Source organism: Kitasatospora sp. NPDC048722 (assembly GCF_040650235.1).
In the GTDB taxonomy this organism is placed as follows: domain Bacteria; phylum Actinomycetota; class Actinomycetes; order Streptomycetales; family Streptomycetaceae; genus Kitasatospora.
Map to the genome: position 1 here is coordinate 1 of NZ_JBEZGX010000005.1, position 57,671 is coordinate 57,671.

Sequence of the window (57,671 nt, forward strand, 5' to 3'; positions counted from 1 at the left end):
GGCTCCCAGTAGACGACTGGGTTGATAGGCCGGATATGGAAGCCCTGTAAGGGGTGGAGTTGACCGGTACTAATAGGCCGAGGGCTTGTCCTCAGTTGCTCGCGTCCACTGTGTTGTTCTGAAACAACGACCGCCTTGTCGGCGGGTCGACAGTTTCATAGTGTTTCGGTGGTCATAGCGTGAGGGAAACGCCCGGTTACATTCCGAACCCGGAAGCTAAGCCTCACAGCGCCGATGGTACTGCAGGGGGGACCCTGTGGGAGAGTAGGACGCCGCCGAACAATTCTTCTGAATGAACCCCCATCCGGTTTCCGGATGGGGGTTCTTCGCGTTTCCGGAGACTTTCTCGGGGACGTATTTACGGCTGCTGGTCGACGAGGTCGCGCTGGTACCAGGTGCCCGTCTTTCCGCCCAGGTCCGCCGGGCCGGCCGGTCCGGCCGGGACGAATCCGGCTTTCGTCAGGACCTTCTGCGACGCGGTGTTCTCGTGGGAGGTGGCTGCCCGGAGTGTCCGCAGTCCGTACCGCGACGCCGCCAGTCGGCACAGCTCCAGGACGGTGGCCGTCGCCAGGCCGCGGCCGGAAGCGTGCCGGGCGACCCGGTAGCCGAGCTCCGCCGAGTGCTCCTCGTGCTCTATGTCGACCAGGTTGAACCTGCCGAGGACCGACCCGTCCTCGGCGAGGAGCACGTGGAACGCGCAGAGGCCGGATTCCTGTTCCGCCAGCAGAGCGCTGTAGCGGGCGGTGAATCGATCGAAGTAGTCGTCGCCGCGGTCGGGGACCGACGCTGCGAAGTAGGCGCGGTTCGCCAGCTCGAAGGCGAGGACGGCGGGGGAGTGTTCGGCGTTCAGCCGCTTCAGCTCGGGCATCGCCCGACTCTATGTGGCCGGGCATCCGTGCCACCTGGGTTTCCGTCGGGTCCGGGGCCGGAACCGGAACCGGAGCCGCGACCGGGGCCGGGCTCAGAGGCGGCCGGCGGCCTTGAGGGCGAGGTAGGCGTCGGCGAGGGCCGGGGAGATCCTGCTCGGCAGGGCGTCGAGGACGGTGACGCCGTGTCGGGAGAGGAGGTCGGCGGTGCGGCGGCGGTCGGCGCGGGTCTGCTCCGCGGCGGCGGCGCCGTAGACGGCCTCGACGGTGCCGCGGCCGGCGGCGAGTTCGTCGAGACGGGGGTCGGCCACCGAGGCGAGCACGACCTCGTGGCGCTTCACGAGCTGCGGGAGCAGCGGGAGGAGGCCCTCTTCGACCGGGCCCGCGTCGAGGCCGGTGAGCAGGACGATCAGGGAGCGGTGGGGCGCCATCCGCAGTGCGGTGGCGACCAGCGAGCGCATGTCGGTCTCGTAGAGCGCGGGTTCCAGGTAGGCCATGGCGTTGGTGAACGCGGGCAGGACCTCGCTGGGGGAGCGCCCGGCGACGGTGACGCGCGGGCGGAGGTCGTGGGCGAGCAGGTCGACGCGGTCGCCTGCGCGGGTGGCGAGTGCCGTGAGGAGGAGGGCGGCGTCGAGCGAGGCGTCCAGGCGGGGGGCGTCGCCGACGCGGCCGGCGGAGGTGCGGCCGGTGTCGAGGACGACCAGGATGTGGCGGTCGCGTTCGGGACGCCAGGTGCGGACGGCGACGGTGTGGCGGCGGGCACTGGCGCGCCAGTCGATGGAGCGGACGTCGTCGCCGGGCAGGTACTCGCGCAGGGAGTCGAACTCGGTGCCCTGGCCGCGGGTCAGCACCGAGGTGCGGCCGTCGAGTTCGCGCAGGCGGGCGAGCCGGGAGGGCAGGTGCTTACGGCTGGCGAAGGGCGGCAGTGCGCGGACCGTCCAGGGGGCGCGGTGCGAGCTCTGACGGCCGGCCAGGCCGAGCGGGCCGAGGGAACGGATCGTCACCCGGTGGGAGTGGTGGTCGCCGCGGCGGGTCGGCAGGAGGACGGTGGTGACGCGGCGCCGTTCACCGCCGGGGACGGTCAGGGCGTGCCGGGAGGCGGTGCCGGCGGTGCCGGGGCGCCAGGCGGACGGTGCCCAGGCGTCGCGGATCCGGGCCCGAAGGGGACGGCCGGAGGGATTGGTGACGGTCAGTTCGACCGGTGCGGGCTCGCCGAGGCGGACCGTGGTGGCGCCGCCGCGGCCGAGTCGGAGGCTGCGGACGGGGGCGGCGAGCACCAGATCGGCGACGACGGCGAGCAGGACGGCGCCGGTGACGACGCCGATCCCGGTCCAGGACGGCAGCAGCAGGCCCACGACGAGCGCGCCGATCGCGGCGAGCAGGGCGGTTCGCCCGGTGAGGGCCATGCGGTGCGCTCCTTCGGGTACCCGGTGCGGCGGGGTGGCTCTAGCGGGGGGCCGGCGTCTGGGCGAGGACGGCCTGGATGACGGAGTCGGCGGTGACGCCCTCCATCTCGGCCTCGGCGCGCAGCGCGACGCGGTGCCGCAGGGTGGGCAGGGCGAGTGCCTTGACGTCGTCCGGGGTGACGTAGTCGCGTCCGGCCAGCCAGGCCCACGCCCGGGAGGCGGCGAGCAGGGCGGTGGCGCCGCGGGGGGAGACGCCGATGGACAGGGACGGGGACTGCCGGGTGGCTCGGCAGAGGTCGACGATGTAGGCGAGGACCTCGGGGGAGACGGTCAGCCCGGCGATCTGCTCGCGCGCGGCGGCGAGGTGCTCGGGCCCGGCGACCGGGCGGACGCCGGCGGCGGCGAGGTCGCGCGGGTCGAAGCCGGCGGCGTGCCGCGAGAGGACCTGGAACTCCTGGTCGCGGTCGGGCAGCGGCAGGACCAGCTTGAGCAGGAAGCGGTCGAGCTGGGCCTCGGGCAGCGGGTAGGTGCCCTCGTACTCGACCGGGTTCTGCGTCGCGGCGACGAGGAACGGGACGGGCAGCGCGCGCGGTTCGCCGTCGACGGTGACCTGGCGCTCCTCCATGGCCTCCAGCAGGGCGGCCTGGGTCTTGGGCGGGGTGCGGTTGATCTCGTCGGCGAGCAGGAGGTTGGTGAAGACCGGGCCGGGCTGGAAGGAGAACTCGGCGGTGCGGGCGTCGTAGACCAGCGAGCCGGTGACGTCGCCGGGCATCAGGTCGGGGGTGAACTGGATGCGCTTGGTCTCCAGGCTGAGCGCGGTGGAGAGGGTGCGGACCAGCAGGGTCTTGGCGACCCCGGGGACGCCTTCCAGCAGGACGTGGCCGCCGCAGAGCAGGGCCACGACGAGGCCGGTGACGGCGGCGTCCTGACCGACCACGGCCTTGCCGATCTCCGTGCGCAGGGCGGTCAGGGCCTGGCGCGGGTCGATGGTGGTGCCGGGGGTGGCGGGTGCCGTGCCGGAGGTGGGGTGGAGCTGGGCGGTGGCCTGTTCGGTCACGGCTTCCGTACCTGCCTTTCGAGGGCGTCGAGGTCGTCGGCGAGCCGCAGCAGCGCGGCGTCGTCGGTCGGGTCGGGGCCGTAGAGGAGGGCCCGCACGTCCCCGGCGGGGCGCGTGGTGAGTCGGTCGGCGACGGCCGCGCAGAGTGCCTCGGGGTCGGGTGCGCCGGCGTTGAGCGGGACGCCCAGGGCGGGGGCGAGGCGGTGGGCGGCTGCCCGGCGCAGGGCGTCGGCGGCGCGGCCGCGGGCCTTGGCCCGGTGGTAGAGGCGGGCGCGGCCCTCGGTGGTCTCGGCGGCGCGGACCACGACGGGCAGGTTCTCGCTGATCACCGGGCCGAGCCGGCGGGCGCGCCAGAGCGCGGCCAGGGCGGCGGCGATCGCGAGCTGCAGGGTGGCCCAGTGCCAGCCGGCCGGGATGAGGTCGGTGAAGTTGCGGTGGCCCGTGGTGTCGGCGGCCGGCGAGCTGTAGTCGGGCAGGTGCCAGGTGAGGTGCGGCTGGGAGCCGAGGAGGCCGAGGGCGAGGGAGGCGTTGCCGTCCTTGGCGAGCAGCTTGTTCTGCAGGAGGTCGGCGCTGCCGAGGACGATCGCGTCGCCACCGGGGGTCGGGGCGCTGACCAGGGGGAACCCGTGGTTGCGCGGGTAGCAGCCGGTGCCGCGGCTGCCGCTGGTGTAGACGAGGCCGCCGATGTCGGCGCTGCCGGCGCGCTCGGCCTCGGGGAGGTCACAGCCCGGGTCGGTGCTGCGGACGGTGGCCCAGGCGGGCGCGCCGCGCTCGTCGCCCGCGCGGACGCCGGGGGCGAGGGCGCTGAGGGCGGCCGGGCCGGGGGCCATGAGGACCAGCCGCTTGTGCCGGGCGGCGGCGATGGCGTGCAGCTGACCGGCGTCGAGCAGGTCGGGCTCGGGGATGACGAGGGTGTCGTCACCGGCGGGGCGGACGGTGGGGTCGCCGGTGAGCGTGGCGGCGACGCCGCGCTGTTCGAGCAGGGCCACGACGGCGTGGGCGCCGTCCTTGTCGTAGGAGCGCGGGTCGAGCGGCGGGTAGCGGCGGTCCTGGCTCAGCCCGGCGATGACGACGGCGCCGACGAGGAGGAGGGCGAGCGCCGCGAGGTACCGGCGGTAGCGGTGCCACAGGCCGCGGCCTGTGGGGGCCAGGCTGCTGGGGGCGTCGGCCGGCGCCGGCGGCTCGGTGGCGGGCGCGGGGGCGGTGGTCGTCATGCCGCGCCTCCCGGGGCCGGGTCGAGGGTCGGGCGGGTGCGCTCCAGTGCCCGGTCGAGGTCGCGGAGCGACTGGTAGGCGGCCTGGTCGGCGGTGCGCTCGCCGAAGGCGATGTCGTCGAAGGAGCGGGCGGCGGCGGCCAGCGCGGCGGCGTGCTCGGGTAGCGCCCGGCCGGCCTCGGCGGCGGCCTCGTCGGCGGTGCGGCCGGGGCGGGCGTCGAGGAGGGTGCGTTCCTCCAGGGCGCGGACGAGGGCGCGCATCTGCTCTCGGACGGCGTCGGCCCACTGCCCTGCGGCGGCGTGGCGTTCGGCGTCGGCCCGGTGCTGCGCGGCGGTGCGCGGACCGGTCGTTCCGTACACGTCCAGGGTGGTGCGGGCGGCCCGCTTGGGCGCGCCGAGGCGCCACCACAGCGCGGCGGCGACCAGGACGGCGACGACCAGGAAGAACACCAGGCCGGTGGTACCGCTCGTGCCGTTGCCGGAGATGGCGTTGAGCGCGTCGGAGAACTGCTGGTTCAGCCAGTCCAGGACCCGTTGCACGAGGCTCGGGTCGTGCCGGTGGTAGTCGGCGTCGAGCAGTTCGTCGCGGGCGGCGTCACGGGCCGGGTCACGCGGGACCGTGACCGGGGCGCCGCCCGCGACGAGGAGCCTCTCCCCCCAGATCGGCATCCGGTTCAGAGCCTCGTCGGGTCGGCGCCGGCCTGGTCGCCCCAGCCGGTGCCGCCGTACTCGGGCAGGCCGGCGGCGCGGGCCAGCTCGATGTCGAGGGCCTCGCGGCGGATCCGCTGGTCGACGTAGAGGAGCACGCCGATGCCCGCGGTGAAGGGCACGGTGAGGGTGGAGGCGATGACGCCGGCGACCGCCGTGGCCACCAGGAGGGCGACGGGCTGCTGGGTGGTGCCGCCGCTCTCCATCTGCTGCTGGAGGTCGCCGAAGCCGAGCACCAGACCGATGATCGTGAACGGGACCGCGATGATCGCCGAGACGATGAAGGCGATGATCTGGCTGAGCACGGTGATGCCGCAGATCCGCCACCACGAGCCGCGCACGAGCCGGCGGGAGCGCGAGAGCGCCGTGATGACGCCCTGCTTCTCCAGCATCAGGGCGGGCGCGGCGAGGCTGAGCTGGATCCAGAGCCAGACCACGACGGGCAGGCTGAGCAGGCCGACGATCACCAGCAGCCCGACGATCGCGGGCGAGGCCGCGCCGGCGGCCGTGTAGCCGATCAGCGGGCCGAAGCCGAGCACCATGACGCCGCCGGTGATCAGTCCCGTCAGCAGCGTGAGCCCGAGCAACTGGAGCAGCTGGGGGCGGGCGCCGCGCCAGGCCTCCCCGATGGTGACGCTCTGGCCGAGGATCGCGCGGCTGACCACCACGGTGAGCAGGGCGGTCGCGATGACGCCGAGCAGCAGGTTGAGCGGCAGGCTGGCGAGCACGACGAGGACGGCGGTGAAGTCGCCGGTCTTGCCGCCGACCAGCAGCTGGGCGCCGACGCCCCCGGCCTGCTGGAGCACGGCGATGCCCAGCGACAGGCCGAGCGCGGTGCGCCAGTGCTTGCGGATGGTGGAGACGGAGCCGTCGAGGAGCTCGCCGAGGCCGAGCGGTCGCAGCGGGATGACGCCGGGCTTGGGGCTCGGTGGGGCGCCCCAGCCGTAGGGGCCGTACGGGCCCTGCGGACCGGGCGGCGGGCCGCCCCAGCCGTTGCGGGCGGGCGGGACCTGCGGGCCGCCCCAGGCGGGCGGCGGGGCGGGGGCGCCCTGGGGCGGTGCCGACGGCCCGGGCACGCCGGCGGGCGCGTCGGCCGGGGGCCGGGCGTCGTCGCGGGGTGGCTCGGACGAGCCGGGCGAGGCCCAGCCCGGAGTGTCGGTCATCACTGCTCCTCGGAGGGCGTCCTGGGGGCGCGGTGCCGGGTGGATCTTCCACCCGCGCGCAGGCCCATCGTGCCATGGGGTGCCGACAGGCCCCAGGGGTATCCGGTCGCGGAACGGATACGGGGGCGTGACGGGGGTCCGGACACGGCTCCGGGACGGTTCGGAGACGCTCCATCGGGGGGTATTCGCCCGGTATGGCCGGAATTCCCGGGTAATGGAGTTGGCCGTTGTGGAGCATTGGCACTGCTGTGCGGCAGGTCACAATCCGGTAATGAGAGGATGGAGCCATGAAGGGACGCGTCCTCGTCGTTGATGACGACTCCGCACTGGCCGAGATGCTCGGCATCGTGTTGCGTGGTGAGGGTTTTGAGCCGTTTTTCGTCGCCGACGGGGACAAGGCGCTAGCCGCGTTCCGGGAGACCAAGCCCGACCTGGTGCTGCTCGACCTGATGCTGCCCGGCCGGGACGGCATCGACGTCTGCCGGCAGATCCGTGCCGAGTCCGGGATCCCGATCGTCATGCTGACCGCGAAGACCGACACGGTCGACGTCGTGGTGGGCCTGGAGTCGGGTGCCGACGACTACGTCACGAAGCCGTTCAAACCCAAGGAGCTGGTGGCCCGGGTGCGTGCCCGGCTGCGCCGTGCCGAGGAGCCCACGCCCGAGCAGCTGACCATAGGCGACCTGGTGATCGACGTGGCCGGTCACTCGGTGAAGCGGGACGGCCGGGGCATCCCGCTGACCCCGCTGGAGTTCGACCTGCTGGTGGCACTGGCCCGCAAACCGTGGCAGGTGTTCACCCGCGAGGTGCTGCTGGAGCAGGTCTGGGGCTACCGCCACGCGGCGGACACCCGGCTCGTCAACGTCCACGTGCAGCGCCTGCGGTCGAAGATCGAGAAGGACCCGGAGCGCCCCGAGATCGTGGTGACCGTCCGCGGCGTCGGCTACAAGGCCGGACCCAGCTGACGTGACGCACCGGGCTGACGACTCCCCGTCGGGTTCCGCGACCGACGGGGCCGGCGCCGTGCGCGGGGACGTGCTGAGTTCGACCACCCTCCGCCGGCGTGGCCCGGCCGCGATGATCGCGTTGGTGACCCGTCAGCTGCGTCGGCCCGTGCACCGGGTGACGGCGCTGTACCGCCGCTCGATCCAGCTGCGCGTCGTCGCGGTGTCGCTGCTGGCATCCATCGCGGTCGTGCTGGTGCTCGGCGTGGTCGTCGTGGCGCAGGTGCGCACCGGTCTGCTGGACACCAAGCTGGCGTCCGCGCGCGAGCAGGCGCGGATCGGCTTCCAGGCCGAGCTGAAGAAGATCGACGAGGCCAAGGACCAGCGGCTGCGGGTCGGCGCGACGGCGGACCCGAGCACCGAGGAGGTCGGTTCCTGGCTGCTGCGGCAGGTCAACGACCTGGCCGCGAGCGGGCAGACGGTCTACTCGGTGATCGCGACGATGCCCGGCACCGGCCAGACCGTGCTGCCGGACGCGGTGGGCTTCGGCCCGCGCTACTCGGGCGACATCCTGCCGATCAGCGTGCCCGACACGCTGCGGGCCAAGGTGTACGCCGAGCCGGGACAGATGTTCGACCAGCCGACCCGGATCCACCGCTCCGCCGAGAGCGGTGGGCACACCGAGCCCGGGCTGGCGCTCGGCATGCAGTTCGTCGGTCCGACCGGCACGAGCTACCAGCTCTTCTACGTCTTCTCCTTCGGGCAGGAGACGGACACCCTCAACCTGGTCACCGGCACCCTGGCGACCGCCGGCGTGTTCGTCGTGATCCTCATGGGCGGCATCGCCTGGGTCGTGGTGCGCCAGGTGGTCACCCCGGTCCGGATGGCCGCCGGGATCTCCGAGCGGCTGGCCGACGGGCACCTGGAAGAGCGGATGAAGGTCACCGGCACGGACGACATCGCCCGCCTCGGCGAGTCGTACAACCGGATGGCCAACGCGCTCCAGGCGCAGATCCGGCAGCTCGAGGAGCTGTCCCGGGTGCAGCGGCGCTTCGTCTCGGACGTCTCGCACGAGCTGCGCACCCCGCTGACCACGGTCCGGATGGCCGCCGACCTGATCTACGACAGCCGCGAGGACCTGGATCCGATGGCGGCCCGCTCGGCCGAGCTGCTGCAGGGCCAGCTGGACCGCTTCGAGTCGCTGCTCGCCGACCTGCTGGAGATCAGCCGCTTCGACGCCGGCGCCGCGATCCTGGACGCCGAGCCGGTGGACCTGCGCGACATCGTCGCCCGCGTGGTGGAGGCCGCCGACCCGCTGGCCCAGGCCAAGGGAAGCGCCGTGGTGATCCGCGGCGACGGCGAGCCGGTGGTCGCCGAGGTGGACTCCCGCCGGATCGAGCGCATCCTGCGCAACCTGGTGGTCAACGCGCTGGAGCACGGCGAGGGCCGCGACGTCGTGGTCCGGCTGGGCTCGGCGGACGGCGCGGTCGCCGTCGGCGTGCGCGACTACGGCATCGGGCTCAAGCCGGGCGAGGCGTCCCGGGTGTTCCACCGCTTCTGGCGGGCCGACCCGTCCCGGGTGCGGACCACCGGCGGCACCGGCCTCGGCCTGTCGATCGCGGTGGAGGACGCGCACCTGCACGGCGGCTGGCTGCAGGCCTGGGGCGAGCCCGGCGGTGGCTCGCACTTCCGGCTCACCCTGCCGCGCACGCGCGGCGGGGAGATCAGCCGGGCGCCGTTCCGGCTGGAGCCGGAGGACTCGCGCAACAACCGGGGCCTCGGCACGTACGGCACGCCGTACCGGCGGGCGATCACCCCGGCCGGGGCGACGGCCCTCACCGCGGCCGAGGAGCAGGCCGAGACACCGGACGCCATCGGCAGCAGCCTGGGCAGCGGTCTCGGAGGGGTGCTGAACATCGGCCCGGGCCTCGGCAAGGCCCGGCTGCCGGAGGGGCCGCGCGCGGACCCGTCCGACGTGCGCGCGGCGGGGGCCGGTTACCTGGCCACCGGTGCCCAGGTCATGGTGGACCCCACGCCCGGACGGCCGTCGGTGGCACAGCGCACGGCGGAGCCGGAACTGACGGGCGGGACGGACACGGAGGGGACGCAGCGTGCGAAGGACGAGCGGCAGGCCTGATCCGCGGCTCGCGGCGGTGGCCGGCGGGGTGCTCGTCGCCCTGTTGGCCGGCGGGTGTGCGGCCATGCCGGACTCGGGCGGCATCACCAAGGTCGAGCTCTCCCAGGGCTCGGCCGACAAGAACCTGCAGGTGCGGGTCTTCCCGGTGGGGCCCGCCAAGGGCGCCAAGCCGCAGGACCTGCTGGCCGGGTTCCTCGACGCGGTGACGGCGGACGAGGGCTACGACACGGCGCGCAAGTACCTCACCGAGGAGGCCGCCGCGGCCTGGAACCCGGACGCGGGCATCACGGTGCTCTCGGCCACCACTCCGCCGCCCGGTCCGGACGTCCCGGAGACGGACGCCACGACCACGCTGTCCATCACCGGGCAGGTCGTCGCCGACGTCGACCCCAGGCACACCTACGAGTTGGTGACGGGGCAGAGCACGAAGTCGTCCGACTTCACCTTCCTGCGGCAGAAGGACGGGGAGTGGCGCATCGACAAGCTGCCTCCCGGCCTGATCATGAACGAGACCAACTTCCGCAACAGCTACCGCCAGGTGGACCGGTACTTCTACACCGCTCCCGACCCGTCGGCCGCGGGCTTCGGCCCGGCCCCGGACGTACTGGTCGCCGACCCGATCTACCTTCGGCGGCGGACGGACCCGCTGACGGCGGCGGCCAAGGCACTGGTCGGCGGGCCGTCGTCCTGGCTCGGACCGGCCGTGCGGACGGCCTTCCCCAGCGGAGCGAGCGTCGACCGGGTCGGCGTGGACGACAGCCGCGTCGCCCACGTGCAGCTCGGCGGTGCCGACCTCGCCGACTCGGTGTCCTGCCGGCGGATGGCGACCCAGCTCTTCTACACCCTCGCCGAGCAGGGGAAGGGGCAGGTCGAGAAGGTGGAGCTGAAGGCGCAGCGGGGCGGCTGCACGGCCGGTCGCGGCGACTCGCCGTTCACCGGCCCCGGCGCGCTGTCCGGGTCGGACGGCGCGCAGCAGTACCTCCAGCGCAGCGACAACGGCGCCCTGATGCTGGTCAGCGACACCACCACCAGTTCCGTGCGCGGCGTGCTCGGCAAGCCGCAGCCGGCCGGCCGGACCCCGTTCGGCCCCGTCGCCGTCCGCCGGGACGGCTCCCAGGCCGCGGTGCTCGGCCGGGACCACCACCAGCTCTACTCGGTGCCGCTGTCCGACAACGCGGTCGCGCTGCCCGATCCGGTGCTGACCTCGGCGCACACCGGCGACGACGGGCTGGCCTCGCCCAGTTGGGACGGCCGCGGCGACCTCTGGGTGGTGGACCGCAGCCCGGAGGACCCGCGCGTGGTGATGGTCCGCGGCAACCGGACGTACACCGTTCCGGTGGAGAAGCTGAACGGTCAGAGCGTGCAGATGCTCCGGGTCTCCTCGGACGGCGCCCGGATCGCCCTCGTGGTGAAGGGGCCGAGCTCCTCCGTCCGGTCGCTGATGTTCGGCGCGATCGTGCACGGCGGCACGCCGGAGGCGCCGACCGTGCGGATCGTCGGGCTGCACACGGCGGCCCCGGCGATCACGGACGTCGCGTCGCTGTCCTGGGCGGAGTCGGACCAGTTGCTCGTGCTGGGCAAGGAGGCCGACCGCCTCCCGCAGCTGCACTACATCAGCACGGACGGCTCCCCGAGCTCCGACGCCCCGGCGCAGGGCGGCGAGGGCATGGCCACCGCCGAGGCGTCGGAGTCCCGGGCGAACGTGCTGACGCAGGCTCCGCCGGTGCTGGCGCTGCAGGCCACCGAGGGCCGGATCTACCGGCTGACCAACAGCCAGTGGCGGGAGGTCACGCTGCCGGACCGGGCGAGCGCGTTCTTCTACCCGGGCTGAGCCCCGGGCCGCCGCCCGGCGGGCCTCAGGGCGGGCCTTCCCGGGCGCGCGGCTGGCCGGCCGCCGCGACGGTGGCCGCCGCGCCGGCCGGCAGACCGGCCGCGGCCAGTGCCCGCGCGGCCTCGGCGAGGCTGGCGCCGGTGGTCACCAGGTCGTCCACCAGGACCGGTTGACGGCCCGCGAGGCTCCGGTGTGCACGCGGCAGGACGGTGAGGGCGCCGTGCAGGTTGCGCCGGCGTTCGGCCGCGGTCAGCTCGGCCTGGTCGGCGACCGGGCGGGTGTGGCGCAGCAGCGGTGCGGCCCTGGCGTCCAGGCCGGCCCGGCGCAGCGAGCGCGCCGCGGCCGCGGCCAGCCGGAGCGTCGGGTCGTGGCCGCGGGCGCGGACGGCGGCCCGGGCGGAGGGCATCGGCACCAGCAACAGCGGTGCGAGCCCGGCGCGCGGACCCAGGGCGGAGCGCACCGCCCGGCCGAGGGCTTCGCCGAGGGGGCCGGCCAGCCGAAGGGCGCCGCGTTCCTTGTGGGCGAGCAGCAACTGCCGGACCGGGTCGGCGTACGGCGCCGCGGCGTGCGCCCAGGGCAGCAGCGTGGGGCCGGGCCGGGAGGCGCTCAGGGTGTGCCGGCACGCGGGGCAGAGCTGGGTGCGGTCGGTGCCGCAGCCGGCGCAGCGCGTGGGCAGCAGGACGTCCAGCAGGTCGGCCAGTGCGTGGCCGAACGGCCCTTGTGGGGAGGGCGGGCGGACGGGTCCGGTGGTGGGTGGCACGGCTGCTCCTGGCGGCGGCAGGCACGAAGAGTGAGCAAAGGATGCGCCGTACGGGGGGTGTTGTCCAGGTATTCACCCATGCTTCACTCCTAGGAGGGTAAACAGGGTGCAACAGCTTGACCGTTCACCCACCGCTCCTGGCCCATGCCCACGACCGAGCCTGGGGAGGCGAAAACCCCGCGTGAGGTGTTCGATAAAGCTTCAAGGGGTTTCAACCGTCCCTGGTGGGGAGGAAGTGAGGTGAGGGCCAGTCGTTCCCGCCGCTGGCGGTGGGGGCGGGGGGCCGGCAGTGGATGGGCTGGTCCAGCTGGGTCTCAGTCCGGTCCGGTAGCACCCGGATCGGCGTCAGCACGAGGGATCGGAGTTCTGCGTGGACATCGTCGTCAAGGGCCGCAAGACCGAGGTGCCCAAGAGGTTCCGCGAGCACGTGGCCGAGAAGCTGGAGAAGGTCCAGAAGTTCGACGGCAAGGTGATCAGCCTCGACGTCGAGGTGTCCAAGGAGCACAACCCGCGGCAGGCCGACCGGTCCGAGCGGGTGGAGATCACCCTCCGTACCCGTGGGCCGGTGATCCGGGCCGAAGCCGCCGCAGGGGACCCGTACGCGGCGCTCGACCTGGCCTCGGCGAAGCTCGATGCCCAGCTGCGCAAGTCCGCGGACCGGCGTCGGGTGCACAAGGGCGGCAACGGCCGCACCCCGATCAGCGTCGCCGAGGCGACCGCGGCCCTCGCCGGGCTGTCGGAGCCGGCGGCGCCGGAGGGCGAGACCAACGGGGCCGTCCGCAAGACCATGATGGGATCCCTGGAGGTGGAGGGCGAAGGCCCGCTGGTGGTCCGGGAGAAGACCCACCCGGCCGCCCCGATGGCGCTGGACCAGGCGCTCTACGAGATGGAGCTGGTCGGCCACGACTTCTACCTGTTCGTGGAGAAGGACAGCGGCCTGCCGAGCGTCGTCTACCGCCGGCACGGCTACCACTACGGTGTGATCCACCTGCAGACCGACCCCACCGCCCAGTCGGCGGGCGGCGGCGCGGGCGGCGCGATCGGCGGAGCCGACGACGACGAGGACTGACCGTCCGGAGCGATGAACGGGTGACCCCGGTGGCCACGGCCACCGGGGTCACCGGCGTTCCGGGGCCGTCCGCGGTCGAACATCGGTCGAGCGCGGTCGCGGGCCGTGGTGGAGGAGTCACTCGTTGCGGGGGAATCGGCATCGGAGGGTGACCGTTGCGTGGCCGCGGCGTGGAATGATTGGCGCACGACGTCCCGCGAAGGGGGAGGAGCGGATGGGGGATCACTTCGGGCTGGGGCCCGCTGGGGGGCCGGTTGCCGGACTGTCCCCAGGAGCGGGCGAGGAGCCCGCGTACGCACCGAGCCGGGGTGAGCCGATCCGCGTGCTGGTGGTGGACGACCACGCGCTCTTCCGCCGCGGACTGGAGATCGTGCTCGCCGAGGAACCGGACATCAAGGTCGTCGGCGAGGCGGGGGACGGCGCCGAGGCCGTGCTGAAGGCTGCCGACCTGCTGCCCGACATCATCCTGATGGACGTCCGGATGCCGCGTCGCAGCGGGATCGAGGCGTGCACGGCGATCAAGGACGTGGCACCCAGCACCAAGATCATCATGCTGACGATAAGCGACGAGGAGGCCGACCTCTACGAGGCGATCAAGGCGGGCGCCACCGGCTACCTGCTGAAGGAGATCTCGACCGACGAGGTCGCCACCGCGATCCGCGCCGTCGCCGACGGGCAGTCGCAGATCAGCCCGTCGATGGCCTCCAAGCTGCTCACCGAGTTCAAGTCGATGATCCAGCGCCGCTCCGACGACCGGGACCTGGTGCCCGCGCCCCGGCTCACCGACCGGGAACTGGAGGTGCTCAAGCTGGTGGCGACCGGGATGAACAACCGGGAGATCGCCAAGGAGCTGTTCATCAGCGAGAACACCGTCAAGAACCACGTGCGCAACATCCTGGAGAAGTTGCAGCTCCACTCCCGGATGGAGGCCGTGGTCTACGCGATGCGCGAGAAGATCCTCGAAATAGGGTGATGCGGCGGCCGGGGCTCCCGGGGATTCCGGGGTCTCCGGCGTCTTCCGGGACTTCCGGGGGTGCTCATCCCGCGAGCAGCTTCTCCAGAGCGGGGCGCAGCCGCTCGTCGTGCAGCGCCTCCACCCGCACGGCGTCGCAGCCCACCCAGGAGGCCGCCTCGCGCAGCGCCGTCGCCAGCGTCCCGACGTGCCGGGCGGAGTCGAGCGAGACCTGGCGGGCGACCAGCGTGCGCCCCTCGCGGGCCGGGTCCACCCGGCCGACCAGGCGCCCGCCGGCGAGCAGGGGCATGGCGAAGTAGCCGTGGACGCGCTTGTGCTTGGGGGTGTAGGCCTCCAGGCGGTGCGTCATGCCGAAGACGCGCTCGGTGCGCGCGCGGTCCCAGACCAGGGAGTCGAACGGCGAGAGCAGCGTGGTGCGGTGGCGTCCGCGCGGCGGGGCGGCGGCCAGGGCGGCGGGATCGGCCCAGGCGGGAGCCGCGGTGCCGTCGGGGCCCCAGCCGGCCACCTCGACCGGGACGAGGCCGGTGTCGGCGAGGACCGGGTCCAACTCCTCGGCGCGCAGCCGGTGGTAGTCCAGCAGGTCGGCCCGGGTGGCCACGCCGAGGGCCGCGCCGGCCTGGGCGACCAGGGTGCGGACGCAGTCCGCGTCGGTCGGATCCTGCCCGAACAGCGCGTCGGGGACGGCCTGTTCGGCCAGCGCGTAGACCCGCTTCCAGCTCCGGCGCTCGGTGCAGACCACGTCGCCGAAGGCCAGCGCCCGCTCGACCGCGATCTTGGTGTCGGACCAGTCCCACCACTCGGCCGTCTTCTTCGCGCCGCCCAGCTCGGTGGAGGTCAACGGGCCCTCGGCGCGCAGCTTGTCGAGCACGTGCCGGTACGTCTCGGGCGAGACCTGGTGGCCCCAGAGGTGGCCGCGGTCGCGGTAGCGGCGGCGCCGGAACGCGAACAGCGGCCACTCCTCGACCGGCAGGACGCAGGCCGCGTGCGACCAGTACTCGAAGCTGGTGCCGTGACCCCAGTACGCGGCCTCGACGGCCGGCCTGCCGACCGCGCCGAGCCGGGCGTACGGGACCAGCTCGTGCGAGCGGGCCAGCACCGAGATCGTGTCCAACTGGACGGCGCCCAGGTGCCGCAGCACGCCGCGCACCCCGGCCCGGCGGTCCGGCGCGCCGAGCAGGCCCTGCGCGCGCAGGGCGATCCGGCGGGCGTCGTCGGCACTCAGGACGGCGACGGGGGAGCTGGGGGCGGGCGCGGAGCTCATGCCGGGGAGAGTAACGCCCGGCACCGACAACGGACGGGCCCGGCCGGAGGCGGGCCGGTTCAGGCCAGGTCGGACGGGAGCAGCGAGGCGACCCAGGAGTCGTGGAAGACGCCGCGCTGCTCGGCGTACGAGCGCAGCGTGCCCTCGAAGCGGTAGCCGACCCGCTCGGCGACGGCGCGGGAGCCGTCGTTGCCGACGTAGGCGAGCCACTGGAGGCGGCGGATCCCGAGCTCGGTGAGGGCCCAGCGGGCGACCTCGCGGGCCGCCTCGACGGTGTAGCCGCGGCCGCGTTGCTCCTTCGCCGTCCACCAGCCGACGGAGGCGGCGGCCGGGTCGGCGGCGAAGCGGGAGACCGACTGGGTGCCGACCAGGCGCCCGGTGGCGCGGTCGGTCACGCACCAGATGTACTCGGATCCGTCGCGCAGCCCCTTCGGGGCCAGAGTGCGCACGAAGAACTCCGCGTCCTCGCGCCGGTAGGGGACCGGCACCACCGTCCAGCGCTGGATCTCCTCGTCCTGGCAGGCGGCGAGGACCGCGTCGATGTCCGACTCCTGCGGGGCGCGCAGGACGAGGCGCTCGGTGGTGAGGGTGACGGGCGTGGGCCGGGGTTCTTCCATGCCCGGATTATTCCGCGCCAAGCGGAGGGCGGACATCCGAATATTCCGCCAACTCGACGGGGCCGGGACCGTTTTGCCCCGGTGGGCGGTGCTATCGGTCGGGTGCCCGGGCGAGTGACACGGGAATACCGTGCTGACGCACCTCCCGGGGCATTGGACTCCTCGCATACGATGGCCCGTGCGGTGGGGTGAACCCGTCGTGCAGTCGTCCAGTGCCAATACAGGCAAGGAGCCCGCTCTAGTGTCCGTCTTCGACAAGATCCTGCGCGCCGGCGAAGGCAAGATCCTTCGCAAGCTGCAGCGGATTGCTGCCCAGGTCAACTCCATCGAAGAGGACTTCGTCAACCTCACCGACGCGGAGCTGCGGGCGCTGACCGACGAGTACAAGCAGCGGCTCGTCGACGGAGAGTCCCTGGACGACATCCTCCCCGAGGCGTTCGCCACCGTCCGTGAGGCCGCCAAGCGCGTCCTCGGCCAGCGGCACTACGACGTCCAGCTCATGGGCGGCGCCGCGCTGCACCTCGGCTACGTCGCCGAGATGCGCACCGGTGAGGGCAAGACCCTCGTCGGCACCCTGCCCGCGTACCTGAACGCGCTCACCGGCAAGGGCGTCCACCTGATCACCGTCAACGACTACCTCGCCGAGCGCGACTCGGAGTGGATGGGCCGGGTGCACCGCTTCCTCGGCCTCGAAGTCGGCGTGATCCTGGCCAACATGACGCCCGCCGAGCGCAAGCGCCAGTACGCGATGGACATCACGTACGGCACCAACAACGAGTTCGGCTTCGACTACCTGCGCGACAACATGGCCTGGTCGAAGGACGAACTCGTCCAGCGCGGCCACAACTTCGCGGTGGTCGACGAGGTCGACTCGATCCTCATCGACGAGGCCCGCACCCCGCTGATCATCTCCGGCCCGGCCGACCAGGCGACCAAGTGGTACGCCGACTTCGCCAAGCTGGTGCTGCGCCTGAAGATCGACCGCGACTACGAGGTCGACGAGAAGAAGCGCACCGTCGGCATCCTGGAGGAGGGCGTCACCCGGGTCGAGGACTACCTCGGCATCGACAACCTCTACGAGTCGGTGAACACCCCGCTCGTCGGCTTCCTGAACAACGCCATCAAGGCCAAGGAGCTCTACAAGGCGGACAAGGACTACGTCGTCATGAACGGCGAAGTCATGATCGTCGACGAGCACACCGGCCGCATCCTGGCCGGCCGCCGCTACAACGAGGGCATGCACCAGGCGATCGAGGCCAAGGAGGGGGTGGAGGTCCAGAACGAGAACCAGACCCTGGCCACCATCACCCTGCAGAACTTCTTCCGTCTGTACGACAAGCTCTCCGGCATGACCGGTACCGGCACCACCGAGGCGGCCGAGTTCCACCAGATCTACAAGCTCGGCGTCGTGCCGATCCCGACCAACAAGACGCCGCTGCGCATCGACCAGCCCGACCTGATCTACAAGTCGGAGCCGGCCAAGTTCGCCGCCGTCGTCGAGGACATCGCCGAGAAGCACGAGAAGGGCCAGCCGGTGCTGGTCGGCACCGTGTCGGTCGAGAAGTCCGAGTACCTGTCGCAGGAGCTGCGCAAGCGCGGCATCCCGCACGAGGTGCTGAACGCCAAGCACCACGAGCGCGAGGCGCAGATCGTCGCGCAGGCCGGCCGCAAGGGCGCCGTCACCGTCGCCACCAACATGGCCGGCCGCGGCACCGACATCATGCTCGGCGGCAACCCGGACCACCTCGCGGCGGCCGAGCTGGCCCAGCGCGGGCTCTCCGCCGTGGACAACCCGGAGGAGTACGAGGCCGCGTTCCCGGCCGCGCTGGAGAAGGCCAAGGCCTCGGTCAAGGCCGAGCAGGACGAGGTCAAGGAGGCCGGTGGCCTCTACGTCCTCGGCACCGAGCGGCACGAGTCCCGCCGGATCGACAACCAGCTGCGCGGCCGCTCCGGCCGTCAGGGCGACCCGGGCGAGTCCCGCTTCTACCTGTCGCTCGGCGACGACCTGATGCGCCTGTTCAAGGCCGGCATGGTCGAGCGCGTCCTCTCGATGGCCAACGTGCCCGAGGACGTGCCGATCGAGTCGAAGATGGTCACCCGGGCGATCGCCTCCGCGCAGACCCAGGTCGAGCAGCAGAACTTCGAGATCCGCAAGAACGTCCTGAAGTACGACGAGGTGCTGAACCGCCAGCGCGAGGTCATCTACGGCGAGCGCCGCCGCGTCCTGGAGGGCGAGGACCTGCAGGAGCAGGTCGGCCACTTCATGGACGACACCGTCGAGGCCTACGTCAAGGCGGCCACCGGCGAGGGCTTCGAGGACGACTGGGACCTGGAGAAGCTCTGGTCCGCGCTCAAGCAGCTCTACCCGCTCTCCCTGGACCTCGGGGAGCTGGAGGAGGAGGCGGGCGGCCCCGGCGGCCTGACCTCCGAGTTCCTCATCAAGGTCATCCAGGAGGACATCCAGGCGCAGTACGGCGCCCGTGAGGACCAGCTCGGCGAGGAGATCATGCGCGAGCTGGAGCGCCGGGTCGTCCTGTCGGTGCTGGACCGCCGCTGGCGCGAGCACCTCTACGAGATGGACTACCTCCAGGAGGGCATCGGCCTGCGGGCCATGGCGCAGCGCGACCCGCTGATCGAGTACCAGCGCGAGGGCTTCGACATGTTCACCGCGATGATGGAGGGCATCAAGGAGGAGTCCGTCGGCTACCTGTTCAACCTGGAGGTCCAGGTCGAGCAGCAGGTCGAGGAGGTCCCGGTCGAGGACGCCGAGGTGGTGCTCGACAAGCTGGAGAAGGACTCCGCCCGCCCGGAGATCAAGGCCAAGGGCCTGGAGGCCCCCAAGCCGCAGCGGCTGCACTACACGGCCCCCTCGGACGAGATCGGCGGCGGTGTGGTCGAGGGCGACTTCGACGACCTCGCGCCGGAGGACGAGGGCGACGGCCTGACCCGCGCCGAGCGCCGCAAGGCCGCGAAGTCGGCCAAGGGGCGCCGCCGCAAGGCCTGAGCCACCACCGCGCCACAGCACAGGGCGCCGTTCCCGCACGGGGGCGGCGCCCTGCGCCGTCACCGGGCCTCCACGGCGGTGCACTGCCACTGCCCGGCCGGGCCGCGCTGTTCGAGGCGGAAGGCCACCATGTGGTGCCGCCGGCCGAGGTCGACCCGCACGCACGCCTCGACGGCGTCTGGCGCGGGCGACCTGTCGTGCACCGGGCCGAGGCGCGGCCGGGCGCCGGCGCCGCCGCGGCGCAGGGCGCCCGTGCGGACGAGCGAGGCGAGCTGGCCGTAGCCGTCCAGGCTGGTGTGCCGCATCAGCTGGCCGGACGGGCGGGCGCCGGTGAGCACCTCGACGAGCTGGTGCGCGAAGCGCGCCGCGAGCGCGCGGGGGTCGTGCCCGGGCGGGGCGCCGGCGCAGTCGGCCCGGGGGTGCCGGGGCCGCCGCCCGCCGGGGTGCGGTGCGCCGTCGTGCAGGTGGCGGTGGGGGCGGGCGGCGAGCGGCGGGGTCACGGGCGTCTCCTCGGGGCCGGGCGGGCGGGCGGTGGTGCTCCGGGGCGTGGTCACGGGTGCTTCCTCGGGCGGACGGATGCGGGCGCGGACGGGTCTTGCAGTGCTTCCTCGGGCGAGTGGTGCGGGTACGGACGGGTCTTTGGTAGCGGCGGCCGGCAGGGGGCGGCAAGGGGATTCCGCAACCGCGGGGAGTGGAGGGTGAAGTTCACCTATCCGGGTGAACGGTCCGTTGCGGCGGCGGCCTCCCGAGCCGTCCCGGACGCACGCGGTTGACGTGCGGGGACGGGCGGGTAGGCCCGAAAGGGGACGGCCGGGTTCGCCGGTCCGGGTGGTGCGGCCGGGGTCACGCGTTGCGGTGGCCCGCGGTCGGCGCGCAGGATCGGATCCTGACCGGGAACCGCGGGAGCGGGCGCGACGCCCCACGACGACAGGTGGCCGGCATGACGACACGGGCAGCAGCGGCGCAGTCCCCGGCCCGGACGGGCGCCGCTCGGGGAGCACCCCGGCGCGGGCTGGTCCTGGGCGGCGGCGGCTTGCTCGGCGCGGCCTGGACGGTCGGCGCGCTGTGCGCCGTCGAGGAGGCGACCGGTTGGCGCCCCGGCGAAGCCGACGTGCTCCTCGGCACCTCGGCCGGCTCCATCCTCGGCGCGCTGCTCTCCGCCGGCGTGCCGGTCGACCATTTGCGCGACCACCAGCGCGGCCTGCCGCTCACCGAGGGGCCGCTGTCCGGCGTGGCCTTCGACTACGAGACGGCCGTCGGCGGCGCCCTGCCGCCCCGGCCGCGGGCCGGGATCGGCTCGCCGGGCCTCCTGCGGGACGTCGTCCGCCACCCGCGCGAGTACCCGCTGCTGACCATGGTGTCGGCGGTGGCGCCGCACGGCCGCGGCTCGCTCGCGCCGGTCGGCGCGCTGGTCCGCGACCTGCACGGGCCGGGCGGCTGGCCGGCCGGCTCCGCGCTGCGGGTCGCGGCCGTGGACTACCGCAGCGGCCGCCGGGTGGTCTTCGGCGACCCGGGGGCCCCGGCGGTCGCGATCGCCGACGCCGTGATGGCCTCCTGCGCGATCCCCGGCTGGTTCGCGCCCGTCCGCCTGGACGGCTCGGCGTACGTGGACGGCGGCTGCTGGTCGGCCATCAACGCCGACCTGCTGCTCGGCCGCGGTCTGGACGAGGCGTACGTGCTCGCCCCGATGGCCCTGCGCCTGCACCCCCGCGCCGACCGCGCCGACCGGGCCGACCGCGGCGCCCTCGCCGCGCTGCACGAGTGGCGCGCCCGCGACCGCCCGCGCGGCGTGCTGGCCCAGCTGGTCAGCCGCTACCGCCGCGCGGTGACCAGGCAGCTGCTGCGCGAGGCCGCGCTGCTGAGGGCGGAGGGCGTTCGGGTGCGGCTGCTCGCACCGACGCCGGCGGACCTGGCGGTGATGGGTCCGAACATGATGGACCCGGCCCGCCGCGGCGCGGTGCTGGAGAGCGCGCTGCGCACCAGCCGGGAGGCGCTGGCGGCGGCGCGCTGATCCGCGGCGCGCTGATCCGCGGCCCGCCGATCCGCGGCCCGCCGATCCGCGGCCCGCCGATCCGGCGGGACGTGATCACGGCGGGCGCCCGGCGCTTATTCTTGGGGCGCTGGAAGCTGTGCCGCTGGACGAACGCTGGACGAACCGGAGAGTGCCACCGATGCGCGTGTACGTGCCCACCACCCTGACCGGCCTGGCGGCGGCGCACCCGGGCGGCGTCCTGGACCAGTCCGCGGCGTACGCCGTGACCCCCGCGCTGCGCGAGTGGTACGTCAGCGACGACACCGAGGAGTTGGAGTACGCGGCCCTGAACCGGGCCGCGCAGTCCTCGCTGCGGCTGCTGGCGGCCGACCCGGACGCGCCGCGCCGCCGCGTCGTCGTGGCACTGGACGTGGCGGACTCCGCCGTGCGGCCCTTCCCCGGCGACGAGTACCAGGACCAGGCCTCGCTGGGCCGCGTGGTGCTGGCCGGCCCGGTGAAGCTCGCGAAGGCGGCGGCCGTGCACGCGGACGTCGCCGACGACGAGGTGCTCGCGGACGTGACGGCGGCCGTGGCCGCGGTGGCCGCCGCCGACGACGGGGACCAGGACGCCCAGTTCACCGTGGACGGCGCCGAGGACCACGACCTGCTCTGGTTCGCGACCCAGGAGATCCCGGGGCTCCTCGCCTGATCGCCTGATCGCCTGATCGCCTGATCGCCTGATCGCCTGCTCGGCCGGTTCGCGGCCGCCCCCGCGTGAGCTCCGTCCTACCGGGGTGCCGGTGCCCGGAGTTACCGTTCGGACCGTGCGCAATCACATCGTCTGGGACTGGAACGGCACGCTCTTCCACGACATGGAGGCGGTGCTCGGAGCGAGCAACGCCGCTTTCGCGGCCATCGGCGTCGGGCCGATGACCATGCAGGAGTACCGCGAGCAGTACGAGATCCCGATCCCCCGCTTCTACGAGCGCCTGCTCGGCCGCATGCCGTCCCGGGCCGAGTGGCTCCGCCTCGACGACGCCTTCCACGACCGCTACCGCGAGCTGAGCGCGGTCTGCGGCCTGACCGAGGGCGTCCGTGAGCTGCTGTCGGACTGGCAGGAGGCGGGGCACAGCCAGTCCCTGCTGTCGATGTACGCGCACGACAAGCTCGTGCCGCTGGTCGACGCCTTCGGCCTGACCGGCAGCTTCCTGCGCGTGGACGGCCGCAGCGGCCCCTCCGGCGGGCAGAAGGGCGAGCAGCTGGCCCGCCACCTGGCGGCCCTCGGCGAGCGCGTGGACCCCGCCCGTACGGTCCTCATCGGGGACGCCGCGGACGACGCCCTCGCGGCCATCGGCGCGGGTGCGCACGCCGTGCTGTACACCGGCGGCTCGCACACCAGGGAGAAGCTGGAGCCGGTCGGCGTGCCGGTCGTGGACACCCTCGCGGAGGCGGTCGAGCTGGCCGGACGCCTGACGTTCTGAGCTGCGGCGATGCCGCCGTCATGACGGCGGACGTGGCGCGCGCCACGTCCGCCGTTGGCGTGTCTGGAGGGGCGGATCCGCCGGGGGCTGGTCAGGCTGGACTGACATCGGTACAGCAGCAGGACGGAGCCGCCATGCCCATCGACGCAGTGACCCAGGTGCCGGAGCCGGTCAACGAGCCGGTGCGGGCGTACGGGCCGGGCAGCGCCGAGCGGGAGCGCCTGGTGCGGCGGCTGGACGAGCTGGCGGCCGAGCAGGTGCCGCTGCCGATGACGATCGGCGGGGAGCAGCGCTTCGGAGGCGGCGAGCGGATCGACGTCGTCCAGCCGCACCACCACGCCGCCAAGCTGGGCGTGCTCGGCAACGCCACCCGGGAGGACGCCCGCGCGGCGGTGGACGCGGCGCTGGCCGCCGGCCGGGAGTGGCGCTCGCTGTCCTTCGACGACCGCGCGGCGGTGTTCCTGCGCGCCGCCGACCTCCTCGCCGGGCCCTGGCGGGAGACGCTCAACGCGGCCACGATGCTCGGCCAGTCCAAGACCGTGCAGCAGGCGGAGATCGACTCGGCCTGCGAGCTGATCGACTTCTGGCGCTACAACGTCCACTTCGCCCGGCAGGTCCTGGCCGACCAGCCGGTCTCGTCCCCGGGGGTGTGGAACCGCACCGACCACCGCCCGCTGGAGGGTTTCGTCTACGCGATCACGCCGTTCAACTTCACCGCGATCGCGGGGAACCTGCCCACCGCCCCCGCGCTGATGGGCAACACGGTGGTCTGGAAGCCCGCGCCGACCCAGGCGCTGGCCGCCCACCACCTGATGCGGCTGCTGGAGGCGGCCGGCCTGCCGCCCGGGGTGATCAACCTGGTCACCGGCGACGGCCTCCAGGTGTCCCCGGTAGCGCTCGCCGACCCGGCGCTGGCAGGCCTGCACTTCACCGGCTCGACCGCGACCTTCCAGTCGCTGTGGCAGACGATCGGCGCGAACATCGGCAACTACCGGACGTACCCGCGGATCGTCGGCGAGACCGGCGGCAAGGACTTCCTGCTCGCCCACCGCTCCGCCGACCCGGAGATCCTGAAGACGGCGCTGATCCGCGGCGCCTTCGAGTACCAGGGCCAGAAGTGCTCGGCGCTCTCCCGCGCCTACCTGCCGCGCAGCCTCTGGCAGCGGATCAAGGACGACTTCCTGGCCGAGGTCGACGCCCTCGCCGTCGGCGACGTCACCGACCTCTCCAACTTCATGGGCGCGCTGATCGACCGGCGGGCCTTCGAGAAGAACCGGGACGCCATCGAGCGGGCCAGGCGCGACCCCACGATCGAGCTGGTGGCCGGCGGCCAGTACGACGACGCGATCGGCTGGTTCGTCCGGCCCACCGTCCTGGTCTCCTCCGACCACCGGGGCGAGATCTTCCGCACCGAGTACTTCGGCCCGATCCTCGCCGTCCACGTCTACGAGGACTCCCGCTGGGACGACGTGTTCGGCCGGATCGACGCCGCCGCCCCTTACGGCCTGACCGGCGCCGTGATCGCACAGGACCGCTACGCGATCGCCCGGGCGGTGGAGGAACTGCGCTTCACCGCGGGGAACTTCTACATCAACGACAAACCGACCGGCGCGGTGGTCGGCCAGCAGCCCTTCGGCGGCGCCCGCGCCTCCGGCACCAACGACAAGGCGGGCGCCGCCCAGAACCTGCTGCGCTGGACCTCGGCCCGCTCGATCAAGGAGACCTTCGTACCGCCGACGCACCACACCTACCCACATATGGGCTGAAAGCGAACATAGCCTTCCGGTTTGGACATGGTGTCCAGGACGGACCGGTCACCCGGCAGCTTTGCGCCTCCCTGTCCCTGTCCACCTTCGATTGATCCGGTTAGGCTGGCTGGCGTCGTCGGGTGGCTCCGCAGGACGAATCGTCCTACCCATTGCGAAGGCGTTTCATGCGTGCCATGAAGCCTTTTCAGTCGGATGGTGCGGCAGGATTGCGGTAGACCCGTCGGTGTTCATCCACACACGACCGAGTCACGCAACGGCGCGCGACAGGAGCCAAGAAGTCATGCAGACCAAGCTGGACGCAGCCAAGGCCGACCTGCTCAAGAAGGCCGCCGCAGCCGCTGAGAACAGCCAGGTGGGGGGAGCGGCGCCGGGGGAGGGTCTGAGCAACGGCGCTCTTACCGCGTACCTGCACCACTACTACCTCCACACCGCGCCCGAGGACCTGGTCGACCGCGACCCGGTCGACGTCTACGGCGCGGCCGCCTCGCACTACCGCCTGGGCCTCAAGCGCCCCCAGGGCACCGCCGAGGTGCGGGTGCACACCCCCTCGGTCGAGGAGAACGGCTGGTCCTGCGGCCACACCGTGGTCGAGGTCGTCACCGACGACATGCCCTTCCTGGTCGACTCGGTCACCAACGAGCTCTCCCGCCAGGACCGCGCGATCCACATCGTGATCCACCCGCAGCTGGTCGTCCGCCGTGACATCACCGGCAAGCTCCTGGAGATCCTCGACGTCGACGCGTGCGCGCGCAGCCAGGCCGCCGGCACCGAGTGGCCCGCCGACGCGACCGTCGAGTCGTGGATGCACATCGAGATCGACCGCGAGACCGACCGCGAGGACCTGCGCTCGATCGAGTCCAACCTGCGCCGCGTGCTCGGCGACGTCCGCGAGGTCGTCGAGGACTGGACCAAGATGCGCGACAGCGCGCTGCGCCTGGCCGACGAGCTGGCCGAGGAGCCCCCGGCCGGCCTGCCCGAGCAGGAGGTCGGCGAGGCCTGGGAGCTGATGCGCTGGCTCGGCGACGACCACTTCACCTTCCTCGGCTACCGCGAGTACGACCTCGTCGAGCACGAGGGCGAGGAGGTCCTCAAGGCCGTCGCCGGCACCGGCCTCGGCATCCTGCGCGCCGACCCGCACAGCCACGACGACCGCCACCACGCCGTCAGCGAGGCTTTCGGCCGCCTCTCCGCGCCGGTGCGCGCCAAGGCCCACGAGAAGAAGCTGCTCGTCCTCACCAAGGCCAACAGCCGTGCCACCGTGCACCGCCCGGCCTACCTGGACTACGTCGGCGTGAAGAAGTTCAACGCCGCCGGCGAGCCGATCGGCGAGCGCCGCTTCCTCGGTCTGTTCTCCTCCGCCGCGTACACCGAGTCCGTCACCCGGATCCCGGTCGTGCGCCGCAAGGTCCAGGCCGTCCTGGACGGCTCCGGCTTCTCCAGCGAGAGCCACGACGGCCGCGACCTGCTGCAGATCATGGAGACCTTCCCGCGGGACGAGATGTTCCAGACGGCGGCCTCCGAACTGCTCTCGATCGCCACGAGCGTGCTCTACCTGCAGGAGCGCCGCAAGCTGCGCCTCTTCCTGCGCCAGGACGAGTACGGCCGCTACTACTCGGCGTTCATCTACCTGCCGCGCGACCGGTACACCACCCGGATCCGCCTGCTGCTCACCGACATCCTCAAGGAAGAGCTGAACGGCGACGCCATCGACTACACGGTGTACGCCACCGAGTCGGTGCTGACCCGTCTGCACTTCGTCGTCCGGGTGGCCCCCGGCACCGAGCTGCCGCAGCTCACCGACACCGACATCGAGCGGATCGAGAACCGCCTGGCCGAGGCCGCCCGGTTCTGGATGGACGGCTTCCACGACCAGCTGCACACCGAGCTGGGCGAGGAGAAGGCCGCCGAGCTCGGCCACAAGTACGCCAACGCCTTCCCCGACGGCTACCGCGCCGACTTCCCGCCGCGCACCGCCGTCTCCGACATCAAGCAGATCGAGTCGCTGCACGGCGCGGGCGACTTCCGCCTCAACCTGTACCAGCCGGTCGGCGCGGGCGACGACGAGCGCCGCTTCAAGATCTACCGGGTCGGCGGCCCGATCTCGCTCACCGAGGTCCTGCCGGTGCTCCAGCGCCTGGGCGTCGAGGTGCTGGACGAGCACCCGTACGCGCTGCGCCGCTCCGACGGCACCACCGCGTGGGTGTACGACTTCGGCCTGAAGCTGCACGAGGCCACCGGGCTCACCGACGAGGCGCGCGAGCGCTTCCAGGAGACCTTCGCCGCCACCTGGACCGGCCGGGCCGAGAACGACCGCTTCAACGAGCTGGTCCTCACCGCCGGGCTGACCTGGCGCCAGGCGATGATGCTGCGCGCGTACGCCAAGTACCTGCGCCAGGCGGGCTCCACGTTCTCCCAGGACTACATGGAGGACGCGCTCCGCAACAACACCCACAGCACCCGCCTGCTGGTCAACCTGTTCGAGGCCCGGCTGAGCCCGAGCCACCGCTCGGGCGCCCTGGAGCTGACCGAGGGCATCCTGGAGGAGCTGGCCGGCGCGCTCGACGAGGTCGTCTCGCTGGACGAGGACCGCATCCTGCGCTCCTTCCTGCACCTCATCAAGGCCACCCTGCGGACCAACTTCTTCCAGCACGACGGCTCCGGCGAGTGGCACTCCTACGTGTCGATGAAGTTCGACCCGAAGGCCATCCCGGACCTGCCGGCCCCGCGCCCGGCGTTCGAGATCTGGGTCTACTCGCCGCAGGTCGAGGGCGTGCACCTGCGCTTCGGCAAGGTCGCCCGCGGTGGTCTGCGCTGGTCCGACCGGCGCGAGGACTTCCGCACCGAGATCCTCGGCCTGGTCAAGGCGCAGATGGTGAAGAACACCGTCATCGTGCCGGTCGGCGCGAAGGGCGGCTTCGTCGCCAAGCAGCTGCCGGACCCGTCGGTGGACCGCGACGCGTGGCTGGCCGAGGGCGTCTCCTCGTACAAGACGTTCATCTCGGCGCTGCTCGACATCACCGACAACCTGGTCGGCGGCGAGGTCGTCCACCCGGCCGACGTGGTCCGCCACGACGAGGACGACACCTACCTGGTCGTCGCCGCCGACAAGGGCACCGCGACCTTCTCCGACATCGCCAACGGCGTCGCCGAGTCCTACGGCTTCTGGCTGGGCGACGCGTTCGCCTCCGGCGGCTCGGCCGGCTACGACCACAAGGGCATGGGCATCACCGCCCGCGGTGCCTGGGAGTCGGTCAAGCGCAACTTCCGCGAGCTCGGCGTCGACACCCAGGCCGAGGACTTCACCGTCATCGGCATCGGCGACATGTCCGGCGACGTCTTCGGCAACGGCATGCTGCTCAGCGAGCACATCCGGCTGGTCGCGGCCTTCGACCACCGCCACATCTTCCTCGACCCGAACCCGGACGCGGCCGTCTCGTACGCCGAGCGCCGCCGCCTGTTCGACCTTCCGCGCAGCTCGTGGGACGACTACGACAAGTCGCTGATCTCGGCCGGCGGCGGGGTGTTCCCGCGCAGTGCCAAGTCGATCCAGGTCAGCGCCCAGGTCCGGGCCGCGCTCGGCATCAAGGAAGCCCGGCTCACCCCGGCCGAGCTGATGAAGGCGATCCTGCAGGCGCCGGTCGACCTGTTCTGGAACGGCGGCATCGGCACCTACGTCAAGGCCTCGGCCGAGACCAACGCCGAGGTCGGCGACAAGGCCAACGACGCCATCCGCGTCAACGGCGAGCAGGTCCGGGCCCGGGTCATCGGCGAGGGCGGCAACCTCGGCTGCACCCAGCTCGGCCGCATCGAGTACGCGGCGGCCGGCGGCCCGGAGGGCACCGGCGGCTGGATCAACACCGACGCCATCGACAACTCGGCCGGCGTGGACACCTCGGACCACGAGGTCAACATCAAGATCCTGCTCAACGGGGTCGTCGCCGAGGGCGACATGACGGTCAAGCAGCGCAACACCCTGCTGGCCGAGATGACCGACGAGGTCGGCCACCTGGTGCTGCGCAACAACTACGCGCAGAACGTGGTGCTGGCCAACGCCGTCGCCCAGGCGCACAGCATGGTCAACGTCCACTCCCGGATGATCAACCGCTTCGAGGCGGCCGGCCAGCTCGACCGGGCGCTGGAGTTCCTGCCCGCCGAGCGCCTGATCCGCGAGCGCCAGCAGAGCGGCCGCGGTCTCTCGCAGCCCGAGATGTCCGTCCTGCTCGCGTACACCAAGATCACGCTGGCCGAGGAGCTGCTCGCCACCGACCTGCCCGACGACCCGTACTTCCGCACCGCGCTCCACGAGTACTTCCCGAGCGCCCTGCGGGCCAGGTTCGCCGAGGCGATCGACGGCCACGCGCTGCGCCGCGAGATCATCACCACGCTGATCGTCAACGACACGATCAACCGCGGTGGCTGCACCTTCGCCTTCCGCCTGAAGGAGGAGACCGGCGCGACCTACGAGGAGATCGCCCGGACGCACACCGCCGCGCGGGCCGTGTTCGGCCTGGAGGAGATCTGGGGCGAGATCGAGGGCCTGGACAACAAGGTCCCGGCCCGGGTCCAGACCAAGATGCGGCTGCACTCGCGCCGCCTGGTCGAGCGCGCCACCCGGTGGATGCTCAACAACCGCCGTCAGCCGCTGGACATCGCCGCCACGATCGAGTTCTTCCGCGACCGGATCGCCCAGGTCTGGGGCTCGCTGCCCAAGCCGCTGCGCGGCGAGGACCTGGCCTGGTTCGAGTCGATCCACGGCGAGCTCGCCGCGGCGGGCGTGCCGGAGGAGCTGGCCACCCGGATCGCCGGCCTGTCCTCGGTCTTCCCGACCCTGGACATCACCGAGGTCGCGGACCGCTCCGGCAAGGACGTCGCGGACGTCGCCGAGCTCTACTACGACCTCGGCGACCGCCTGCAGATCTCGCACCTGCTGGACCGCATCATCGACCTGCCCCGCACCGACCGCTGGTCGTCGATGGCCCGGGCCGCGATCCGCGAGGACCTCTTCGCGGCGCACGCGGCGCTGACCGCGGACATCCTCGTCTGCGGCCCCGAGGGAGCCACGCCGGAGGAGCGCTACACCGCCTGGGCGGAGCTCAACGGGACGCTGCTGAACCGCGCGAAGAGCACGCTCGACGACATAAGGGGTTCGGACAACTACGAGCTGTCCAGCCTGTCGGTCGCGATGCGCGTCATCCGCACCCTCCTGCGCACCGGTTCGATGCGCTAGGAAGTCGGGACGGCACGAGGGGCGGGGCCCGCGTCTTCGGACGCGGGCCCCGCCCCTCGTCGTGCGTGCTGCGGGACGCCGGCCCTCAGCGGGTCGCCGCGCGCTGGAGTGCGCTGGCGAGGAGCGCCAGGTCCGTCGGGCCGTTGCCGAGTTCGCGGACCGGACGGCGGGCGGGCGGGGCGCCGAGCTGGAGCGGGTCTATCGCGACGACCGTCGGGCGCAGGGTCGCGGTGCGCGGGATGCGTCCGCTGATCCGGGCGGCCTGGAAGGCGCAGACGCCGCCGTCCGGCAGCCGCAGGTAACCGCGGCCCGGGGTGTCCTCGGGGAGGGCGGCGGCGTCGCCCAGGTGGATCAGCAGGTCGGAGTCGGCCGGGTCCTCGGTGCGCAGGGCGATCCGGAGCAGCGCGGCCTCGTCCACCTCGGTGCCGGCGCTGTCCTCGGGCCGGCCGGTGGTGACCGCGAGGTGGACGCCGAGCGGGCCGCCGCGGCGGGCGACGGCGGCGAGCGCGCGGGCCAGCGGGCGGCCGGCCGGGGAGGTGGGGGAGAGCAGTGCGTCGTAGTCGTCGACGACGACGACCAGCCGGGCGGGGACCGGGGCACCCGGGGCGGCGGCGGGCCGGGGGCCGTCGGCGCCGCGCGGCCCGATGATCAGGGGCGCCGGGGGCGCGGCGGCCCCGACGGTGGCGGGCACCGGCACCTGCGGGGTGTCCGCGCCCGTGCCGAGGCCCTGTCGGCCGTCCAGGCCGTGCTGGCCGTCAAGAATTCGGGCGGCGTGCCAGGAGGAGAAGTCGAGGCCGTCGAACAGCCGCTCCCGCAGCGTGAGTTCGTCCTCCAGCGCCTCCGCGGCGAGCAGCGCCTGGCGCGGGTCGGAGGCCGCGTTGACCCGCCCGGTGACGTGCGGGAGCTCGGTGCAGCCGTCCAGCCCGTCCTCGGTGGCCCGGCCCTCGACGATCGTGACGGCCAGCCGCTCGGGCCGCTCGGAGACGGCCAGCGAGGCGACGAGGGTGCGCAGCAGCTCCGTCTTTCCGGAGCCGCGTGCGCCGCCGATCAGCAGGTGCGGGCCGCCCGGGTCGGGCGAGGGGAGGGCCAGTTCGGGATCGGCGAGGTCGAGCGTGCAGAGCTCGTCACGGGTGGTGCCGAGCAGCGCGGTGGCGGCGCCGATGCCGCCGGCGTGGGCGTCCCAGCGGGCGGAGAGCTTGGCGGGGGTGACGGTGTCGAGCTGCAGCAGGTCGAGCAGCCGCAGGGCGTCGGGCAGGGGGCCGCGGGCGGCCGGGGCCGCCTCGCGCAGCGGCGCGAGCACCCGGGCCAGCCGCTCGGCCCAGGCGTCGGAGACGGCGTCCAGCGAGACCTCGTGCAGGGTCTCGCGGCCGCGGGCGACCGGGCGGTCGAGCGAGAGGTGGGTGCCGACCTCGCCGGTGATCAGGGCGGTGGCGCCGACGCCGCGGGGGAGCAGTTCGGGCTGCTCGGCGAGGCAGATCGGGAAGATGCCGACCGCCGGGCCCTGGCGCAGCAGCAGGTCCAGTGCGTGCCGGGCGGCCTCGGTGGCCGGGCGGCCGTCGACCACGACGACGGTGGCGGGGTGGCCGCCGAGCCCGACCGGGCCGCTGAGCCGGGCGGTGAGCTCGGTGAGCCGGGCGGTGGCCTGCTCGTCGTCGAGGCCGAGCAGCAGGCGGCAGTCCTGGCCCTCGACGGGGCGCAGGTGGGGCAGCCAGAGGGCCCAGGCCCAGGTGTCGACGCGGTCCTGCGGGGTGCGGGCGTGGTCGGAGTCGACGACGACGAGGCTCAGGCCGCTCGGCGGGTGCAGGGCGGCGAGCTGGGCGACGACGGCGCGGGTCAGCGCGTCCAAGCGCTCGCGCGGGCCGCTGAGGCCGAGGCTGCCGGCGGTCTGCAGGTCCAGGGTGACCGGGACGGCGGGCAGCGTCGTGCCGGGGGTGGTGCCCGGGCCGCCGGGGCGGTCGGCGGTGCCCAGGCGCAGGGTGAGCGCGTCGGGGTGACCGGGGCCGCGCTCCCAGAGCCGGGGGCCGGGGCCGAGGGCGTTGAGCAGGAGGGTGGCGAGATCGGGCCAGCGTTCGCGCTGGGCGGCGGCCTGGCGGATCCGGACGGCGGCGTGGTGGCGCTCGGCGCTCTCCTGTCCGGGCGGTTCGGCGGTGCGGCCGAGCCGCAGCGAGAGCAGCCCGCGGCCGCGGCCCGCGGCGGGCTCGGGGGCGGCGGGCGGTTCCGCGACGGGCGGCACGGGCCGGACGGGGCCGGGGGCGGCGAGCTGGAGGTGGCCGTGGCCGTCCGGGACGGCGGCGCGGGCGGGCTCGCCGGGCTCGGGGGCGGCGAGCTGGAGGGTGGACTCGCCGATCCGCAGCAGGGCGCCGGGGTCGAGCGGGACGGCCTCCTCCAGCGGGCCGGGCGGGACGATCCGGCCGTCCAGGGTGGTGCCGTTGGTGGACCCGAGGTCGCGGACGGTGACCCGGCCGTCCTCGTCGAGGTGCAGGGACAGGTGCAGCCGGGAGACGTCCGGGTCGTCGAGCGGGACGTCGGCCTCGCCGGAGCGGCCGACCCGGATCTCCCGGCCGTGCAGACGGTGCACGCCGCCGGCGTCGGGGCCGCCGACCACGCGCAGTTCGGCGGCGGCCGTCGCGTCGTCGGGGTCGTCGGCGGTCGGGTCCGGCTCGTTGAGGCTGAGGACGGCGCCGTCGAGCAGCGGAGGATGGCCGAGCAGGGTGTGTTCGTCCACCCGGTGCGCCCCGGCGTAGAGGTGCACGTGGGTGGCGGCCCGGGGCCCGCGCACGCCCACGGCGCCCGCGAGCGCGCCCGCGAGGGCGCCGAGCGCGGTGCCCACGGGCGCGGTGACCAGTACGTCCACGTAGGGGATGGCGGTGCCGGCGGCGGTCGGGCCGCTGCGCGGTCGGAGGACGGTCAGCCGGATCTGCATCTCGCCCGCGGGTCCCTTCTGCTGATGTGAAGCCTGGTACCGCTGCCTCGCGGCTCGGGCGGCCGCTGGGCCACAAGAGTGGCGAGTGTCCATCCTGCCATCCGTCACGGACGGTCCGCGCACGGTACCGGATTTGACGATCTTGCGATGATCGCCATGTTGGAGGTGGCGGAGGGTCAGGTCAACCGGTGCTCCGGCGGTGCCCGTGACCCTTCCCTAGGGGATGTCCCCCAACCGGTCCCCGAGACCGGTCGGACGGCCTGCCGGTCGCCTCCGAAACCCGAACCGTCACCGTTAGAGTGGCCGCAGACAGGGGCCCGGCAGGCTCACCGCACCGGCGGAGGAGCGCCCCGCGCGGGCGGCACGGCGAGGAGTGCGACAGGTGCGGCCAGTCGGCAGCAAGTATGTGCTTGAGGAGACCCTCGGACGGGGGGCCACCGGCACCGTCTGGCGCGGGCGGGTGCGCCCGGACGCCGACGTGCCGGGCGGCGAGCCCGGGCAGGCCGTGGCGATCAAGGTGCTGCGCGAGGAGCTGGCCGCCGACCCGGACGTCGTGATGCGCTTCCTGCGCGAGCGCTCCCTGCTGCTGCGGCTCACCCACCCGAACATCGTCCGGGTGCGCGACCTGGTCGTCGAGGGCGAGCTGCTGGCCCTCGTGATGGACCTCGTCGAGGGCCCCGACCTGGCCCGCTACCTGCGCTCCAACGGTCCGTTCAGCCCGATCGCCGGCGCCCTGCTGATGGCCCAGGTCGCGGACGCGCTCGCGGCCAGCCACGCCGACGGCATCGTCCACCGCGACCTCAAGCCGGCGAACGTCCTGCTCGCCTCCGTCGTGGTGGACGGCACCGAGCAGATGCACCCGATGCTGACCGACTTCGGCATCGCCCGCCTCGCCGACTCCCCGGGCATCACCCGCACCCACGAGTTCGTCGGCACGCCCGCCTACGTCGCCCCGGAGTCCGCCGAGGGCCGCGCCCAGACCTCCGCCGTGGACGTCTACGGCGCCGGGATCATGCTGTACGAGCTGGTCACCGGCCGCCAGCCGTTCCAGGGCGACGGCGCGCTCGCGGTCCTCCAGGCGCACCTGGCCCAGGAGCCGCAGCGGCCCAGCACGATGCCCGAGCCGCTGTGGACGGTGATCGAGCGCTGCCTGCGCAAGGACCCGGCGCAGCGGCCGTCCGCGACCTCGCTGGCGCGGGCGCTGCGCGTGGTGGCGGCGGGCGTCGGCGTGCACGCCTCCCCGGCGGCCGTGGACGCGGCGATCGCGGTCGGCGCGCTGCTGCAGCCCGACCCGCAGCCGGCCTCGGTGCCGGGCACGGCCACGGGCGCGCCGTTCGCGCCCGCGAGCGAGGACCGCACCCAGGTGCTGCCCGCCGGCGGCCCCGGTGCCCCGCAGTTCGACCCGGCCGCGGCGACCCGGGTGATGGGCACCCAGCCGCCGCCCGCGCCCCCGTACGGCGGCGCGGACCGCACGCAGGTGATGCCGCCCACCGCGGTGCCGCCGCCCCCGCCGGGCCCGCCGCAGGAGGAGGCGCCGCACCCGTGGCAGACCCAGCTGCGCGCCGCGCGGGACCGCAACCAGCAGACGCAGGTCGGCTACTTCGGCCCGGAGGACTTCGAGGAGCCGCAGGTCGCCCCGCAGCCCTACCAGGCGAACCCGGGGGGCCGACCGGGTCAGGGCGGTTACCCGGGCCAGGGCGGTCACCCCGGGGCGTACCAGCCCGAGCAGCCCGGTGGCCACCGCCCCGACCAGCGCCGCCAGGGCCCGCCGCCCGGCTACGCCCAGCGCCCGCCGGTGGCGCCGCCGCCCTACCAGGCGACCCAGGGGGGCCAGCCGGGCCAGGGCGGCCGTCCGCAGCCGCCCGGCGGCTACCGGCAGGCCCCGGAGGGCTACGGCCGGTCGCAGGCCGGCTACCCGCCGCCGCCCCCGCCCACCCCGGTGCGCCGGGCCGAGCCGCCCGCGCCGCAGCGCCGGGAGCCCCCGCAGCGCCGCGAGGAGCCGCCGGCTCCGTCGCGCCGCGAGCCGGCCCCGCCGCGCGAGCGGCGCCCGCGCAGCCGCAACCGGATGTACATCCCGGGGCTCGGCTGCCTCAAGGGCTGCCTGATGGTGCTGCTGGTGCTGGCGGTCGCCGCCGTGGCGCTGTGGAACTTCACGCCGCTGCCGCACTACTGGGACAACGTTCAGGGCTGGTACCACACGGCCTACGACTGGGTGACCAACATCTTCGACAGCGCGAAGAACTGACGCCCCGCCGGGGCCGGCCGTCCCCCGGCGGCCGCCCGGACGGCGGGATTGACGCTTTATCGACAATTTCGAAGATTTCTCGCCCGCGAGTGCCGCCCCGGGGCCCTCAGGCGGCCCGCGAGGGGGGTCGGGGCGCGTAGGTTGGTCGGTGTTGTCCCGCCCCACCGAGCGCACCGGACCTTCGGACGCGCTCCCGCGCCGCCCACGGAGCAGCATTGGCACGCAAGATCGGCAGCCGGTACACCGTCCACCAGGTGATCGGCCGGGGTTCGGCCGGGACGGTCTGGCTCGGCGAGGGGCCGGACGGCCCGGTGGCGGTCAAGCTGCTGCGCGAGGACCTGGCCGCCGACCAGGTGCTGGTCGGCCGTTTCGTGCAGGAGCGCGCCGCGCTGACCAGCCTCGACCACCCCCGGGTGGTCGGCGTGCGCGACATGGTCGTGGACGGCAGTGACCTCGCCCTGGTCATGGAGCTCGTGCAGGGCACCGACCTGCGCTCCCGGCTCGAACGCGACGGTGCCCTGCCCCCGCAGACCGCCGCCTCGGTCATCGCCGACGTCGCCGACGGCCTGGCCGCCGCGCACGCGGCCGGCATCGTCCACCGCGACGTCAAGCCGGAGAACGTCCTGCTCGACCTCGCCGCCGCCCCCGGTCCCGGCGGGGCCCCGCGCGCCAAGCTCACCGACTTCGGCGTGGCCCGCCTGGTGGACGCCCCGCGCCGCACGCGGGCCACCCGGATCATCGGCACCCCCGACTACCTCGCCCCCGAGATCATCGAGGGCCTGGAGCCGCGCGCCGCCGTCGACATCTACGCCCTCGCCACCGTGCTCTACGAGCTGCTGGCCGGCTTCACCCCCTTCGGCGGCGGCCACACCGGCGCCGTGCTGCGCCGCCACGTCACCGAGCAGGTGCCGCCGATCCCCGGCCTGCCGGACGGGCTGTGGCGGATCATCTCCGAGTGCCTGGCCAAGGCCCCCGCCTCCCGGCTGCGCGCCGCCGAGCTGGCCGCCCGGCTGCGCGAGCAGCTGCCCGCGCTGGCCGGCCTGCCGGTGCTCGCCATCCCCTCGCAGGGCCGCGCCCCGGCGGAGGAGGCGATCACCCCCGGCGAGGCCGTCTACGCCGAGGTGGACGCCGCCCCCGGCGCCCACAAGCGCCGCCGCGGTCCGGCCGTTCCGCTGGTGCCCGGCGTCGCCCCGGACTCCACCCGGGACACCCACACCAGCCTGCGCCGCCCGTCCGCGGACGAGCTGGCCGCCTACGCCGCCGAGTCCCGCGCCCAGCGCACCGCCCCCGGCGCGGGCCACCGCCGCGACCGCCAGGCCCTGCTGCGCCGGCGCCGGCTGCTCGCCGTCGTGCTGGCCACCGTCCTGCTCCTGGCGGGCGCCGCCGCGGCCTGGACCGCCTTCGCGGCCACCGCCCCGGACCGCGGCCACCCGGCCCGTCCGGCCGTCCACAGCACCGCCCCGCGGGCCCCCTAGGGCCGGTGCCGGGCGGCCGGGGGACCCCGGTGTCGTCATGACCACCCCCGGAACCATTACGCTGGGGGCGTGGCAGCCGTCGATCCTTCCGAAGAGCTCAAGAACCTCGAATCGACCATGGGGTCGATCGAGGCCGTCCTCGACCTGGACAAGATCCGGGCCGACATCGCGGTCCTGGAGGAGGAGGCAGCCGCCCCCACCCTGTGGGACGACGTCGCGAACGCGCAGAAGGTGACCAGCCGGCTCTCCTTCCTCCAGGGCGAACTGCGCCGGGTCGAGGGCCTGCGCAGCCGCATCGACGACCTGGGCGTGCTGTTCGAGCTGGCCGAGGCCGAGGACGACGCGGACACCCGCGCCGAGGCCGAGACCGAGCTCAAGTCGCTCCAGAAGGCCGTCGAGGAGCTGGAGGTCCGCACCCTCCTGTCCGGCGAGTACGACGCCCGCGAGGCGCTGATCAACATCCGGGCCGAGGCCGGTGGCGTCGACGCGGCCGACTTCGCCGAGCAGCTCATGCGCATGTACCTGCGCTGGGCCGAGCGGCACGGGTACCCGACCGAGGTGTACGACACCTCGTACGCCGAAGAGGCCGGCATCAAGTCCGCGACCTTCACCGTCAAGGCGCCGTACGCCTACGGCACGCTCTCGGTCGAGCAGGGCACCCACCGCCTGGTCCGCATCTCGCCGTTCGACAACCAGGGCCGCCGGCAGACCTCCTTCGCCGGCGTCGAGGTGCTCCCGGTCGTCGAGCAGTCCGACCACGTCGACATCGACGAGGGCGACCTGCGCGTGGACGTGTACCGCGCCTCCGGCCCCGGCGGCCAGGGCGTCAACACCACCGACTCCGCGGTGCGCATCACGCACCTCCCGACCGGCATCGTGGTCTCCTGCCAGAACGAGCGCTCGCAGATCCAGAACAAGGCGTCCGCGATGAACGTCCTCCAGGCCAAGCTGCTGGAGCGGCGCCGCCAGGAGGAGAAGGCCGCGATGGACGCCCTCAAGGACAGCGGCAGCTCCTGGGGCAACCAGATGCGCTCCTACGTCCTGCACCCGTACCAGATGGTCAAGGACGTCCGGACCGCGTTCGAGGCCGGCAACCCGCAGGCCGTCCTGGACGGCGACATCGACGGCTTCATCGAGGCCGGCATCCGCTGGCGCAAGCAGCGGGAGACCGCGAACGAGGCGTAAGGATCCCGGCCTCGACGAGGACCGAGCACAGCATCGAGGCCGGCATCCGCCGGCGCGAGCAGCGCGGGAACAGCGCCGAGTAATCGGGCGACGACGCAGAAGGGCCCCCGACCGGGATCGGTCGGGGGCCCTCGCGTTCGTACGTCTCGTCGTGCCTCAGGCCAGCGCCTGCCGGGCGATCAGTGCCACCGCGAGCAGTCCGGCCAGCAGGGCCAGCAGCACCGCGGGGGAGAGCGCGGCGAACGGACCCTGCTGCTCCTGCAGCCGGGCCCGGTTGGCGCGGCAGACCGGGCAACGGCCCTCGCTCACGCGTCCGTTGCAGTTGGCGCACACCAGATGGTCGCAGGTCATGCGATCTCCTCCTCGCTGCTAGAACCAACGCACCGGACGGGGCTTTGGTTCCTTCGCGTGCCCTGTGCGGGGGAGCGGCCGGGCACGGTCGCTCCCTCCACTGTGCCAGGTTCTGACCGTTCCGGCTCCCGGGCTGTGAGATGCCTCGCAATTTTCGGGGCATAAGGGGACATTCTCCCCCAACTTCCGGTAACCGTCCGCTCCGGGCCCTGCGGGCCGGCGGCGGATTCGCGTATGGTCCCAAGCCGGGAGCGGCCCTTTCCGTTCCCTTCGCCCGCCCCCGGACCGGGCCCACAGGGGTGGACCGACCGAGGACTGGCGCCGCCTAGGATGGCCTCCGTGATGCAGCCGTGATCAGATTCGACAACGTCTCCAAGACCTATCCCAAGCAGAACCGTCCCGCCCTGGACAACGTCTCGCTGGAGATCGAGAAGGGTGAGTTCGTCTTCCTGGTCGGCTCGTCCGGCTCGGGCAAGTCCACCTTCCTGCGCCTGTGCCTGCGCGAGGAGCGCCCCTCCACGGGCGAGGTGCACGTCCTCGGCAAGGACCTGGGCAAGCTGTCCAACTGGAAGGTGCCGCACATGCGCCGCCAGCTGGGCACCGTCTTCCAGGACTTCCGCCTGCTGCCCAACAAGACCGTCGCGCAGAACGTCGCCTTCGCCCTCGAAGTGATCGGCAAGCCCAAGAGCGCCATCAACAAGGTGGTGCCCGAGGTGCTGGAGCTGGTCGGCCTCGGCGGCAAGGAGGACCGCATGCCCGGCGAGCTCTCCGGTGGTGAGCAGCAGCGCGTCGCGATCGCCCGCGCGTTCGTGAACCGGCCGATGCTGCTGATCGCGGACGAGCCCACCGGCAACCTCGACCCGCAGAACTCGGTCGGCATCATGAAGCTGCTCGACCGCATCAACCGCACCGGCACCACGGTGCTGATGGCGACCCACGACCAGGCCATCGTCGACCAGATGCGCAAGCGCGTCATCGAGCTCGACAAGGGCCTGCTGGTCCGCGACCAGGCCCGCGGCGTCTACGGATACCAGCACTGATCCACCCCCGCTGAACCGTAGGGCCGCCGGCCCGAGCCCGTCCGACCAGCAGTACCGACCCTGGAGTTGTTACACGCATGCGCGCCCAGTTCGTCCTGTCGGAGATCGGTGTGGGTCTCCGCCGCAACCTGACCATGACCATCGCGGTCGTCGTCAGCGTCGCGCTCTCCCTCGCCCTCGCCGGTTCCTCGCTCCTGGTCCGTGACCAGGTGAACTCCATGAAGGGGTACTGGTACGACAAGGTCGAGGTGAGCATCTACTTCTGCACCAAGTCCGACGCCCGGAACTCGCCGCAGTGCGGGCAGGGCGCGGCCACCGACCAGCAGGTGCAGGACGTCAAGGCCCAGCTGGACAAGATGGACTCGGTGGTCCAGTCGTCGACCTTCGAGAGCTCCGCCGAGGCGTACAAGCACTGGAAGGAGATGAACCCGGACAACCCGCTCATCTCCGTCCTCGGCCCGGACGCCATGCCGCAGTCCTGGCGGGTGAAGCTCAACGACCCGACGAAGTACGACGTCATCCAGAGCGCCTTCGCCGGAAAGCCCGGCGTCAAGTCGGTGGAGGACCAGCGGAAGATCCTGGAGAACCTCTTCGGCCTGCTGAACGGTCTGCAGACGGCGGCCTTCGTCATCATGGTGCTGATGCTGTTCGTCGCGCTGCTGCTGATCGTCAACACCGTCCGGGTGTCGGCGTACAGCAGGCGGCGTGAGACCGGCATCATGCGCCTGGTCGGTGCCTCCAACTTCTACGTCCAGATGCCGTTCATCGCCGAGGCCGCGTTCTCCGCGCTGCTCGGGGCCGTGATGGCCTCCGGACTGCTGCTCGGTGGGCACTTCTTCGTCCAGAACTGGCTGGCCGACCGGGTGCAGTTCATCCACTTCATCGGGCTGAGCTCGGTGCTGGCGGTGATCCCGCTGCTGGTCGTGGTCGGCATGGCGATGGCCGGTGTCGCGGCGTTCTTCACGCTGCGCAAGTACCTCAAGGTCTGATCCTCCGGGCCCCGGACGGCCCCGGACGGCACTGCGCCGTCCGGGGCCGCCGTCGTTCCGCGCTCGGCCGTTCCGGCCCGCGGCGCCGCGCACGGTGTCTACACTCCGATGCCATGCTGGAAACTCCGCGCAGGGCACGTCAGGTGGCCACCCTCAGCCTGGTGTTCGGCGCCGTGCTGCTGGCCGGGGCCGCCACCGGCGCCTGGGGGGACCCCAGCGAGCCGCCGCGCCGTCCGTCCGCGGACGCCGTCCGGCCCGCGTCCGTCGTTCCCGGCGTGACCGCGGACCCGGCCGGCACCGCGCTCTCCGAGCAGCAGGCGGAGCACCTGCTCGGCGCCAGCGGCGACCGCTGGGGGGCGTACTACAGCGCCCAGGAGTACGCGGAGTTCAGCCAGGGCCTGGACGGCCGTTACCTCGGGGTGGGCCTGTCGGTGGGCCGCGGCGAGGACGGCGTCACCGAGGTGTCCCAGGTCGCCCCGGGCGGGCCGGCCGCCGCGGCCGGGATCGCCCCCGGCGACCGGTTGCTGAGGATCGACGCCGACCAGGCCGACCGCCTGCCGGTCACCGAGGTCGTCGCCCGGCTGCGCGGCCGCGACGGCGAGCGCAGGGCCGGCTCCGAGGTCACCGTCGACGTCCGGCGCGGCGACGGCGAGGTGCGCGAACTGCGCTTGCGCCGGGCCGTTCTGGACAGCCAGCAGGTCTCCGCGGAGCACCTGGACAAGGGCGCGCTGCGGATCGTCGTGCGGGCCTTCACCACCGGCGTGGCCGACCAGGTGCGCACCGCGCTGCGCGCCCCGCACACCGGCGTGGTGCTCGATCTGCGCGGCAACTCCGGCGGGTTGGTCGACGAGGCCGTCGCCACCGCCGGAGCCTTCCTGGACGGCGGTGCGGTCGGCTCGTACCAGGAGCGCGGCGACACCAGGGAGTTGACCGCCCCGGCCGGCGGCGACCAGCGCACCCCGCTCGTGGTGCTGGTGGACGGCGGCACGATGAGCGCCGCCGAACTGCTCGCCGGCGCCCTCCAGGACCGCAGCCGAGCCGTCGTGGTGGGCTCGCGGACCTTCGGCAAGGGCACCGTCCAGCAGCCGAGCCGGCTCGCCGACGGGGCCGTGCTGGAGATGACCGTCGGCCGCTACCACACCCCGGCCGGCCGCTCCCTCGACGGCACCGGCCTGACCCCGGACGTCCCCGCGTCCGGCTCCGAGGACGCCGACGCCCTGGCCCTGCGCGTCCTCGCCGGGCTCGGCACCCGCGCCTAAAGGGGCTGCCCCGCCGGCCCCGAAGTGCGAGAATGACGGCGCTATGGCAAAGGAAACCGGACACAAGCTGATCGCGCAGAACAAGAAGGCGCGACACGAGTACTCGATCCTCGACACCTACGAGTGCGGCCTCGTGCTCACCGGGACCGAGGTGAAGTCACTGCGGGAGGGGAGGGCCAACCTGGTCGACGGCTACGCCTACATCCAGAACCACGAGGCCTGGATCGACAACGTCTTCATCCCCGAGTACACCCAGGGGACGTGGACCAACCACGCCGCGCGGCGCAAGCGCAAGCTCCTGCTGCACAAGCTGGAGATCCGCAAGATCGAGACCAAGGTGCGCGACGCGGGCCACACCCTCATCCCGCTCTCGCTGTACTTCAAGGACGGCCGGGTGAAGCTCGAACTCGCGCTCGCGGTCGGCAAGAAGCTGTACGACAAGCGCCAGACGCTGCGCGAGAAGCAGGACACCCGCGAGACGGCACGCGCCGTGGCGGCCGCCCGACGGCGCCAGAGTTAATCCGCTGGACCCTCGCCCGTCGCCTCGCGTACTATGGCGTCAGCAACACGGACGGTCACCGTCCGAGCTGTTTCTCAAAAAAACATGGGGATGATCGGTTTCGACAGGGGATGTTGAAACAGGGGAAGCGAGCCGAGGAACGCGGCAATGATCTCGTTAACCACGTGTCGCAAAAAAATAATCGCCAACTCTAAGCGCGATTCCCAGCAGTTCGCTCTCGCTGCCTAATAAGCACCGATAGCGCTTGGGTGTCAGACCGGGGAGTTCCCGACCCGGACCCTGGCATAATCTAGGGAACTCAACCGTCCGCCCGGGCTGCGGGGGTGGATGGGAAATCAAACAGCAGCTGGGCCTGTTGGCGGCTTGTCCGTGTGACCGCCAGGGCCGAGAAAAGCACAGCGGACTGCGCTCGGAGAAGCCCTGAATTAACTCCACTGGACCCGGGTTCGATTCCCGGCATCTCCACCACCCCATGTTCACAAGTGAAGGCCGTCCCCCGCATTGCGGGGGACGGCCTTCACGTTTCCCCCGACCGAGGCGTAGGATCATCCGTCCGCTCGTTTTCCGGAGCCGGATTCCGTCGCAACCACCGAGGCCATGCAGAGCAACACGGACACCACCCCCGCCACCGACCACGAGACCGTGCGCGAGCGCGAGATCGCCGGTGAGCAGCAGCACCTCGACACCGTCTACCACCGGCTCGAGGAGAAGCTCGCCGAGGCCGAGTACATCCTGGAGGACGCCGCCAAGCGGGTTCAGGTCGGCACGCCCGGCGCGCTCGCCGAGCGCGACGCCCAGGTCTACCGGGCCGGCGCGCACCTTCAGCGGCTCAACAACGAGTTCGAGGACTTCCTGTTCGGCCGGATCGACCTCCAGCGGGCCGACGCGCCGGAGGAGCACGGCATCCCGTCCAACACGCCGCTCGACCCGGCCGACCCCGCGGTGGCCGAAACGCTGCACATCGGCCGCCTCGGCGTCCTGGACGCCGAGTACGGCCCGCTGGTGATCGACTGGCGGGCGCCCGCCGCCGCGCCGTTCTACCGCGCCACCCCGGTCGAGCCGGGCCGGGTGATCCGCCGCCGGGTGATCCGCTCCAAGGGCCGCAAGGTGATCGGCGTCGAGGACGACCTGCTGCGCCCCGACCTCACCCCCACCCTGGGCGGCGAGGAGCTGGCGGTCGTCGGCGACGGCGCGCTGATGGCCTCGCTCGGCCGCGCCCGCAGCCACTCGATGCGCGACATCGTCTCGTCCATCCAGAAGGAGCAGGACGAGGTCATCCGCGCCGCCGCCGGCGGTGCCACGCTCGTCACCGGCGGCCCGGGCACCGGCAAGACCGCCGTCGCGCTGCACCGTGCCGCGTACCTGCTCTACCAGGACCGCCGCCGCTACGCCGGGGGCATCCTGGTCGTCTCGCCGACCCCGTTGCTGGTCTCCTACACCGAGGGCGTGCTGCCCTCGCTCGGCGAGGAGGGCCAGGTCGCGATCCGCGCGGTCGGCTCGCTGGTGGACGGCATCGAGGCGGGCACCTACGACAGCCCCGAGGCCGCCCGGGTCAAGGGCTCGGGCCGCATGGTGCAGCTGCTGCGCCGGGCCGCCCGCGCGGCGCTGGAGCTGGGCGCGCCGCAGGAGCTCAAGGTGGTCGCCCGCGGTGAGGTGCTGAAGCTCGACGCCGGCCGGCTGAAGGCCGTCCGCGGCAACGTGGTGGGCTCGGGCGGCACGCCGCTGAACCTGCTGCGCCCGCGTGCCCGTCGGCTGCTGCTGGACGCCCTGTGGCAGGAGGCCACCCGGCACCTGCCGAAGCCCACCGACCACTACGCCCGCGAGCAGCGCCAGGAGGAGAAGGAGTCCTTCGACGAGTACGTCTCGGACGAGGCCTCGTTCCTGGACTTCCTGGACGCCTGGTGGCCGGCGCTTTCCCCGCGCAAGGTGCTCGGCACGCTCAAGCACGCGCGCCACACCAACCGGATCGCCCGCCGCGCCGTCACCCCGGACGAGGCGCGGCTCCTGGCGGGCTCCTGGCGGCACCTCTCGGCGGCCGGCGAGGGCGCGCTGTCGGCGCACGACGTCGCGCTGGTGGACGAGCTCCAGGTGCTGCTCGGCGAGCCGGCCCGGCCGAAGGTCCGCGAGGTGGACGCGGTGGACCTGCTGACCGGCCTGGAGGAGGTCACCACCTTCGCCGACCGCAGCGCCCGCCAGCGCGACCGCCAGCCGGTGGAGCGCACGGAGTACGCGCACGTGATCGTGGACGAGGCGCAGGACCTCACCCCGATGCAGTGGCGGATGATCGGCCGCCGGGCCCGGATGGCGACCTGGACGATCGTCGGGGACCCGGCCCAGTCCTCCTGGCCGTTCCCGCAGGAGGCGCAGGCCGCGCTGGACGAGGTGCTCGCGGGCAAGCAGCGCCGCCGGTTCACGCTCACCGTCAACTACCGCAACCCGGCCGAGATCGCCGAGGTGGCGGCCAAGGTGCTGGCGCTCGCCGCGCCGGGAACGCCGTCGCCGAGCGCGGTGCGCCACGTCGGGGTGGAGCCGCGCTTCGCGGCCGTCACCGATCCGTCGCCGGAGGCCTTCGGCGCGGCGGCCAGGGCCGAGCTGGAGCGCCTGCTGTCCGAGGTGGACGGCACCGTCGCGATCGTCGTGCCGATGGACCGCCGGGCCGAGGCGGCCGGCTGGGCCGAGGGCCTGGGCGAGCGCGTGGTGGCGCTGGGCAGCCTGGAGGCGAAGGGCCTGGAGTACGACGCGACCGTGGTGGCCGACCCGACCGGCATCGCCGGTGAGTCCGAGGCGGGCCTGCGGGTGCTCTACGTGGCGCTCACCCGTGCGACCCAGCGGCTGACCGTGCTGTCCGGTCCGGACGACCTGCCGGACGCGGCCGGCGTGCCCGCGCTGCTGCACGGCTGACGCGCGGCTGACGGCGGGTCCGCGACCACGAAGAAGGCCCCTCACCGGACGGTGAGGGGCCTTCAGACGTTTACGACACCGACCCGCCATGCTCGCCTCGCGGCAAGTGGTCCCTCTGAGGGACGAAGGTTGGGCCCGGGGGCTTGGATCGAGCCGGTGTCCCGTCCAATGTAACGCATCGGCCCGGAGAGGCAAGAAGTCGCGGGCCCTGTTGTCGCCCGCCTGCCGGCCGCCGCTCGCGCGCGGGCCGGGCGGGGGTCGTCCGCCGGCCGCCCCGGGGGCCCGCTTGTGGGGTCCGCACACTCAATGAACGTTATTTCTGGCTACGCCCTGGTAGGTGCGACGATCGAGGTCTAGCATGCGCAGGTGATGCCTTCAACAAAATGTTGAACCTGCCGATGGATGGAAGAAGGAAGCGTCGATGGCGACGGTGCCAAGTGTCTCCAACTCGATCACGGTGCGGCTCGAAGTTCCGGCCCAGAGCAACGCGGTCAGCGCGATCACCACGGCGGTCGAGTCCTCCGGCGGATCGGTCACCGGCCTCGACGTCACCGCCTCCGGCCTGGAGGCGCTGCGGATCGACGTGACCGTGGCCGCCTCCTCGGTGGCCCACGGCGAGGAGATCGTCGAGAAGTTGCGGGCGATCGACGGCGTGACGATCGGCAAGGTGTCGGACCGCACGTTCCTGATGCACCTCGGCGGCAAGATCGAGATGTCGTCCAAGCTGCCGATCCGCAACCGTGACGACCTCTCCATGATCTACACCCCGGGCGTGGCCCGCGTGTGCATGGCGATCGCCGAGAACCCCGAGGACGCCCGCCGCCTCACCATCAAGCGCAACAGCGTCGCCGTCGTCACCGACGGCTCGGCGGTGCTGGGCCTGGGCAACATCGGCCCGGCGGCCGCGCTGCCGGTCATGGAGGGCAAGGCGGCCCTGTTCAAGCGCTTCGCCGGCATCGACGCCTGGCCGATCTGCCTGGACACCCAGGACACCGACGAGATCGTGGCCATCGTCAAGGCGATCGCCCCGGGCTTCGCGGGCATCAACCTGGAGGACATCTCCGCGCCGCGCTGCTTCGAGATCGAGGCCCGGCTGCGCGAGGCCCTGGACATCCCGGTCTTCCACGACGACCAGCACGGCACCGCGATCGTGGTGCTCGCCGCCCTCACCAACGCGCTGAAGGTGGTCGGCAAGGACATCGCCGACATCCGCGTGGTGATGTCGGGCGCCGGCGCCGCCGGCACCGCGATCCTCAAGCTGCTGCTGGCCGCCGGCGTCGAGCACGCCACCGTCGCCGACGTGCGCGGCGTGGTCCACCAGGGCCGTGACGACCTCAACGACAGCCTGCGCTGGATCGCCGAGCACACCAACCGCTCGGGCCGCACCGGCAGCCTCAAGGAGGCCGTGGCGGGCGCGGACGTCTTCATCGGCGTGTCGGCCCCGAACGTCCTGGACGGCGACGACCTGGCCACCATGGCCGAGAGCGCGATCGTCTTCGCACTGGCCAACCCGGACCCGGAGGTCGACCCGGCGATCGCCCGTCAGACCGCCGCCGTGGTGGCCACCGGCCGCAGCGACTTCCCGAACCAGATCAACAACGTGCTGGTCTTCCCGGGCGTCTTCCGCGGCCTGCTGGACGCCCAGAGCCGCACCGTGAACACCGAGATGATGATCGCCGCCGCCCGGGCGCTGGCCACCACCGTCAGCGACGAGGAGCTGAACGCGAACTACATCATCCCGAGCGTCTTCCACAAGGACGTCGCCAAGACGGTGGCCTCCGCGGTGCGCGAGGCGGCCCTGGCGGGGGCTCAGGGCGAGCCCGTTGCGGCCCGTCCGACCCCGGGCATCGTCGGCACCCTCGACACGGCTTCCTTCCCCACCGTCAAGCTCTGACGGGGGAACCCGCGGCGGTGCCGCGGATCGGTCAAATGACCGAATAGCGCCCGTACTCGCCCAAGCCCGCCCCGAACCCTTGCGACACAAGGGCGAGGGGCGTGTTTGGGCTTGTCGTGCCTAGGGCGTACGGTAGCCCTGCACGGGGCAGGCGTGTCCGACAAGTACGGAACGTCCCCCTGGTCTTCCGGCGTGTCGTCCCGACCGCCGCCCGCTCCCGGTCCGCCGGAGCCGACGGAGCGTCACACCTCCAACGGGCGGGCGATGTTCGGGTGGCTCGGCCGGGGCCCGATTGGCTTTCTCGGGGCCGGTCGGGGCAGGATTCGTATCCAGGCAGGCGGGCGGGCCTTCGAAGGCTCTGGCGCGCGGCATCGGGTACGGACCCGGCCTGCGACCACGCATTGCCTGCACGAGCACAGTGTGCGGACCTGCGGCCCATCCGGGTGCCCCCCGGTGGGAGCACCGATGGGCCCCCGCACACCGCAAGCGAACAGACCACAGGAGTACACATGAACCGCAGTGAGCTGGTGGCCGCGCTGTCCGAGCGCGCCGAGGTGACCCGCAAGGACGCCGACGCCGTTCTGGCCGCCTTCGCCGAGATCGTCGGCGAGGTCGTCGCCAAGGGCGACGAGAAGGTCACCATCCCCGGTTTCCTGACCTTCGAGCGCACCCACCGCGCTGCCCGCACCGCCCGCAACCCGCAGACCGGCGAGCCGATCCAGATCGCCGCGGGCTACAGCGCCAAGGTGAGCGCCGGCTCCAAGCTGAAGGAAGCCGCCAAGGGCGCTGCCTGAGCCACCCCTTGAACGCCCGAGAGGCCGGGCTCCCCGCGGGGAGCCCGGCCTCTCGCTGTTGGCGGACGCGGCCGGTCAGGCGTCGACCAGCTGCTCGCTGGGCAGCTCGACGTGGGCGCCGAGGTCGCGCAGCTTGTCCATGAAGTTCTCGTAGCCGCGGTTGATCAGGTCGATGCCGTGGACGGTCGAGGTGCCCTCGGCCGCGAGCGCCGCGATCAGGTACGAGAACCCGCCGCGCAGGTCCGGGATGACCAGCTCCGCGCCCATCAGCTTGGACGGGCCGGAGACGACCGCGGAGTGCAGGAAGTTGCGGGCGCCGAAGCGGCACGGGGTGGCGCCGAGGCACTCGCGGTAGAGCTGGATGTGGGCGCCCATCTGGTTGAGCGCGCCGGTGAAGCCCAGGCGCGACTCGTACACCGTCTCGTGGACGATGGACAGGCCGGTGGCCTGGGTCAGCGCGACCACCAGGGGCTGCTGCCAGTCGGTCTGGAAGCCCGGGTGGACGTCCGTCTCCAGGGCGATCGCCTTGAGCTCGCCGCCCGGGTGCCAGAAGCGGATGCCCTCGTCGTCCACCTCGAAGGCGCCGCCGACCTTCCGGAAGGTGTTGAGGAAGGTCATCATCTCCAGCTGGCGGGCGCCGCGGACGTAGATGTCGCCCTTGGTGGCGAGTGCCGCGCAGGCCCAGGAGGCGGCCTCCAGGCGGTCCGGCAGGGCGCGGTGGGTGTAGCCGCCCAGCTCGTCCACACCGGTGATCAGGATGGTGCGGTCGGTGCCCAGGGTGATGATCGCGCCCATCTTCTGCAGCACGCAGATCAGGTCGACGATCTCCGGCTCGATGGCCGCGTTGCGCAGCTCGGTGACGCCTTCGGCGAGGACGGCGGTGAGCAGCACCTGCTCGGTCGCGCCGACCGACGGGTAGGGCAGCTCGATCTTGGTGCCGCGCAGCCGCTGCGGGGCGACCAGGTAGGTGCCCTGCGGGTGCTTCTCGATGGTGGCGCCGAACTGGCGCAGCACCTCGAAGTGGAAGTCGACCGGGCGGCCGCCGATGTCGCAGCCGCCGAGGCCGGGGATGAAGGCGTGGCCGAGGCGGTGCAGCAGCGGGCCGCAGAACAGGATCGGGATCCGCGAGGAGCCGGCGTGCGCGTCGATGTCGGCGACGTTCGCGCTCTCGACGTGCGACGGGTCGAGGATCAGCTCGCCGTCCTCGTCGCCGGTGCGCACGGTCACGCCGTGCAGCTGCAGCAGGCCGCGGACCACCTTGACGTCACGGATGTCCGGGACGTTGCGCAGTCTGCTGGGGCCCTGGCCGAGGAGGGCGGCGACCATGGCCTTGGGGACCAGGTTCTTCGCACCGCGGACGCGGATCTCGCCTTCGAGCGGGTTTCCGCCGTGGACCAGCAGGACGTCGTCGGTCATCGTTCTCGCAATCCGGGGTGCCAGAGAAATGGGGAAGGGCTCCTGCGAGCCGGTGGTGGAACGTTCGTACGGGCGCGTTCGGGCCCCCGGCGAAACCGAGTCGGCACCGTGTAAAGGCGTCCACCATCCGTAGATGGTAGTGGGCGTCCCGATGGTTCCCGTGAGCCTCTCCCGTGATGGTGCTCTCTCCGGGGGTTCCGACGCCCGCCGATGCGCCCGTACGGGTGTTCGTCCGGCGTGGCGGGGTTTCGTGTGTTGCGGTGTCCGCGCCCGCCCGTTCTGCGGGATCATGTGTGGCATGACGGCGGCCCATTCGCACGGAGGCCGGTCCCACACCGGCCGTCTGCTCGTCGCGACGCCCGTGCTCACCGATCCGAACTTCGCCCGGGCGGTGGTGCTCCTCCTCGACCACGACGTCGAGGGGGCGCTCGGCGTCGTGCTCAACCGGCCGACGCCCGTCGAGGTCGGCAGCGTGCTGGACGGCTGGGGGCGGCTGGTCGGACAGCCGGCCGTGGTGTTCCAGGGCGGGCCGGTGGCGCTGGACTCGGCGCTCGGGCTGGCGGTGGCCCCGGGGGAGCCGGGCAGCGGCGAGCCGCTCGGCTGGCGGCGGGTGCACGGCGCGATCGGGCTGGTGGACCTGGAGGCGCCGCCCGAGGTGCTGGCCGGCGAACTGGGCGCACTGCGGATCTTCGCCGGGTACGCGGGCTGGTCGCCCGGCCAGCTGGAGGCGGAGATCGAGAGCGGTGCGTGGTACCTGGTGGACTGCGAGCCGGGGGACATCTCCAGCCCCGAGCCAGAGCGGTTGTGGCGCTCGGTGCTGCGCCGCCAGCGCGGCCCGCTGGCGCTGCTGGCGACCTACCCGGACGACCCGACGCTGAACTGACGGCGGGGGCCGTCGGTGCGACACTGGCCCGGTTTCCCGGGGCGCCCATAGACTTGGCACCTATGAGCACTCTTGAGCCCGAGCGCGGCCTCGGCACCGGCACCCTGGTCGAGCCCGTCCCGCAGGTGTCCAACGGGGACGGCGACCACGAGCGCTTCGCGCACTACGTCCAGAAGGACAAGATCATGGAGAGCGCGCTCTCCGGGTCCCCCGTGGTGGCGCTCTGCGGCAAGGTGTGGGTGCCCGGGCGCGACCCGAAGAAGTACCCGGTCTGCCCGATGTGCAAGGAGATCTACGACGGCATCGGCAAGCCGCAGGGCGGGGACGACGACAAGTAGTCCCGCGGGGCCGCTGCACCGCGCCGTTTTGCATGGTGCGGCGATTGTGCAGTGGTCTATGCCAATCGTTCCGGGCGCGGGCAGGATGTCGGAATGGACCTCATTCCCGCACCTTCGAGTGCCGTCCGCCGCCCGGGCGAGGACTTCCCCCTCGACGACGCCACGACGCTGACCGCCCCGCCGGTGCTGGCCGGCGCCGCGCACTGGCTGCGCGCGGCGCTGTCCGCCGCCACCGGGCTGCCGTTCGCCCCGGGTGCTCCCGGGGCGGGCGTCGAGCTGGTCCACGACGCCGCACTGGCCGCCGAGGCGTACCGGATCTCGGTCCGCCCGGGCCACGCGGTGATCGCCGCGGGCGGTCCGGCCGGCGCGCGGTGGGGCGCGCAGACGCTCCGTCGGCTGCTCGGCCCGGACGCCTTCCGCCGGGCACCGCTGCGCCGCACCGGCTGGGTGCTGCCCGGCGTGGACGTCGAGGACGCGCCGCGCTTCGGCTGGCGCGGCGCGCTGCTGGACGTCGCCCGGCACTTCCTGCCCAAGGCGGACGTGCTGCGCTTCGTCGACCTGCTGGCCGTCCACAAGCTCAACGTCCTGCACCTGCACCTGACCGACGACCAGGGCTGGCGGGTGGAGATCAAGCGGTACCCGGAGCTGACCGCGCGCGGTGCGTGGCGGGAGCGCTCGATGGTCGGCTACCGCAGCGCCGGGCGCCGCGACGACCGGCCGCACGGCGGCTTCTACACCCAGGACGACCTGCGCGAGATCGTCGCGTACGCGGCGGAGCGCGGGGTCACCGTCGTGCCGGAGATCGACCTGCCGGGCCACACCCAGGCCGCCGTGGCCGCCTACCCCGAGCTCGGCAACACCGACGTCGTGGACACCTCGGCGCTCGGCGTGTGGACGGACTGGGGCGTGAGCCACAACGTGCTCAACGCCTCCGAGGCGACGCTGCGCTTCTTCGAGGGCGTGCTGGAGGAGGTGCTGGAGCTCTTCCCGTCCGAATTCGTCCACCTCGGCGGCGACGAGTGCCCGAAGGAGCAGTGGAAGGACAGCGCCGCCGCCCGAACGCGCATCCGCGAGCTCGGCCTCGCCAACGAGGACGAGCTGCAGAGCTGGATCATCCGGCACTTCGACCGCTGGCTGGCCGAGCGCGGGCGGCGGCTGATCGGCTGGGACGAGATCCTGGAGGGCGGCCTGGCACCGGGCGCCGCCGTCTCGTCGTGGCGCGGCTTCGGCGGCGGGATCGCGGCCGCGCGCGCCGGGCACGACGTCGTGATGTGCCCCGAGCAGCACGTCTACCTGGACCACCGGCAGGCGGACGGCCCCGACGAGCCGATCCCGGTCGGCTTCGTCCGGACGCTGGAGGACGTGTACCGCTTCGAGCCGGTGCCCAGGGAGCTCGACGAGGCCGCCGCCCGGCGCGTGATCGGCACCCAGGCCAACCTGTGGAGCGAGTTCGCGGACTCCGCCAGGGACGTCGACTACCGGGCCTTCCCGCGGCTCGCCGCCTTCGCCGAGGTGGCCTGGTCCGACCTGCCCGCCGAGCCGGCCGAGCGCGACTACCCGGCCTTCGAGCGCCGGCTGGAGGCGCACCTGGAGGTCCTGGACGCGCTCGGCGTCGAGTACCGCCCGGTCGACGGCCCGCACCCGTGGCAGCGCCGCCCCGGAGTGGTCGGCCGTCCGATCGAGGGGCCGCCGCCCGTCCGATAGGCGTTCGGACCGGGCGGCCGGAATGCCGGGCAGTGGGAACGCGGGGAACTTCCGGATGGTCATCCGACGTCAAGAACAGATGAACATCTGTTCCGGTCCGGCCCGGGCCGGGGCAGATAACGTCCGGTATCCGCCCCAAACGGGCAGTCCCGTTCACCGGCCCCGAAGTGATCATCGAGCATTGTGTGCCAGAGTTGCCCAACCCGGCCCGATCGCCCGTACCCTACGGGCCAGGCTGGACTGCTGACGCGGACACCACGGCCGAAGGCCGCGGGCGGCAGGCGATCGATGAGCAAGTGGAGCACGGTGGGACCCAGGTGAACCGGACGATCATGCTGCCGGCCTCGCTCGACGAGGCCGTCGACGCGCTGGCCGCCGCCCCGGCCGCGGTGCCCGTGGCCGGCGCCACCGACCTGATGGAGGCCGTCAACGCCGGCCGGCTGCGCCCCGCCGCCCTCGTCGGCCTCGGCCGGATCACCGAACTGCGCGGCTGGCGCTACGAGGACGGCGGCACCGCAGTGCTCGGCGCCGGCCTCACCCACGCCCGGATGGACCGCCCGGACTTCGCCGCGCTGATCCCCGCCCTCGCCGACGCCGCCCGCACCGCCGGACCCCCGCAGGTCCGCAACGTCGGCACCCTCGGCGGCAACATCGTCACCGCGGCCCCGGCCGGCGACACCCTCCCGGTGCTCGCCGCCCTGGAGGCCACCGTCACCCTCGCCCGGGCCGGCGGCACCCGGGAGGTGCCGGTCAGTCACCTCCTCACCGGCCTCGACCCGGTGCGCCCCGGCGAACTGCTCACCTGGGTGCGCGTCCCGCTGCTGCACGCGCCCCAGGTCTTCCTCAAGGCGACCGGCCGCAGCGGCCCGGCCCGCGCCACCGCCTCCGTCGCCCTCGTCCTCGACCCCGCCCGGCGGTCCGTGCGCTGCGCCGTCGGCGCCGTCGCGCCGGTGCCGCTGCGGCCGCTGGAGGCCGAGGCCTGGGTGGCCGGCTGCATCGACTGGGACGGCAGCCGGGAGATCGACCCCGCCGCGACCGCCGCCTTCGGCGAGTACGTCGCCGCCGCCTGCGTCCCCGACGGCTACGGCGCCGAGGGCGCCTGGGAGGCCGTGACGGAGGGGCCGAGCGCGGCCGCCGTTCGGCTACGGCGTACCGTGTCGGTGCTGGCCCGACGGGCACTGGGAAGGGCGCTGAAGTGAGCACAGAACCCATCGACACCCTCGACGCCGACCCGCTCGGCTTCTCCCCGCAGGTCAGCCGCGAGCTGCGCCCCTGCGCCTCCTACACCCTTCGGGTCAACGGTTTCGAACGGCCCGTCACCGACGCCTGGATCGGCGAGAGCCTGCTCTACGTGCTGCGCGAGCGGCTCGGCCTGGCCGGTGCCAAGGACGGCTGCGAGCAGGGCGAGTGCGGCGCGTGCTCGGTGCAGGTGGACGGCCAGCTGGTGGCCGGCTGCCTGGTGCCCGCCGCGCTGGCCGCGGACAGCGAGATCAACACCGTCGAGGGCCTGTCGGCGGCCGGCGGCGCGAGCGACGTCCAGCAGGCGCTCGCCGAGTCCGGCGCGGTCCAGTGCGGCTACTGCGCGCCCGGCATGGCGATGGCCGTGCACGACCTGCTCCAGCGCAACCACCGGCCCACCGAGGTCGAGGCCCGGCAGGCGCTGTGCGGCAACCTCTGCCGCTGCACCGGCTACCGCGGGGTGCTGGCCGCCGTCCAGAGCGTCGCCGACGCGCGCGCCCTGGAGGCCGAGGAGGCGGAGGAGGCCGCCCTCGCCGTGGGGGCCCCCGCCGCTGCCGCGTCCGCCGCCGAAGGGGCCGCCGGGCAGCCGGCCGCCGAGGCGCCCGCGGCGGAACCCGCCGCCGAACCGCCCGTCTACACCGACGCCGACGCCTGGATCGAGCACGTCCCGCAGCCACCCGCCGAGGAGCCGGCCGCCGCGGTCCCCGGTCAGGGCCTGCCGTACGGTGCCGACGGCCAGGGCGGCGAGTACGACGGCCAGGGCGGCGAGTACGACGGCCAGGGCGGCGAGTACGACGGCCAGGGCGGCTATGACGGCCAGGGCGGCGGGTACGACGGCCAGGGCGGCTATGACGGCCAGGACGGCTACGACACCGGGGTGTACGCCACCGCCCCGTACGACACCACGGCCGTCCCGGCACAGCCGACCGACGACCAGGTCTACTACCAGCCGCAGGGCTACCCCGAGCAGCCCTACCAGGCCACCCCCGCGCACGGCACCTACCTGCCCGGCCCCGGTTACCCCGAGGGCTACCCCCAGCAGCCCGGCTACGACGGCGGCTACGACGCCCCCGTCTACGAGCCCACCCCCGCCCACGGCACCCCGGTGCCCGGCCCAGGCTTCGACGGCACGCCCGGCCCCGGCTTCGACGGCGCGCCGTACGTCCCCACGCCCCCGCACGGCGTCCCGGCCGAGGGCGGCGCCCCGGCCGGCGTCCCGTACGGCGCCAACCCCGCCCACGGCATCCGGCTCCCCGAGGACGACCACGCATCATGACGTCGCCTACCGACATCGGCGCAGCAACCCAGCAGGACGGCGACGGGGCCGGCGCGCCGGAGCCGTTCGGGCTCGGCAGCTCGCCGCTGCGCAGCGACGCCCTGCCCAAGGCGCTCGGCATCTACCCGTACGCCGCCGACCTGTGGGCCGAGGGGCTGCTGTGGGGCGCGCTGCTGCGCTCGCCGCACCCGCACGCCCGGATCAAGGGCATCGACACGTCGGCCGCGCTCGCCCTGCCCGGCGTGCACGCCGTCGTCACCGCCGCCGACCTGCCGCCCGGCCCGGACGGCCTGCCCGACGGCGCCCCGGCCGGACCGATCGTCTCCGACCGGCCGGTGCTGGCCTCTGGCGTGGTGCGCCACCACGGGGAGCCGGTGGCCGCGGTGGCCGCCGACCACCCCGACACCGCGCGGCTGGCGGTCGGTCTGATCGTCGTCGAGTACGAGCCGCTGGAGGCCGTCACCGACCCCGAGCAGGCCTTCACCGCTCCGCCGCTGCACCCGGACGGCAACCTCTTCCGCCACCTGCCGCTGCGCAGCGGGGACCCGGACGCGGTCGGCGAGATCGTCGTCGAGGGCCTGTACCAGGTCGGCCGGCAGGACCCGGCCCCGCTCGGCGCCGAGGCCGGCCTCGCCGTGCCGCGCCCGGACGGCGGCGTCGAACTGCACCTGTCCTCCACCGACCCGCACGGGGACCGCGACCGCACCGCCGCGTGCCTCGGCCTGGAGCCGGACCGGGTCCGACTGGTCGTCACCGGTGTGCCCGGAGCCACCTCGGACCGCGAGGACCTCTCCTTCCAGGTCACCCTCGCGCTGCTGGCGCTGCGCACCGGGCGCCCGGTGAAGATGACGCTCACCCGCGAGGAGTCCTTCCACACCCACACCTCGCGCCACCCCGCGCTCCTGCGCTACCGCCACCACGCGGACGCCGAGGGCCGGCTGGTGAAGGTCGAGGCGCAGATCCTGCTGGACGGCGGCGCCTACGCGGACGTCTCCGCCGAGGCGCTGGCCGCCGCGACGGCGTTCTCGGTCGGTCCGTACGTCTGCCCGAACGTCTTCGTGGACGCGTGGGCGGTGCGGACCAACAACCCGCCGGCCGGGCGGATGCGCGGCGAGGGCGCGCTGCAGTCCTGCTTCGCCTACGAGTCGCAGCTGGACCAGCTGGCCGCCCGGGTGGGCGTGGACTCCGTGGAGATCCGCCGCCGCAACGCGATGGCCACCGGCGACCCGATGCCCACCGGACAGGCCGTCACGTGCCCGGCGCCGGTGACCGCGCTGCTGGAGGCCGTGGCCGCCGAACCGCTGCCCGCGCTGCCGGTGGACGATCCGGACGCGGAGTGGCTGCTGCCGGGCGGGCCCGGCGGTGCCGGCGACCCGGCCGCCGTGCGGCGCGGGATCGGCTACGCCGTCGGCATGGTGCACATGCTCGGCGCCGAGGGCGAGGACGAGGTGTCCACCGCGACCGTGCGGGTCAGCGGCGACCACGCGACCGTGATCTGCGCGGCCGTCGACTCCGGTCAGGGCTTCGCGACGCTGGCCCGGCAGATCGTGCAGAGCGTGCTGGGGGTCAGCGAGGTCTACATCGCGCCGGCCGACAGCGACCAGTCGATCGCCGGGCCCTCCGCGCGGGGCCGCCACACCTGGGTGTCCGGCGGCGCGGTCGAGCGGGCCGCGCTGATGGTCCGCCACCAACTGCTCCAGCCGATCGCCGCCAACTTCGGGATGTCGGTGGAGCTGCTCCAGATCGCCGACGGCAAGATCACCTCGTACGACGGGGTGCTCGGCATGCCGGTCGCCGAGGCGCTGGAGGGCAAGGAGCTGTGGGCCACCGCGCAGTGCCGCCCGCACCCGACCGAGCCGCTGGACGAGGCCGGGCAGGGCGACGCGTTCGTCTCCATCGCCTTCTGCGCGATGCGCGCGGTCGTGGACGTGGACATCGAGCTGGGCGCCGTCCGGGTGGTCGAGATGACCGTCGCCCAGGACGTCGGCCGGGCGCTGAACCCGCGGCAGATCGAGGACCGGATCGAGGCGGGCGTGGCCCAGGGCGTCGGCCTGGCGCTGCTGGAGGAACTGCGCACCGAGGGCGGCGTGCTGCAGAACCCGTCGCTCACCGGATACCGGCTGCCGACCGCACTGGACACCCCGGAGGTGCGGATCGCGGCCCTGCTGGAGGAGCGGGACGTGGTCGCGACCTTCGGCGCCAAGGCCGTCAGCGCCGTGCCCGCGGTGGTCGCCCCGGCGGCCGTCGCCGCCGCCGTCCGGGCCGCCACCGGCCTGCCGGTGGGGCGCCTGCCGATCCGGCCGGAGGACGCCGTCGCGGTGTGAGCGAAATGCGGAACGAGGAATTGCCGGTCGACTTTCGCAGTCGACCGGCAATTCCTTTTACCGAGGCCGTGACGGGATTCGAACCCGTGTGTACCGCTTTGCAGACGGTTCCCTGAGCCTCTCGGGCACACGGCCAGTGAATTCAGGATGGCGGAGTCCGGGAATGGGGTCAACGGCGTTTTGTAAATTCTGTATGGCAATGTGTGCTACGGTCGGGGACAAGTGGCGTTTTCCCGCCACTCCGGACGAGCGCGTCGTACCCGGTGACGACAAGACGGCGCAGTTCAGCGGCAATCCGGCCGCTGTGGACTGCGGAGGTTCGCACCGTCATGGCCTGGCTCGTTCTGATCGTCTCGGGTGTCCTGGAAACCGTCTGGGCGGTCGCCCTGGAGTCGTCCAAGGGCTTCACCCGCCTCGTCCCCGGCCTCGTCTTCGGCGTCGCCCTGCTGCTGAGCATGGGCGGACTGGCTTACGCGATGCGCACCATCCCGATCGGCACCGGTTACGCGGTGTGGGTCGGCATCGGCGCGGTCGGCACCGCGCTCTACGGCATGGCCGTCCTGGGTGACGCGGTGACCCTGGCCCGGATCGGCTGCCTGCTGCTGATCGTCTCCGGCGTGGTCGGCCTGAAGGTGCTCCACTGACCCGGCCCCGGGGCGTGTCCTAGGTCCTGCGGCGGAGTCGATCACCGACTCCGGTCAGGGGTACGAACGCCGGACGGCCCTTACGATATTACGTATGACCACTGCCTCCCCCACCTCGGTCGACTCCGCCCCGATACCCGTCGAGAACGACCCCGGCGGCGGGGTGCTCAGTGGCCGTTACCGCGCCCTCACGCTGGGGATCGTGTCGGTGGTCCTGCTGCTCGCCTTCGAGGCGACGGCCGTCAACACCGCGATGCCGGTGGCGGCCCGGCAGCTGGACGGCCTCGGGCTGTACGCCTTCGCCTTCTCCGGCTACTTCACCACCACGCTGTTCGCCCTGGTCGTCTCCGGCCAGTGGTGCGACCGGCGCGGCCCGTTGCAACCGCTGTTCACCGGCATCGCGGTGTTCGGCGCGGGCCTGGTGGTGGCCGGGACGGCGCCGGGGATGTGGCTGTTCGTGGCCGGGCGGGCGGTCCAGGGCCTGGGCGGCGGGCTGGTGATCGTCGCGCTGTACGTCGTGGTCGGCCGGGCCTACCCGGAGCGGCTGCGGCCCTCCGTGTTCGCGGCCTTCTCCTCGGCCTGGGTGCTCCCCTCGATCGTCGGACCGGTCGTCTCCGGAGCCGTCACCCAGCACCTGGGCTGGCGCTGGGTGTTCCTGGCCGTGCCGGCGCTGATCCTCCTGCCGCTCGTGGTGATGGGCCCGGCGCTGGCCCGCTCGGAGCGCGAGCACCCCGTGCCGAAGGGCGCGGAGTTCGACCGCCGCCGCACCGTGCTGGCCGCGATGGCGGCGCTCGGCGCCGGCCTGCTGCAGTA

Annotated in this window: 41 protein-coding genes, 1 tRNA gene, 2 rRNA genes, 1 other RNA gene, 1 pseudogene and 1 riboswitch (1 of these 47 running past the window's edge); of the genes and pseudogenes, 32 read left to right on the forward strand and 14 right to left on the reverse strand. The window is 73.2% G+C overall.

Annotated elements, in window-relative coordinates; genetic code table 11:
- Both AB0C76_RS05910 and rrf read left to right on the forward strand, forming a co-directional pair.
- Window positions 1–93, forward strand: a 23S ribosomal RNA gene (locus AB0C76_RS05910); the annotation flags it as partial.
- Between the two features lie 71 nt (window positions 94–164).
- Window positions 165–281: ribosomal RNA gene (gene rrf, locus AB0C76_RS05915) — 5S ribosomal RNA — on the forward strand.
- 77 nt (window positions 282–358) lie between these two features.
- Here rrf and AB0C76_RS05920 read toward each other — a convergent pair.
- From AB0C76_RS05920 to AB0C76_RS05945, 6 genes are all read right to left on the reverse strand, one after another.
- A complete protein-coding gene (locus AB0C76_RS05920) occupies window positions 359–868 on the reverse strand; it encodes a GNAT family N-acetyltransferase (RefSeq protein WP_359960314.1) in 510 nt (169 codons plus the stop codon).
- Between the two features lie 93 nt (window positions 869–961).
- Window positions 962–2,272, reverse strand: a complete 1,311-nt coding sequence (locus AB0C76_RS05925) for a DUF58 domain-containing protein (RefSeq protein ID WP_359960317.1) — start codon at window positions 2,270–2,272, stop codon at window positions 962–964.
- A gap of 40 nt (window positions 2,273–2,312) precedes the next feature.
- Window positions 2,313–3,260 (reverse strand): MoxR family ATPase, encoded by a 948-nt coding sequence (locus tag AB0C76_RS05930; protein ID WP_359960710.1) that lies wholly within the window; start codon window positions 3,258–3,260, stop codon window positions 2,313–2,315.
- 65 nt (window positions 3,261–3,325) lie between these two features.
- On the reverse strand, window positions 3,326–4,543 hold the full coding sequence (locus AB0C76_RS05935) for a DUF4350 domain-containing protein (RefSeq protein WP_359960320.1): 1,218 nt from the start codon (window positions 4,541–4,543) through the stop codon (window positions 3,326–3,328).
- The gene (locus AB0C76_RS05940) at window positions 4,540–5,211 is read right to left on the reverse strand and encodes a DUF4129 domain-containing protein (protein ID WP_359960321.1); all 672 of its coding nucleotides are present in this window, start codon (window positions 5,209–5,211) and stop codon (window positions 4,540–4,542) included. The genes AB0C76_RS05935 and AB0C76_RS05940 overlap by 4 nt, the downstream gene beginning before the upstream one ends.
- Before the next feature lie 5 nt (window positions 5,212–5,216).
- Window positions 5,217–6,413, reverse strand: a complete 1,197-nt coding sequence (locus AB0C76_RS05945; RefSeq protein WP_359960323.1) for a hypothetical protein — start codon at window positions 6,411–6,413, stop codon at window positions 5,217–5,219.
- Window positions 6,414–6,700: 287 nt separating this feature from the next.
- Between AB0C76_RS05945 and mtrA the strand changes: the two genes are divergently transcribed.
- The 3 genes from mtrA to AB0C76_RS05960 all read left to right on the forward strand — a co-directional run bounded on the left by mtrA (window position 6,701) and on the right by AB0C76_RS05960 (window position 11,325).
- Window positions 6,701–7,378, forward strand: coding sequence for an MtrAB system response regulator MtrA (gene mtrA / locus AB0C76_RS05950; RefSeq protein WP_030061806.1), 678 nt, complete (start codon window positions 6,701–6,703; stop codon window positions 7,376–7,378).
- A gap of 112 nt (window positions 7,379–7,490) precedes the next feature.
- On the forward strand, window positions 7,491–9,494 hold the full coding sequence (mtrB, locus tag AB0C76_RS05955) for an MtrAB system histidine kinase MtrB (RefSeq protein ID WP_359960713.1): 2,004 nt from the start codon (window positions 7,491–7,493) through the stop codon (window positions 9,492–9,494).
- On the forward strand, window positions 9,469–11,325 hold the full coding sequence (locus AB0C76_RS05960) for an LpqB family beta-propeller domain-containing protein (protein WP_359960326.1): 1,857 nt from the start codon (window positions 9,469–9,471) through the stop codon (window positions 11,323–11,325). The genes mtrB and AB0C76_RS05960 overlap by 26 nt, the downstream gene beginning before the upstream one ends.
- A gap of 25 nt (window positions 11,326–11,350) precedes the next feature.
- On the opposite strand, the gene AB0C76_RS05965 is transcribed toward AB0C76_RS05960, so the two are convergent.
- Window positions 11,351–12,085, reverse strand: a complete 735-nt coding sequence (locus AB0C76_RS05965; protein ID WP_359960328.1) for a phosphoribosyltransferase family protein — start codon at window positions 12,083–12,085, stop codon at window positions 11,351–11,353.
- A 370-nt stretch (window positions 12,086–12,455) separates the two neighbouring features.
- Here AB0C76_RS05965 and raiA point away from each other — a divergent pair, with 370 nt between their 5' ends.
- Together raiA and AB0C76_RS05975 are read left to right on the forward strand one after the other, a co-directional pair.
- Window positions 12,456–13,154, forward strand: a complete 699-nt coding sequence (gene raiA / locus AB0C76_RS05970; protein WP_359960331.1) for a ribosome-associated translation inhibitor RaiA — start codon at window positions 12,456–12,458, stop codon at window positions 13,152–13,154.
- A gap of 262 nt (window positions 13,155–13,416) precedes the next feature.
- Window positions 13,417–14,127, forward strand: coding sequence for a response regulator transcription factor (locus AB0C76_RS05975; RefSeq protein WP_359960716.1), 711 nt, complete (start codon window positions 13,417–13,419; stop codon window positions 14,125–14,127).
- Between the two features lie 64 nt (window positions 14,128–14,191).
- Here AB0C76_RS05975 and AB0C76_RS05980 read toward each other — a convergent pair whose 3' ends face one another.
- The gene (locus AB0C76_RS05980) at window positions 14,192–15,388 is read right to left on the reverse strand and encodes a crosslink repair DNA glycosylase YcaQ family protein (RefSeq protein WP_359960334.1); all 1,197 of its coding nucleotides are present in this window, start codon (window positions 15,386–15,388) and stop codon (window positions 14,192–14,194) included.
- A gap of 59 nt (window positions 15,389–15,447) precedes the next feature.
- A complete protein-coding gene (locus AB0C76_RS05985) occupies window positions 15,448–16,005 on the reverse strand; it encodes a GNAT family N-acetyltransferase (RefSeq protein ID WP_359960336.1) in 558 nt (185 codons plus the stop codon).
- Between the two features lie 241 nt (window positions 16,006–16,246).
- Here AB0C76_RS05985 and secA point away from each other — a divergent pair, with 241 nt between their 5' ends.
- The gene (gene secA / locus AB0C76_RS05990; RefSeq protein ID WP_359960339.1) at window positions 16,247–19,009 is read left to right on the forward strand and encodes a preprotein translocase subunit SecA; all 2,763 of its coding nucleotides are present in this window, start codon (window positions 16,247–16,249) and stop codon (window positions 19,007–19,009) included.
- Between the two features lie 59 nt (window positions 19,010–19,068).
- Here the strand turns inward: secA and AB0C76_RS05995 are convergent, their stop codons facing one another.
- Window positions 19,069–19,563, reverse strand: a complete 495-nt coding sequence (locus AB0C76_RS05995) for an Rv3235 family protein (RefSeq protein WP_359960342.1) — start codon at window positions 19,561–19,563, stop codon at window positions 19,069–19,071.
- A gap of 386 nt (window positions 19,564–19,949) precedes the next feature.
- Here AB0C76_RS05995 and AB0C76_RS06000 point away from each other — a divergent pair, with 386 nt between their 5' ends.
- The 5 genes from AB0C76_RS06000 to AB0C76_RS06020 all read left to right on the forward strand — a co-directional run bounded on the left by AB0C76_RS06000 (window position 19,950) and on the right by AB0C76_RS06020 (window position 29,458).
- Window positions 19,950–21,020 (forward strand): patatin-like phospholipase family protein, encoded by a 1,071-nt coding sequence (locus tag AB0C76_RS06000; RefSeq protein ID WP_359960345.1) that lies wholly within the window; start codon window positions 19,950–19,952, stop codon window positions 21,018–21,020.
- Between the two features lie 160 nt (window positions 21,021–21,180).
- Entirely contained in the window at window positions 21,181–21,690 is a 510-nt protein-coding gene (locus AB0C76_RS06005) for a hypothetical protein (RefSeq protein ID WP_359960347.1), read from the forward strand.
- A 115-nt stretch (window positions 21,691–21,805) separates the two neighbouring features.
- Window positions 21,806–22,462, forward strand: a complete 657-nt coding sequence (locus tag AB0C76_RS06010) for an HAD family hydrolase (protein ID WP_359960350.1) — start codon at window positions 21,806–21,808, stop codon at window positions 22,460–22,462.
- A gap of 140 nt (window positions 22,463–22,602) precedes the next feature.
- The gene (pruA, locus tag AB0C76_RS06015) at window positions 22,603–24,228 is read left to right on the forward strand and encodes an L-glutamate gamma-semialdehyde dehydrogenase (RefSeq protein ID WP_359960719.1); all 1,626 of its coding nucleotides are present in this window, start codon (window positions 22,603–22,605) and stop codon (window positions 24,226–24,228) included.
- Window positions 24,229–24,511: 283 nt separating this feature from the next.
- Window positions 24,512–29,458, forward strand: a complete 4,947-nt coding sequence (locus AB0C76_RS06020; protein ID WP_359960352.1) for an NAD-glutamate dehydrogenase — start codon at window positions 24,512–24,514, stop codon at window positions 29,456–29,458.
- 85 nt (window positions 29,459–29,543) lie between these two features.
- Here the strand turns inward: AB0C76_RS06020 and AB0C76_RS06025 are convergent, their stop codons facing one another.
- On the reverse strand, window positions 29,544–32,381 hold the full coding sequence (locus AB0C76_RS06025; protein WP_359960355.1) for an FHA domain-containing protein: 2,838 nt from the start codon (window positions 32,379–32,381) through the stop codon (window positions 29,544–29,546).
- A 382-nt stretch (window positions 32,382–32,763) separates the two neighbouring features.
- Here AB0C76_RS06025 and AB0C76_RS06030 point away from each other — a divergent pair, with 382 nt between their 5' ends.
- The 3 genes from AB0C76_RS06030 (at window position 32,764) to prfB (ending at window position 37,286) form a co-directional block, all read left to right on the forward strand.
- Complete coding sequence (locus tag AB0C76_RS06030) at window positions 32,764–34,626, forward strand: protein kinase (protein ID WP_359960358.1); 1,863 nt, start codon at window positions 32,764–32,766, stop codon at window positions 34,624–34,626.
- A 215-nt stretch (window positions 34,627–34,841) separates the two neighbouring features.
- Window positions 34,842–36,101 (forward strand): serine/threonine-protein kinase, encoded by a 1,260-nt coding sequence (locus tag AB0C76_RS06035; RefSeq protein ID WP_359960361.1) that lies wholly within the window; start codon window positions 34,842–34,844, stop codon window positions 36,099–36,101.
- 69 nt (window positions 36,102–36,170) lie between these two features.
- The gene (prfB, locus tag AB0C76_RS06040) at window positions 36,171–37,286 is read left to right on the forward strand and encodes a peptide chain release factor 2 (RefSeq protein WP_359960363.1); all 1,116 of its coding nucleotides are present in this window, start codon (window positions 36,171–36,173) and stop codon (window positions 37,284–37,286) included.
- 156 nt (window positions 37,287–37,442) lie between these two features.
- Here the strand turns inward: prfB and AB0C76_RS06045 are convergent, their stop codons facing one another.
- A complete protein-coding gene (locus AB0C76_RS06045; RefSeq protein WP_359960365.1) occupies window positions 37,443–37,637 on the reverse strand; it encodes a hypothetical protein in 195 nt (64 codons plus the stop codon).
- A 350-nt stretch (window positions 37,638–37,987) separates the two neighbouring features.
- Here AB0C76_RS06045 and ftsE point away from each other — a divergent pair, with 350 nt between their 5' ends.
- From ftsE to AB0C76_RS06085, 8 genes are all read left to right on the forward strand, one after another.
- Entirely contained in the window at window positions 37,988–38,677 is a 690-nt protein-coding gene (gene ftsE, locus AB0C76_RS06050) for a cell division ATP-binding protein FtsE (RefSeq protein WP_063349173.1), read from the forward strand.
- A 77-nt stretch (window positions 38,678–38,754) separates the two neighbouring features.
- Window positions 38,755–39,666: a permease-like cell division protein FtsX gene (gene ftsX / locus AB0C76_RS06055; RefSeq protein ID WP_329929190.1), complete on the forward strand. Its 912-nt coding sequence runs from the start codon at window positions 38,755–38,757 to the stop codon at window positions 39,664–39,666.
- 113 nt (window positions 39,667–39,779) lie between these two features.
- Window positions 39,780–40,925 carry a S41 family peptidase gene (locus AB0C76_RS06060; protein ID WP_359960367.1) on the forward strand — a complete coding sequence of 382 codons (1,146 nt, stop codon included), beginning with the start codon at window positions 39,780–39,782 and terminating at the stop codon, window positions 40,923–40,925.
- A gap of 43 nt (window positions 40,926–40,968) precedes the next feature.
- Window positions 40,969–41,445, forward strand: coding sequence for an SsrA-binding protein SmpB (gene smpB, locus AB0C76_RS06065; RefSeq protein WP_329929187.1), 477 nt, complete (start codon window positions 40,969–40,971; stop codon window positions 41,443–41,445).
- An 86-nt stretch (window positions 41,446–41,531) separates the two neighbouring features.
- Window positions 41,532–41,913, forward strand: a transfer-messenger RNA (tmRNA) gene (gene ssrA, locus AB0C76_RS06070).
- 129 nt (window positions 41,914–42,042) lie between these two features.
- Entirely contained in the window at window positions 42,043–44,346 is a 2,304-nt protein-coding gene (locus tag AB0C76_RS06075) for a UvrD-helicase domain-containing protein (RefSeq protein WP_359960370.1), read from the forward strand.
- A 421-nt stretch (window positions 44,347–44,767) separates the two neighbouring features.
- Entirely contained in the window at window positions 44,768–46,240 is a 1,473-nt protein-coding gene (locus AB0C76_RS06080) for an NAD-dependent malic enzyme (protein ID WP_359960372.1), read from the forward strand.
- Window positions 46,241–46,749: 509 nt separating this feature from the next.
- On the forward strand, window positions 46,750–47,034 hold the full coding sequence (locus AB0C76_RS06085; protein ID WP_030242980.1) for an HU family DNA-binding protein: 285 nt from the start codon (window positions 46,750–46,752) through the stop codon (window positions 47,032–47,034).
- 75 nt (window positions 47,035–47,109) lie between these two features.
- On the opposite strand, the gene murA is transcribed toward AB0C76_RS06085, so the two are convergent.
- Window positions 47,110–48,450, reverse strand: a complete 1,341-nt coding sequence (gene murA / locus AB0C76_RS06090; RefSeq protein WP_359960375.1) for a UDP-N-acetylglucosamine 1-carboxyvinyltransferase — start codon at window positions 48,448–48,450, stop codon at window positions 47,110–47,112.
- A gap of 298 nt (window positions 48,451–48,748) precedes the next feature.
- Here murA and AB0C76_RS06095 point away from each other — a divergent pair, with 298 nt between their 5' ends.
- The 6 genes and pseudogenes from AB0C76_RS06095 to AB0C76_RS06120 all read left to right on the forward strand — a co-directional run bounded on the left by AB0C76_RS06095 (window position 48,749) and on the right by AB0C76_RS06120 (window position 56,214).
- A complete protein-coding gene (locus tag AB0C76_RS06095; protein ID WP_359960378.1) occupies window positions 48,749–49,333 on the forward strand; it encodes a YqgE/AlgH family protein in 585 nt (194 codons plus the stop codon).
- 62 nt (window positions 49,334–49,395) lie between these two features.
- Window positions 49,396–49,671 carry a DUF3039 domain-containing protein gene (locus AB0C76_RS06100; protein WP_329929182.1) on the forward strand — a complete coding sequence of 92 codons (276 nt, stop codon included), beginning with the start codon at window positions 49,396–49,398 and terminating at the stop codon, window positions 49,669–49,671.
- A gap of 93 nt (window positions 49,672–49,764) precedes the next feature.
- Window positions 49,765–51,375: a beta-N-acetylhexosaminidase gene (locus AB0C76_RS06105; RefSeq protein WP_359960381.1), complete on the forward strand. Its 1,611-nt coding sequence runs from the start codon at window positions 49,765–49,767 to the stop codon at window positions 51,373–51,375.
- A 332-nt stretch (window positions 51,376–51,707) separates the two neighbouring features.
- A complete protein-coding gene (locus AB0C76_RS06110; RefSeq protein ID WP_359960722.1) occupies window positions 51,708–52,574 on the forward strand; it encodes an FAD binding domain-containing protein in 867 nt (288 codons plus the stop codon).
- 77 nt (window positions 52,575–52,651) lie between these two features.
- Window positions 52,652–53,137, forward strand: a pseudogene (locus AB0C76_RS06115) ((2Fe-2S)-binding protein); the annotation flags it as partial.
- A gap of 749 nt (window positions 53,138–53,886) precedes the next feature.
- Window positions 53,887–56,214: a xanthine dehydrogenase family protein molybdopterin-binding subunit gene (locus tag AB0C76_RS06120; protein WP_359960384.1), complete on the forward strand. Its 2,328-nt coding sequence runs from the start codon at window positions 53,887–53,889 to the stop codon at window positions 56,212–56,214.
- A gap of 63 nt (window positions 56,215–56,277) precedes the next feature.
- Here AB0C76_RS06120 and AB0C76_RS06125 read toward each other — a convergent pair.
- Window positions 56,278–56,349 (reverse strand) — tRNA-Cys (locus AB0C76_RS06125).
- A gap of 83 nt (window positions 56,350–56,432) precedes the next feature.
- A riboswitch (guanidine-III (ykkC-III) riboswitch) is annotated at window positions 56,433–56,498 on the forward strand.
- A gap of 45 nt (window positions 56,499–56,543) precedes the next feature.
- Here AB0C76_RS06125 and AB0C76_RS06130 point away from each other — a divergent pair.
- A complete protein-coding gene (locus tag AB0C76_RS06130) occupies window positions 56,544–56,858 on the forward strand; it encodes an SMR family transporter (RefSeq protein ID WP_359960387.1) in 315 nt (104 codons plus the stop codon).
- Window positions 56,859–56,952: 94 nt separating this feature from the next.
- Window positions 56,953–57,671, forward strand: the 5' portion of a protein-coding gene (locus AB0C76_RS06135) for an MFS transporter (RefSeq protein WP_359960390.1). Its footprint extends 718 nt past the window's final position; 719 of the gene's 1,437 nt are visible here — the first part of the coding sequence; its start codon is at window positions 56,953–56,955; its stop codon lies beyond the right edge, outside the window.

Coding starts and splice junctions, on each gene's coding strand:
- AB0C76_RS05920 (WP_359960314.1), bottom strand. CDS start 868: ATGCCCGAGCTGAAGCGGCTGAACGCCGAACACTCCCCCGCCGTCCTC.
- AB0C76_RS05925 (WP_359960317.1), bottom strand. CDS start 2,272: ATGGCCCTCACCGGGCGAACCGCCCTGCTCGCCGCGATCGGCGCGCTC.
- AB0C76_RS05935 (WP_359960320.1), bottom strand. CDS start 4,543: ATGACGACCACCGCCCCCGCGCCCGCCACCGAGCCGCCGGCGCCGGCC.
- AB0C76_RS05940 (WP_359960321.1), bottom strand. CDS start 5,211: ATGCCGATCTGGGGGGAGAGGCTCCTCGTCGCGGGCGGCGCCCCGGTC.
- AB0C76_RS05945 (WP_359960323.1), bottom strand. CDS start 6,413: ATGACCGACACTCCGGGCTGGGCCTCGCCCGGCTCGTCCGAGCCACCC.
- mtrA (WP_030061806.1), top strand. CDS start 6,701: ATGAAGGGACGCGTCCTCGTCGTTGATGACGACTCCGCACTGGCCGAG.
- mtrB (WP_359960713.1), top strand. CDS start 7,491: ATGATCGCGTTGGTGACCCGTCAGCTGCGTCGGCCCGTGCACCGGGTG.
- AB0C76_RS05980 (WP_359960334.1), bottom strand. CDS start 15,388: ATGAGCTCCGCGCCCGCCCCCAGCTCCCCCGTCGCCGTCCTGAGTGCC.
- AB0C76_RS05985 (WP_359960336.1), bottom strand. CDS start 16,005: ATGGAAGAACCCCGGCCCACGCCCGTCACCCTCACCACCGAGCGCCTC.
- AB0C76_RS06000 (WP_359960345.1), top strand. CDS start 19,950: ATGACGACACGGGCAGCAGCGGCGCAGTCCCCGGCCCGGACGGGCGCC.
- AB0C76_RS06005 (WP_359960347.1), top strand. CDS start 21,181: ATGCGCGTGTACGTGCCCACCACCCTGACCGGCCTGGCGGCGGCGCAC.
- AB0C76_RS06020 (WP_359960352.1), top strand. CDS start 24,512: ATGCAGACCAAGCTGGACGCAGCCAAGGCCGACCTGCTCAAGAAGGCC.
- AB0C76_RS06025 (WP_359960355.1), bottom strand. CDS start 32,381: ATGCAGATCCGGCTGACCGTCCTCCGACCGCGCAGCGGCCCGACCGCC.
- AB0C76_RS06045 (WP_359960365.1), bottom strand. CDS start 37,637: ATGACCTGCGACCATCTGGTGTGCGCCAACTGCAACGGACGCGTGAGC.
- ftsX (WP_329929190.1), top strand. CDS start 38,755: ATGCGCGCCCAGTTCGTCCTGTCGGAGATCGGTGTGGGTCTCCGCCGC.
- AB0C76_RS06060 (WP_359960367.1), top strand. CDS start 39,780: ATGCTGGAAACTCCGCGCAGGGCACGTCAGGTGGCCACCCTCAGCCTG.
- smpB (WP_329929187.1), top strand. CDS start 40,969: ATGGCAAAGGAAACCGGACACAAGCTGATCGCGCAGAACAAGAAGGCG.
- AB0C76_RS06075 (WP_359960370.1), top strand. CDS start 42,043: ATGCAGAGCAACACGGACACCACCCCCGCCACCGACCACGAGACCGTG.
- AB0C76_RS06080 (WP_359960372.1), top strand. CDS start 44,768: ATGGCGACGGTGCCAAGTGTCTCCAACTCGATCACGGTGCGGCTCGAA.
- AB0C76_RS06085 (WP_030242980.1), top strand. CDS start 46,750: ATGAACCGCAGTGAGCTGGTGGCCGCGCTGTCCGAGCGCGCCGAGGTG.
- murA (WP_359960375.1), bottom strand. CDS start 48,450: ATGACCGACGACGTCCTGCTGGTCCACGGCGGAAACCCGCTCGAAGGC.
- AB0C76_RS06095 (WP_359960378.1), top strand. CDS start 48,749: ATGACGGCGGCCCATTCGCACGGAGGCCGGTCCCACACCGGCCGTCTG.
- AB0C76_RS06100 (WP_329929182.1), top strand. CDS start 49,396: ATGAGCACTCTTGAGCCCGAGCGCGGCCTCGGCACCGGCACCCTGGTC.
- AB0C76_RS06105 (WP_359960381.1), top strand. CDS start 49,765: ATGGACCTCATTCCCGCACCTTCGAGTGCCGTCCGCCGCCCGGGCGAG.
- AB0C76_RS06110 (WP_359960722.1), top strand. CDS start 51,708: ATGCTGCCGGCCTCGCTCGACGAGGCCGTCGACGCGCTGGCCGCCGCC.
- AB0C76_RS06120 (WP_359960384.1), top strand. CDS start 53,887: ATGACGTCGCCTACCGACATCGGCGCAGCAACCCAGCAGGACGGCGAC.
- AB0C76_RS06130 (WP_359960387.1), top strand. CDS start 56,544: ATGGCCTGGCTCGTTCTGATCGTCTCGGGTGTCCTGGAAACCGTCTGG.